The organism is Pseudomonas sp. SM4 (assembly GCF_051913165.1).
In the GTDB taxonomy this organism is placed as follows: domain Bacteria; phylum Pseudomonadota; class Gammaproteobacteria; order Pseudomonadales; family Pseudomonadaceae; genus Aquipseudomonas.
Genome location: NZ_JBODOE010000006.1, coordinates 323593 through 379322 on the forward strand (window position 1 = coordinate 323593; position 55730 = coordinate 379322).

Annotated in this window: 52 protein-coding genes; 19 read left to right on the forward strand and 33 right to left on the reverse strand. The window is 59.7% G+C overall.

Annotated elements, in window-relative coordinates; genetic code table 11:
- Positions 1-513: 513 nt before the first annotated feature.
- A complete protein-coding gene (locus tag ACQ4MY_RS13985) occupies positions 514-2322 on the reverse strand; it encodes a monovalent cation:proton antiporter-2 (CPA2) family protein (protein ID WP_440095528.1) in 1809 nt (602 codons plus the stop codon).
- 261 nt (positions 2323-2583) lie between these two features.
- Between ACQ4MY_RS13985 and ACQ4MY_RS13990 the strand changes: the two genes are divergently transcribed.
- The gene (locus ACQ4MY_RS13990) at positions 2584-3498 is read left to right on the forward strand and encodes a LysR family transcriptional regulator (protein WP_008082373.1); all 915 of its coding nucleotides are present in this window, start codon (positions 2584-2586) and stop codon (positions 3496-3498) included.
- On the opposite strand, the gene ACQ4MY_RS13995 is transcribed toward ACQ4MY_RS13990, so the two are convergent.
- On the reverse strand, positions 3488-4255 hold the full coding sequence (locus tag ACQ4MY_RS13995; RefSeq protein WP_440095530.1) for a substrate-binding domain-containing protein: 768 nt from the start codon (positions 4253-4255) through the stop codon (positions 3488-3490). The genes ACQ4MY_RS13990 and ACQ4MY_RS13995 overlap by 11 nt on opposite strands.
- A gap of 12 nt (positions 4256-4267) precedes the next feature.
- Positions 4268-5560 carry an MFS transporter gene (locus ACQ4MY_RS14000; RefSeq protein WP_440095531.1) on the reverse strand — a complete coding sequence of 431 codons (1293 nt, stop codon included), beginning with the start codon at positions 5558-5560 and terminating at the stop codon, positions 4268-4270.
- 424 nt (positions 5561-5984) lie between these two features.
- Between ACQ4MY_RS14000 and ACQ4MY_RS14005 the strand changes: the two genes are divergently transcribed.
- Both ACQ4MY_RS14005 and ACQ4MY_RS14010 read left to right on the forward strand, forming a co-directional pair.
- Positions 5985-6290: an RcnB family protein gene (locus ACQ4MY_RS14005; RefSeq protein ID WP_008082377.1), complete on the forward strand. Its 306-nt coding sequence runs from the start codon at positions 5985-5987 to the stop codon at positions 6288-6290.
- 100 nt (positions 6291-6390) lie between these two features.
- Complete coding sequence (locus ACQ4MY_RS14010; RefSeq protein ID WP_440095533.1) at positions 6391-6855, forward strand: hypothetical protein; 465 nt, start codon at positions 6391-6393, stop codon at positions 6853-6855.
- Here the strand turns inward: ACQ4MY_RS14010 and ACQ4MY_RS14015 are convergent.
- Positions 6821-7936, reverse strand: coding sequence for a diguanylate cyclase domain-containing protein (locus tag ACQ4MY_RS14015; protein ID WP_440095535.1), 1116 nt, complete (start codon positions 7934-7936; stop codon positions 6821-6823). The two genes, ACQ4MY_RS14010 and ACQ4MY_RS14015, sit on opposite strands and share 35 nt — an antisense overlap.
- 163 nt (positions 7937-8099) lie before the next feature.
- Between ACQ4MY_RS14015 and ACQ4MY_RS14020 the strand changes: the two genes are divergently transcribed.
- Positions 8100-8438 (forward strand): FKBP-type peptidyl-prolyl cis-trans isomerase, encoded by a 339-nt coding sequence (locus tag ACQ4MY_RS14020; RefSeq protein WP_440095536.1) that lies wholly within the window; start codon positions 8100-8102, stop codon positions 8436-8438.
- A gap of 143 nt (positions 8439-8581) precedes the next feature.
- Here ACQ4MY_RS14020 and ACQ4MY_RS14025 read toward each other — a convergent pair whose 3' ends face one another.
- The 4 genes from ACQ4MY_RS14025 to ACQ4MY_RS14040 all read right to left on the reverse strand — a co-directional run bounded on the left by ACQ4MY_RS14025 (position 8582) and on the right by ACQ4MY_RS14040 (position 11338).
- Complete coding sequence (locus tag ACQ4MY_RS14025) at positions 8582-8893, reverse strand: helix-turn-helix domain-containing protein (RefSeq protein ID WP_008082380.1); 312 nt, start codon at positions 8891-8893, stop codon at positions 8582-8584.
- A 3-nt stretch (positions 8894-8896) separates the two neighbouring features.
- A complete protein-coding gene (locus tag ACQ4MY_RS14030) occupies positions 8897-9220 on the reverse strand; it encodes a type II toxin-antitoxin system RelE/ParE family toxin (RefSeq protein ID WP_008082382.1) in 324 nt (107 codons plus the stop codon).
- A gap of 200 nt (positions 9221-9420) precedes the next feature.
- Positions 9421-9798 (reverse strand): DUF6124 family protein, encoded by a 378-nt coding sequence (locus ACQ4MY_RS14035; protein WP_158830827.1) that lies wholly within the window; start codon positions 9796-9798, stop codon positions 9421-9423.
- A 436-nt stretch (positions 9799-10234) separates the two neighbouring features.
- Positions 10235-11338 carry a cytochrome P450 gene (locus ACQ4MY_RS14040; protein WP_440095538.1) on the reverse strand — a complete coding sequence of 368 codons (1104 nt, stop codon included), beginning with the start codon at positions 11336-11338 and terminating at the stop codon, positions 10235-10237.
- Positions 11339-11768: 430 nt separating this feature from the next.
- On the opposite strand from ACQ4MY_RS14040, the gene ACQ4MY_RS14045 reads away from it, so the two are divergent.
- The 5 genes from ACQ4MY_RS14045 to ACQ4MY_RS14065 all read left to right on the forward strand — a co-directional run bounded on the left by ACQ4MY_RS14045 (position 11769) and on the right by ACQ4MY_RS14065 (position 15594).
- Positions 11769-12113 (forward strand): hypothetical protein, encoded by a 345-nt coding sequence (locus ACQ4MY_RS14045; RefSeq protein ID WP_440095539.1) that lies wholly within the window; start codon positions 11769-11771, stop codon positions 12111-12113.
- Positions 12114-12178: 65 nt separating this feature from the next.
- Positions 12179-12586, forward strand: coding sequence for a hypothetical protein (locus ACQ4MY_RS14050; RefSeq protein WP_008082388.1), 408 nt, complete (start codon positions 12179-12181; stop codon positions 12584-12586).
- 62 nt (positions 12587-12648) lie between these two features.
- A complete protein-coding gene (locus ACQ4MY_RS14055) occupies positions 12649-13410 on the forward strand; it encodes an ArsR/SmtB family transcription factor (RefSeq protein ID WP_440095540.1) in 762 nt (253 codons plus the stop codon).
- Positions 13411-13552: 142 nt separating this feature from the next.
- Positions 13553-14773 (forward strand): putative DNA modification/repair radical SAM protein, encoded by a 1221-nt coding sequence (locus tag ACQ4MY_RS14060; protein ID WP_440095542.1) that lies wholly within the window; start codon positions 13553-13555, stop codon positions 14771-14773.
- Positions 14770-15594: a TIGR03915 family putative DNA repair protein gene (locus ACQ4MY_RS14065; RefSeq protein ID WP_440095543.1), complete on the forward strand. Its 825-nt coding sequence runs from the start codon at positions 14770-14772 to the stop codon at positions 15592-15594. Before ACQ4MY_RS14060 ends, ACQ4MY_RS14065 begins: the two co-directional genes overlap by 4 nt.
- 161 nt (positions 15595-15755) lie before the next feature.
- On the opposite strand, the gene ACQ4MY_RS14070 is transcribed toward ACQ4MY_RS14065, so the two are convergent.
- From ACQ4MY_RS14070 to ACQ4MY_RS14090, 5 genes are all read right to left on the reverse strand, one after another.
- Positions 15756-16775 (reverse strand): branched-chain amino acid aminotransferase, encoded by a 1020-nt coding sequence (locus ACQ4MY_RS14070; RefSeq protein ID WP_008086978.1) that lies wholly within the window; start codon positions 16773-16775, stop codon positions 15756-15758.
- Between the two features lie 255 nt (positions 16776-17030).
- Complete coding sequence (lpdA, locus tag ACQ4MY_RS14075) at positions 17031-18404, reverse strand: dihydrolipoyl dehydrogenase (protein ID WP_440095545.1); 1374 nt, start codon at positions 18402-18404, stop codon at positions 17031-17033.
- Between the two features lie 7 nt (positions 18405-18411).
- Positions 18412-19686 (reverse strand): dihydrolipoamide acetyltransferase family protein, encoded by a 1275-nt coding sequence (locus ACQ4MY_RS14080; protein ID WP_440095546.1) that lies wholly within the window; start codon positions 19684-19686, stop codon positions 18412-18414.
- Complete coding sequence (locus tag ACQ4MY_RS14085; protein ID WP_008086973.1) at positions 19687-20745, reverse strand: alpha-ketoacid dehydrogenase subunit beta; 1059 nt, start codon at positions 20743-20745, stop codon at positions 19687-19689.
- A gap of 1 nt (position 20746) precedes the next feature.
- Positions 20747-21982 carry a 3-methyl-2-oxobutanoate dehydrogenase (2-methylpropanoyl-transferring) subunit alpha gene (locus tag ACQ4MY_RS14090; RefSeq protein WP_007915086.1) on the reverse strand — a complete coding sequence of 412 codons (1236 nt, stop codon included), beginning with the start codon at positions 21980-21982 and terminating at the stop codon, positions 20747-20749.
- A 185-nt stretch (positions 21983-22167) separates the two neighbouring features.
- On the opposite strand from ACQ4MY_RS14090, the gene bkdR reads away from it, so the two are divergent.
- Entirely contained in the window at positions 22168-22656 is a 489-nt protein-coding gene (bkdR, locus tag ACQ4MY_RS14095; protein ID WP_158830817.1) for a Bkd operon transcriptional regulator BkdR, read from the forward strand.
- Positions 22657-22743: 87 nt separating this feature from the next.
- Here bkdR and ACQ4MY_RS14100 read toward each other — a convergent pair whose 3' ends face one another.
- Positions 22744-23607, reverse strand: coding sequence for an MBL fold metallo-hydrolase (locus tag ACQ4MY_RS14100; RefSeq protein WP_440095547.1), 864 nt, complete (start codon positions 23605-23607; stop codon positions 22744-22746).
- Between the two features lie 90 nt (positions 23608-23697).
- Between ACQ4MY_RS14100 and ACQ4MY_RS14105 the strand changes: the two genes are divergently transcribed.
- The 3 genes from ACQ4MY_RS14105 (at position 23698) to ACQ4MY_RS14115 (ending at position 26261) form a co-directional block, all read left to right on the forward strand.
- Positions 23698-24039 (forward strand): ArsR/SmtB family transcription factor, encoded by a 342-nt coding sequence (locus tag ACQ4MY_RS14105; protein ID WP_008086967.1) that lies wholly within the window; start codon positions 23698-23700, stop codon positions 24037-24039.
- Positions 24040-24206: 167 nt separating this feature from the next.
- Entirely contained in the window at positions 24207-25451 is a 1245-nt protein-coding gene (locus tag ACQ4MY_RS14110; protein ID WP_440095549.1) for an FAD-dependent oxidoreductase, read from the forward strand.
- A 9-nt stretch (positions 25452-25460) separates the two neighbouring features.
- Positions 25461-26261 (forward strand): sulfite exporter TauE/SafE family protein, encoded by an 801-nt coding sequence (locus ACQ4MY_RS14115; RefSeq protein WP_008086964.1) that lies wholly within the window; start codon positions 25461-25463, stop codon positions 26259-26261.
- 101 nt (positions 26262-26362) lie between these two features.
- Here the strand turns inward: ACQ4MY_RS14115 and ACQ4MY_RS14120 are convergent, their stop codons facing one another.
- The 6 genes from ACQ4MY_RS14120 to ACQ4MY_RS14145 all read right to left on the reverse strand — a co-directional run bounded on the left by ACQ4MY_RS14120 (position 26363) and on the right by ACQ4MY_RS14145 (position 32726).
- Positions 26363-27643: a TRAP transporter large permease gene (locus ACQ4MY_RS14120; protein ID WP_008087212.1), complete on the reverse strand. Its 1281-nt coding sequence runs from the start codon at positions 27641-27643 to the stop codon at positions 26363-26365.
- The gene (locus ACQ4MY_RS14125; protein WP_008087213.1) at positions 27643-28170 is read right to left on the reverse strand and encodes a TRAP transporter small permease; all 528 of its coding nucleotides are present in this window, start codon (positions 28168-28170) and stop codon (positions 27643-27645) included. Before ACQ4MY_RS14125 ends, ACQ4MY_RS14120 begins: the two co-directional genes overlap by 1 nt.
- Positions 28171-28249: 79 nt before the next feature.
- Positions 28250-29221: a TRAP transporter substrate-binding protein gene (locus ACQ4MY_RS14130; protein ID WP_008087215.1), complete on the reverse strand. Its 972-nt coding sequence runs from the start codon at positions 29219-29221 to the stop codon at positions 28250-28252.
- 55 nt (positions 29222-29276) lie between these two features.
- Entirely contained in the window at positions 29277-30170 is an 894-nt protein-coding gene (locus ACQ4MY_RS14135) for an SMP-30/gluconolactonase/LRE family protein (protein WP_440095550.1), read from the reverse strand.
- A 29-nt stretch (positions 30171-30199) separates the two neighbouring features.
- Positions 30200-31024 (reverse strand): NAD-dependent epimerase/dehydratase family protein, encoded by an 825-nt coding sequence (locus tag ACQ4MY_RS14140; RefSeq protein ID WP_008087221.1) that lies wholly within the window; start codon positions 31022-31024, stop codon positions 30200-30202.
- Between the two features lie 406 nt (positions 31025-31430).
- A complete protein-coding gene (locus tag ACQ4MY_RS14145) occupies positions 31431-32726 on the reverse strand; it encodes an OprD family porin (RefSeq protein ID WP_158830811.1) in 1296 nt (431 codons plus the stop codon).
- A 286-nt stretch (positions 32727-33012) separates the two neighbouring features.
- Here ACQ4MY_RS14145 and ACQ4MY_RS14150 point away from each other — a divergent pair, with 286 nt between their 5' ends.
- Positions 33013-34668 carry an MFS transporter gene (locus ACQ4MY_RS14150; RefSeq protein ID WP_440095551.1) on the forward strand — a complete coding sequence of 552 codons (1656 nt, stop codon included), beginning with the start codon at positions 33013-33015 and terminating at the stop codon, positions 34666-34668.
- A complete protein-coding gene (locus ACQ4MY_RS14155) occupies positions 34665-35807 on the forward strand; it encodes an HlyD family secretion protein (protein ID WP_008081934.1) in 1143 nt (380 codons plus the stop codon). The genes ACQ4MY_RS14150 and ACQ4MY_RS14155 overlap by 4 nt, the downstream gene beginning before the upstream one ends.
- A 78-nt stretch (positions 35808-35885) precedes the next feature.
- Here ACQ4MY_RS14155 and copD read toward each other — a convergent pair whose 3' ends face one another.
- The gene (copD, locus tag ACQ4MY_RS14160) at positions 35886-36743 is read right to left on the reverse strand and encodes a copper homeostasis membrane protein CopD (RefSeq protein WP_440095553.1); all 858 of its coding nucleotides are present in this window, start codon (positions 36741-36743) and stop codon (positions 35886-35888) included.
- A 3-nt stretch (positions 36744-36746) separates the two neighbouring features.
- On the reverse strand, positions 36747-37109 hold the full coding sequence (gene copC, locus ACQ4MY_RS14165) for a copper homeostasis periplasmic binding protein CopC (RefSeq protein WP_236431818.1): 363 nt from the start codon (positions 37107-37109) through the stop codon (positions 36747-36749).
- Positions 37110-37247: 138 nt separating this feature from the next.
- Here copC and ACQ4MY_RS14170 point away from each other — a divergent pair, with 138 nt between their 5' ends.
- Positions 37248-37868, forward strand: a complete 621-nt coding sequence (locus ACQ4MY_RS14170; RefSeq protein ID WP_008081940.1) for a TetR/AcrR family transcriptional regulator — start codon at positions 37248-37250, stop codon at positions 37866-37868.
- A gap of 141 nt (positions 37869-38009) precedes the next feature.
- Here the strand turns inward: ACQ4MY_RS14170 and preA are convergent, their stop codons facing one another.
- From preA to hydA, 3 genes are all read right to left on the reverse strand, one after another.
- The gene (gene preA / locus ACQ4MY_RS14175) at positions 38010-39284 is read right to left on the reverse strand and encodes an NAD-dependent dihydropyrimidine dehydrogenase subunit PreA (protein WP_008081943.1); all 1275 of its coding nucleotides are present in this window, start codon (positions 39282-39284) and stop codon (positions 38010-38012) included.
- Positions 39285-40652, reverse strand: coding sequence for an NAD(P)-dependent oxidoreductase (locus ACQ4MY_RS14180; protein ID WP_440095554.1), 1368 nt, complete (start codon positions 40650-40652; stop codon positions 39285-39287).
- Between the two features lie 194 nt (positions 40653-40846).
- A complete protein-coding gene (hydA, locus tag ACQ4MY_RS14185; RefSeq protein WP_440095555.1) occupies positions 40847-42286 on the reverse strand; it encodes a dihydropyrimidinase in 1440 nt (479 codons plus the stop codon).
- A 635-nt stretch (positions 42287-42921) separates the two neighbouring features.
- Between hydA and ACQ4MY_RS14190 the strand changes: the two genes are divergently transcribed.
- The 3 genes from ACQ4MY_RS14190 to ACQ4MY_RS14200 all read left to right on the forward strand — a co-directional run bounded on the left by ACQ4MY_RS14190 (position 42922) and on the right by ACQ4MY_RS14200 (position 46869).
- Positions 42922-44406, forward strand: coding sequence for an NCS1 family nucleobase:cation symporter-1 (locus ACQ4MY_RS14190; protein WP_440095556.1), 1485 nt, complete (start codon positions 42922-42924; stop codon positions 44404-44406).
- A gap of 159 nt (positions 44407-44565) precedes the next feature.
- Positions 44566-45849: a Zn-dependent hydrolase gene (locus ACQ4MY_RS14195; RefSeq protein ID WP_440095557.1), complete on the forward strand. Its 1284-nt coding sequence runs from the start codon at positions 44566-44568 to the stop codon at positions 45847-45849.
- Positions 45850-45954: 105 nt separating this feature from the next.
- Complete coding sequence (locus tag ACQ4MY_RS14200; RefSeq protein ID WP_440095558.1) at positions 45955-46869, forward strand: DHH family phosphoesterase; 915 nt, start codon at positions 45955-45957, stop codon at positions 46867-46869.
- Positions 46870-46967: 98 nt separating this feature from the next.
- Here the strand turns inward: ACQ4MY_RS14200 and ACQ4MY_RS14205 are convergent, their stop codons facing one another.
- The 8 genes from ACQ4MY_RS14205 to ACQ4MY_RS14240 form a co-directional block, all read right to left on the reverse strand.
- Positions 46968-47165, reverse strand: coding sequence for a hypothetical protein (locus ACQ4MY_RS14205; RefSeq protein WP_158830801.1), 198 nt, complete (start codon positions 47163-47165; stop codon positions 46968-46970).
- A gap of 211 nt (positions 47166-47376) precedes the next feature.
- Positions 47377-48765 carry an amidohydrolase family protein gene (locus ACQ4MY_RS14210; protein ID WP_440095559.1) on the reverse strand — a complete coding sequence of 463 codons (1389 nt, stop codon included), beginning with the start codon at positions 48763-48765 and terminating at the stop codon, positions 47377-47379.
- A gap of 13 nt (positions 48766-48778) precedes the next feature.
- Positions 48779-50146 carry a nucleobase:cation symporter-2 family protein gene (locus ACQ4MY_RS14215; protein WP_440095560.1) on the reverse strand — a complete coding sequence of 456 codons (1368 nt, stop codon included), beginning with the start codon at positions 50144-50146 and terminating at the stop codon, positions 48779-48781.
- Between the two features lie 256 nt (positions 50147-50402).
- Positions 50403-51458, reverse strand: a complete 1056-nt coding sequence (locus tag ACQ4MY_RS14220; RefSeq protein WP_440095561.1) for a CobW family GTP-binding protein — start codon at positions 51456-51458, stop codon at positions 50403-50405.
- Positions 51459-51559: 101 nt separating this feature from the next.
- Positions 51560-52162, reverse strand: coding sequence for a UbiX family flavin prenyltransferase (locus ACQ4MY_RS14225; RefSeq protein WP_440095597.1), 603 nt, complete (start codon positions 52160-52162; stop codon positions 51560-51562).
- Between the two features lie 11 nt (positions 52163-52173).
- Positions 52174-53559: a UbiD family decarboxylase gene (locus ACQ4MY_RS14230; protein ID WP_440095563.1), complete on the reverse strand. Its 1386-nt coding sequence runs from the start codon at positions 53557-53559 to the stop codon at positions 52174-52176.
- A 318-nt stretch (positions 53560-53877) separates the two neighbouring features.
- Positions 53878-54783 (reverse strand): amidohydrolase family protein, encoded by a 906-nt coding sequence (locus ACQ4MY_RS14235; protein ID WP_008081961.1) that lies wholly within the window; start codon positions 54781-54783, stop codon positions 53878-53880.
- Positions 54784-54787: 4 nt separating this feature from the next.
- On the reverse strand, positions 54788-55717 hold the full coding sequence (locus tag ACQ4MY_RS14240) for an amidohydrolase family protein (protein WP_008081962.1): 930 nt from the start codon (positions 55715-55717) through the stop codon (positions 54788-54790).
- Between the last annotated feature and the right edge of the window lie 13 nt (positions 55718-55730).

Genomic DNA, 55730 nt, shown 5'->3' on the forward strand with positions numbered 1-55730 from the left:
TTTTTTAAGATCAAGATCAAAAGATCGCAGCCTGCGGCAGCTCCTACCGGAGGCCCGGTCAAACCAGCATTGGAATTATGGCTTCATACCCTGTAGGAGTGAGCCTGCTCGCGATAGCAATCCGTCAGTCACGAATAAGTCGCCTGACCCACCGCCATCGCGAGCAGGCTCACTCCTACAAGGACCAATGTGGGAGCTGCCGAAGGCTGCGATCTTTTGATCTGGTTTTTTAAGATCAAGATCAAAAGATCGCAGCCTGCGGCAGCTCCTACCGGAGGCCCGGTCAAACCAGCATTGGAATTGGAACTGGCCTGACACCCCCTTGTAGGAGTGAGCCTGCTCGCGATCGCAATCCGTCAGTACCGAATAAGTCGCCTGACCACCGCCATCGCGAGCAGGCTCACTCCTACAAGGACCAATGTAGGAGCTGCCGAAGGCTGCGATCTTTTGATCTGGTTTTTAAGATCAGGATCAAAAGATCGCAGCCTGCGGCAGCTCCTACAGAGGCTTCAGTTAGATTTTGCGTGATTGTTCTTCGAGTTGGTCGGATTCGAACAACCGCGCCAGTTCCGCCCGGGCTTCCTGGGCGGTTTGCAGGACTTTTGCCGCGTCGTCGTAAATCGCGTGTTGCGCTTCCAGCACCTGTTCGTCGTGGTGTTTGAAGCGCTTGATGCGCGCATCAGCCTGAGCTTGGGTCAGCCCTAAGCCAACCAGCGTTCGCCGGCTCATTTCCAGACTTGAATAATACGTCTCGCGAATCGCTTCAGCGCCAACGTCGACCAAACGGTGCACGTGTTGACGGTTACGTGCCCGGGCGATGATTTTCATGTGCGGATACAGCTTGCGCACCACCTCGGCCGTCTTGATGTTGGTCTCCGGGTCATCCGTGGCAATCACAAAATATTCCGCCTCGCCGACCTTCGCCGCGTTGAGGATTTCCGGGCGCATCGGGTCGCCGTAAAACACCGGTACACCGCCAAAGCTGCGCGACAGTTCGATGGTTTCCACCGAGGTGTCGAGCGCGACGAATTTGATGTTCTGCGCGCGCAGAATACGCGCGACGATCTGGCCCATCCGGCCCATACCGGCAATCACCACGCGCGGGGTGTCAGTGTCGATCTCACGGTATTGTTGCGGCACTTCCACCGGCTGCACTTTCGGGCTGACCAGGCGCGCGCAGATCAACAGCAACAACGGCGTCAACGCCATCGACAGGGTGATGGTCAGCACCAGCAAGTCATACAGGCGCGGCTCGAACAGCCCCTGATCGCGGCCGATCTTGAACACCACAAAAGCAAATTCACCGCCGGCGGCGAGGACGATGCCGAGGCGGATGGCACTGATCTTGTTCAGCCCACCGGCCAGACGTCCAACCACAAACAGCAGCGGCAGTTTCAGGCCAATCAACAGCAGCGTCAGCCCCAACACGGTGATCGGTGCACTCAGTAACAGGCTCAGGTTCGCGCCCATGCCGACGCTGATGAAAAACAGCCCCAGCAGCAGGCCCTTGAACGGCTCGATCTGCGCTTCCAGCTCATGCCGATATTCCGAATCCGCCAGCAACAGACCGGCGAGAAACGCCCCCAACGCCATCGACACGCCGACCAGATCCATCAGCCACGCCGTGCCGATCACCACCAGCAACGCGGTGGCGGTGGACACTTCCGGCAGACCGGTTTTCGCCACCACGCGAAACACCGGACGCAGCAAATATCGCCCACCCACCACGACCACTGCGATACCGCCGAGCACCTGCAAACCATGATTGATATCTTCAGCGGTGCTGGTGGTGTGATTGCCACCCGCGAGCATCGGCACCAAGGCGATCAACGGGATCGCGGCGATGTCCTGGAACAACAGAATGGCGAACGCCAGGCGACCATGCGGGCTGGTCAGTTCCTTGCGCTCGGCAAGACTCTGCAGACCAAACGCCGTGGAAGACAGCGCCAGGCCAAGCCCCAGCACAATCGCGCTGTTCAGCGGTTGGCCAAACACTGACAACGCCAACACACCAATCACCGAAGCCGTCAGCAGCACCTGCGCCAGACCGACGCCGAACACCGATTTGCGCATCACCCACAAACGTCGCGGCGACAGCTCAAGGCCGATGATGAACAGCAGCAAGACCACGCCCAACTCCGAAATATGCGCCACGCTCTGCGGATTGCCGATCAGGCCCAGCACCGAAGGGCCGATGATCACCCCGGCAAACAGATAGCCGAGCACGGCGCCCAATTGCAGACGTTTGGCCAAAGGCACAGTGAGCACCGCCGCGAACAGAAACACGACAGCGGCTTGCAACAGATTGCCTTCATGGGGCATGGGTTTACTCCTGACAGCGGTACGGCGGGGGCGACAAGGATAAGGGCTGAATCGTTTCCAGATCCACCAAAGATCCCCTGTAGGAGCTGACGAGTGCAACGAGGCTGCGATCCTTTGATCTTGCTTTGGGGTTCAAACAAACAAGATCAAAAGATCGCAGCCTGCGGCAGCTCCTACAGGGGATTTTCGTTGTTTCTGTGATAATTGGCATCAATTGGTTACATTTATAACCCCTGTGTATCAATCTGTCCGAGACTTGCCATGGCCATCAACTTCGACCTCAACGATCTGCAAGCCTTTCGCGCGGTGGTCGAGCAGGGCAGTTTCCGCAAGGCCGCCGACACCGTGCGCCTGTCGCAGCCGGCGTTGAGCCGACGTATCGAAAAGCTCGAAGACGCCCTCGGCGTAAAACTCTTCGAACGCACCACGCGCAAGGTCAGCCTGACCCAGGCCGGACGCGGTTTCATGCCGAGTGTCGAGCGTCTGCTGGATGATCTCGATGTGGCGTTGCTGGGCATCAGCGAAGTGGCTTCAACCCGATTGGGCCACGTCACCGTCGCTTGCGTGCCGTCGGCGGCGTACTACTTCATGCCGCGGGTGGTCGCCCGCTATCACCAGCAATTCCCGCGCATCAAAGTCAAAGTCCTCGATTCCAGCGCCCACGATGTGCTCAGCGCGGTGGTCAATGGCGAGGCGGATTTCGGCTTGAGTTTTTTGGGCACGCAGGATGCCAAAGTCGACTTCGAAGCGCTTGTGCAGGAGTGCTACGTCGTCGCTTGTCGCCGCGATCACCCGTTGGCCGGGCGCAGCAGCGTGACGTGGGACGAGTTCTATCAGCAGGATTACATCTCGCTGGACAAGACTTCCGGCAACCGTTTTTTGCTCGATCAGGCCCTGAGCACCGTGGTGCCGCAGCGTCAGAGCATCTGTGAAACCAAGCACGTGACGACCATGATCGGTCTGGTCGAGGCGGGGTTGGGGGTGGCGGCGGTGCCGCTGATGGCGCTGCCGGGGCCGGATCATCCGATCCTGACGCGGGTGCCGCTGACCAATCCGCAGGTGATGCGCAGTGTCGGCATCATCAAGCGCCGGGGCCGTACATTGACCCCGGCGGCATTGGAACTGGAGCGGCTGGTGGTGGAAATGAAAGTCCAGCCGCCAACGATCAACGTTTGACCGAATCCAGCCCGGTGGCCTGCACGTCAGATTGTGCAGCCGGTGCGGCGAGGTAGGCGAGCAGGGCTTTCGCCTCTTGCGGGTGCTGCGCGCCAACTGGAATCCCTGCAGCAAAGCGCGTCACCGACTGCACCGATTCCGGAATCTTCGCGACGAAACTCACGCCCGGCACCGGCAGCAATTCGCTGACCTGTTGGAAGCCCAGTTGATAGTCGCCGGTGGCGACCACCGAGCCGACCGGGACTTTCGGAATCATCTTGGCCTTCGGTTTCAGCTGATCTTCGATGCCAAGCTTCTTGAACAATTGCTCTTGGATGTACACGCCGCTGGCGCTGTCGGAGTAGGCCACCGACTGCGCGTCGAGCAAGGTTTTCTTCAGCGCGTCGACGCTGCTGATGTCCGGTTTCGCCGCGCCTTCGCGCACCACTAGGCCGATCCGCGAGTCCGCCAGTTCCACGCGAGAAGCCGGGTCAACCTTGCCTTGCTTGATCAGATCATCAAGGGCGTAGCCGACCATGATCACCACGTCGGCGTGTTCGCCGCGCGCGAGGCGATTGGGGATCGCTTCCGGGGCCTTGCCCATCGACGGGCCGAGTTGGGTGTCGAGGGTGTTGCCGCTGGCGGCGGCGAATTTCGGCCCGAGGACTTTATAGGCGGCGGTGAAGCCCCCCGACGTCATCACGTTCAGCTGTTCAGCGTGTGCCAGGGTGCTGAAAGCGCAGAGGGCGATGGCGGCGAAGTTGAAGAGTTTTTTCATGGTCATGGTTCCTTATGCTGCGACCGGTTGCAGACGGCCGCCCGCGCGGCGATAGAGGTACAGCGTGGCGCACAACGCGCACAGCGCGCCGATGCTCATCCAGTAACCCGGCGCGGCTTTGTCGCCGGTGTACTGAATCAGGAATGTCGACATCGCTGGGGTAAAGCCGCCGAAAATTGCCGTGGCCAGGCTGTAGGCGAGGGAGAAACCGGCGACGCGCACTTCCACCGGCATGATTTCGGTCAGCGCCGGAATCATCGCGCCGTTGTACATGCCGTAGATGAACGACAACCACAGCAGCGACAGCAACATGTGGCTGAAGCTCGGCGCCTGCACCAGGTAGGACAGCGCCGGGTAGGTGGTGGCCAGCGCCAGCAGCGACATCGCGATCAGCACCGGACGACGACCGATGCGGTCCGACAACATGCCGCCAATCGGCAGCCAGAAGAAGTTCGACACGCCCACCAGCAAAGTCACCAGCAGCGCGTCCGAGGTGCTCAGGTGCAGCACGGTTTTGCCGAAGGTCGGCGCGTACACGGTGATCAGGTAAAACGCGGTGGTGGTCAGGGCGACCATCAACATGCCGCCGAGGACCACGCCCCAATTCTGGCCAAGGGTACGGAACACTTCGCGCATGCTTGGGCGGTGTTTGCGCGCAGCGAACTCTTCGGTTTCTGCCAGGTTACGGCGCAGCACAAAGATGAACGGCACGATCATGCAGCCGACGAAAAACGGAATCCGCCAGCCCCAGTCGGCAATCACGTCCGGCGCCATCCACGCGTTCAGCGCGAAGCCCAATGCGGCGGCAACGATGATCGCCACTTGCTGGCTGGCCGACTGCCAGGCGGTGAAAAAGCCCTTGCGGCCCGGCGTAGCGATCTCGGACAAATACACCGAAACCCCGCCCAGTTCGGCACCGGCCGAGAAGCCTTGCAGCAGACGCCCGATCAGCACTAGCGCGGGGGCGAACAAGCCGATGCTTTCGTATCCGGGCACCAACACAATCAATATCGTGCCGCTGGCCATGATCGACAATGTGACGATCAAACCCTTACGGCGACCGACGTCATCGATGTACGCGCCGAGCACGATGGCCCCCAGCGGACGCATCAAAAAGCCCGCGCCGAATACTGCAAAGGTCATCATCAGGGAGGCGAATTCACTGCTCGCCGGGAAGAACACCGACGCGATTTGCGTGGCGTAGAAGCCGAACAGAAAGAAGTCGAACTGTTCGAGGAAGTTGCCCGAGGTCACTCGGAAGATGGCGCCGGCCCGCGAGCCGCCGTGTGGGATTGAGGCTGTCATAGTAAAGGACTCCACCGCTTTTATGACGTGCGCCACGGAGAGTCAGCGCACGGTTCTTATTGAGGCGGATGGTCGCTCAGGTGTAACAGGATGTTAATTGCATTATTGGCATGCATTGATGTGCAAAGCGGATCAATGTGCTCGACGCATGTTTTTTGTAGGAGCCGAGCTTGCTCGCGAAAGCGGCGGATCAGGCAATGACGAGGTTGAATGTATCGGCCCTATCGCTGGCAAGCCAGCTCCCACAGGTTTTCGGGGGCCGCAACTTTCGCTAACACCCTGGCCCCATGTGGGAGCTGGCTTGCCAGCGATGGCGGCCCGGCGGACGACTACAATCCCCCAGCCAGCCCAGGCAAAAAACAAGGAATGATTCCCGAGCCGCGCAGTCCGAGTTCAGGTATCACACATCAATGGAGGTTCACCGATGAACAGCAAAACCCTAATCGCCAGCCTGGCCCTCGTTGCCGGCATTGCCGGGATCAGCCCACTCGTTCAAGCGGCGCAAACCTCAAGCGATCCCTCCGTCCAATCCCCGGTCAGCGACCGCGAATTGAAGGTCAACGACCGCGCCCCGGATATTTATCAACGCAGCGAAAAAGCCCTCGACTGGAAAGCCAAAGGCCTGAAGAAACCTGTCGACCAGGCGCAATGGGTGCAGATCAATGACCAGTACGTCATGGTAATGATCACCAACGGCACCATCGTCGAGATGAAACCGGTGCCGCGTTAAACACCGGCAATAATTAGCCATGGACGGTTGATTGCAATCGAGCGCCATTCGGGTAAAACCCGTGGGGCGTCTCGAGTGACCGGATGTCAGGAGCAATGGGTTGGACAAGAAACCGCTGTATCGCAAAGTCAACACGCGCACCCGGGGTGTGCGACGTCATGAATCGGTCGCGCATTACCGCGATCAACGCAATACCAAGGCCGAGAGCCGCCGCGAAGCATCGCGAGGTTCAATGCATCCAGGCAAACGATACGGGCTGGATTACACGCCGCTGTTCCGGTTTTTATTGTCCCGGGTGGGCGGCCATTGGGACCGGATTTTCAGTGAAGCGGTGGCTCGCCTCGACCGTCCCGATCCACTGTTCTGGATGGTTGCCATCCAGGAAGACGAGCGCGAGGACATCGTCCGATTGGGTGAGTCGAGTTACTTCAATGGCCTGTACGTCGATGAGCAAAACCTTCTGCAAATCGTCGATCCCGATTTGAAGGCCGAGAACATGACGCCGAGTTGCCAGTGCTGCACTCACACCTTCAACGGCGTTCCATTTGGCCAGCCTGCGAATTGAACGGGCCATTCCAGCCGCTGTGACTCAACACTTGCCCACCGCCCAGCCGATACTGATTGTTGCCACTGCGCTTGGCCTCGTACATCGCCAGATCGGCAATGTGCAGCAAGCGATCCATGGTCGGCGCGTGGTCGGGAAACACCGCGACGCCGAGGCTGGTGCCGATGTGTCGCTGGTCGTTGCCGATGCTCACCGTGGGCGATAACTCGACGAACATTTTCTGGCAGATGCGGCGGGCTTCGTCCTGCAAGTCGAGGCCGGGTGCCAGACCTTGCAGAATGACCACGAACTCATCGCCGCCGATGCGCGCAACGGTGTCGGTGCTGCGCAGGAGACGCTTCAGCCGGTTCGCGGTGGTGATCAGCACGCGGTCGCCGGCCGCATGGCCGTATTGATCATTGATGTTTTTGAAGCCGTTGAGATCGATAAACACCAGGGCGACTCGGGTGTTGGTCTGCCGGGCCTGATCCAGTGCTTCGGCTAACCGTTGCTCCAGCACCCGCCGATTGGGCAATCCGGTCAAGGGATCGAAGTGGGCGAGGTGTTGCAGGTAACTGGCCGAGGCCTTTTCTTCGGTGATGTCGCGTACCACGCCCATCATTTTGATCACCGCGTCGTGGTCGTTGCGCACCACGTTGCCGGTCTCGCGCAGCCAGCGAATCGTACCGTCGGGCCAGACCACGCGATATTCCTCGTCGTGGTTTTCACCGGTTTGCAGACAACGCAGTTCACCGTCGCGCACCCGAATGCGGTCATCCGGGTGTACGCAGGAGCAGAACAGAGCGTAGGACGGCGTGATCTCACCGATCTTGAAGCCGAACATGCCGTAGATCGCGTCCGACCAGTACAGCCGATCGCTGTCGACTTCCCAATCCCAAGTGCCGATGCGCGCAAAATATTGGCTGCGTTTGAAGCGCTCGGCGTCGCCGTCCTGATGAATGTTGCGGCCTTCAGCGGCGCGGCTGAGCAGCTCACGGTATTCGGCGAGCTGGCGACGCAAATCGCGCTCGCGCCAGATCAGCATGGCAATCACCGCCAACATGACAATGCCGATGGCAAGGCCGATCCAGAGCTGAATCATTCGGGCGCTGCCAGCATGCTGAATCGATCCGAGAGGTAGTGGCGGTTGGCTATGTTAATGCTTCATCACTCGGTTCGGATACCACGTTGATCTTCGCATTCGGGTTGCCAATCTCCGCCATTTCTGGGAAAACGGCGGCCAGCTGAACAATAGAGTGATTGTTATGAATGATGAACTGCAGGTAATCGATCTCGAGGTGGGCGAGGGCAAAGCCGCGGTCAAAGGCGCGCTGATCACCACGCAATACACCGGGTGGCTGGAAGACGGCAGCGAGTTCGATTCTTCCTACAGCCGTGGCAAACCTTTTCAGTGTGTGATCGGCACGGGCCGCGTGATCAAGGGCTGGGATCAGGGGCTGATGGGCATGCAGGTGGGCGGCAAACGTAAGTTGCTGGTGCCGGCGCACTTGGGCTATGGCGAGCGGACGATGGGCAAGATTCCTCCGCACTCGAATCTGGTCTTCGAGATTGAGTTGCTGGAGGTTTTGACGCGGGAGGATTGAGTGCAGGCGCTGTCGAGTCCTCCAGCGAGCCTTTGGTGGCGCTGGAGGATGTCGAAGGTTAACCCAGAGCCGGTAAACCTTTTATCCTTTCGGAGTTTCGTCAGCGCACGGGTTGAAGTAATCCTTGGCGGGCTGAGTGGTCCTCAGGCCCACTGCAACGGTGGCCCGGACGGAAAGCAGATGTCTACTTCCAACTCTGCTGCTGCCGAAATATTGACCAAGGCATCAAGGGAGAACTTGTCGATTTTCCCGTTGAGTACATCATTGAGGCGTGGCTGAGTAATGCCCAGACGCTTGGCTGCCTCCTTTTGTGGAAGCTCCCAAGCGCGAATGGTCTCGCAAAGCGTACGCATCAGTTTGGCCCGCAGACGCAAATTGGCTGCGTCCTGCGGCGTGTCTTCCAGTGCATCCCAGACGCTTGTAAAACGCAGGGATGGGTCTTGATGATCCTTCATGGCCTAACCTATTTCCTGGTATCTGGCGCGAGCCAGTTCGATATCTCGCGTTTCAGTTTTTCGTGTGGTCTTGTGCATGGCGTGCAGCACATAAATGGCTTCAGGCCGATTGACCACATAAAACACCCGAAACGCTCCTGAATCCTCAGTGATCCTGATTTCGTTGACGCCACGGCCTATGGTTTTCATGGGACGCCAATCAAAAGGTTCTTCACCCTGTTGCAAAAGATCCAACTGAAAACCCGCAGCCCTTCGGGCATCAAGCGGGAATGCACGCAGATCTTTGAGCGCACTCCCGACAAACATCACATCCTTGTGTCTGGGCATCGACTTCTCCTGTTAGAAAGGAAAAGCGTAATAGCTCAGAACCGATCGTGATGCGTCGGAGTGTTGCAAGGGATGGCAAGAGTCTCCATGCCAAAGGTTATATCAGAACAGATATAAAACAAGCTGGGTTTGATCCATCAGACATCTGGTAACAAAAAGCAGAGGTGCGGAAGTACGCTCCCTCACCTCATCAACCCACTTCAATTTCTGGTCGGCGGTTCCAGGTTGTCGAGCGCGCGGTTGACGGCGAGTTCGCCGAGCATCACCACTTGCTGAATGCCGAGCAGGGTGTTGCGGTAAGGCGTTTCCAGCAGGCCGGCGAAGTCGCTGAGCATGATGCTGGCCGAGGCCATGGATTCGCAGGCGTGAGCGAGGAGGGTTTCGGTGTCCATGTTCGGCGCGACCAGGAACATGGTGCTGGGTGTTCGCTGCGGTGGGGCGTGGGGTTTGAGGTAGTGATCGAGGGCGCGTTCGGCGGCGTCGTTCAGTTTTGTCGGGTCTAGGGTGGAGTAAGGGGATGTTGGATCGGATTCGGGTATGGCATCCGCTTCTGGCGGATTTGGCGTTACTTTGAACATGACTTGGATAACCTCAATGAGGCTGACACGGTCTTGCGACTAAACAATAGGTGGCAGCTGTACGCAGGTTAGTCGACCAGTATCCAAGCATTACCGGCGCACCCGAAGGCGCCCTGCGCACAGCTACCATTTAGCGCAGGCGTATAAATACCTGACTGAATGACAGCTTGCGAACCTGGAAAAACACCGAGCGACTAAACCCGATCACTGAACATTCAGTGATGCGAACCAAGTTACCGGCGACCCCCGAGTCGCACAAGCCGGCGGATTCTGGCGTAGTTGTAGGCAAAGGCGCAAGGCGCTGTAGCCTCGTGGATGATGTCGAAATGATGCGTTGTTTTTCCGGGCCTTTTCGCGAGCAAGCTTTGCTCCTGCAGTGTCTCGGGGTGTGCAAGAAACCTCTGTAGGAGCCGGGCTTGCCCGCGAAGGCGGACGATCAGTCACCGACGATATTGAACAGTGGAATCCGCCCATTCAGCGAAGGCCGGTAATGCCAGGCCAGTCGCTCCAGATTCACACCGTGATCGAGGATTTCCCTGACAGTCGCACAGGCAATTTCCGTCGCCAACATTTGCCCCGGACACTGATGCCGCCCGCTGCCAAAGCTGAAACTGCGCCGATTCGGCCGATCCAGCAAAAACCTGTCTGGCTGTTCATTAAGCGCCGGATCGCGATTGGCCGAAGCCAGCAGCACCAGAATCACATCCCCGGCCTCGACCCGCACACCGTCGATCTCGCAAGCGGCAGCCACAAACCGCCGAGTGTTCTGCACTGACGGATCAAAGCGCTGCACCTCAGCCAACACCGCATCCATGGACGCCCCGCGCAATCCGGGCTGACGCTTCAGTGCCGCCAACCCATTGCCAATCAACCCGGCGGTGGCTTCATAAGTCTGCGAACAAAGGCCGATCAGATTGGCGATCAACGCCTCTATATCCCCTTCGAATCGTTGCCGAATAGCCGTCAGCAGTTGGCTGTCGGACTCGGCCAGCAACTCGACGAAGTAACCCCGCAATTGCTCAGCCGCCCCGTGTGCCGCCACGAGTTGCAAGTCATTGCTCAACGGCGACAGACATGCGACAAAATCGGCGGTCAGTGCACTGATCGTCCGACCCTGCGCCGGGTTGAAACCGAGCAGCGCAGCGACCACGCACACCGGGCCGCGAAACATGGCTTTATATAAGCCGTCGGCGTCTACGGTGATCAATCGAGCGGCCACCAAGGCTCGAATGTGCGCCTCATCAATTAACTCAAGTGCAGGCTCGATCGCCGCACGCGGACAGCGTTGGCGTTCGCCGTCATTCATCCGCATCAACTGACCAAACACCTTGCCAGCCATGCCCTCGGCGATCGCTTTGGGTACCGGCTCCTGCGCAGGGCGCACCCGACAATCGGCATGTGCCAACACCGCGCACACCGCCCGCGCGCTACTGGCGACCCACACTTTTAGTCCGGCATGAAAGGCGAGTCCGCCCGCGGTGCGAAGTTGCGCGTAGTAGGGATAAGGATCGGCATGCGTCGCAGCAATGATCGGGTCCATGGTTTACCGCCTTGGGGTGGGAGAGAGGGCTTCTACTGTCTGCCGTTTTTGAGGGCGATGATTCGTTGTGCATCGAAATGTGTTTGTGGAAGTGTGAATGGATTTTTTAGCCGTTTAACCTCTACGCTCAATGGGTGATGAGTCACTGTTAACGTTCTCTCAAATAACTTGAATGAAGCACAACTTGTCTAGTTCGATAGTTGAGGGGTTTCGCAGATTGTTAGAGTGTTTTGTATTGTCAACTGTCAGGTATGACAGTTGACGGTGATCTGTGCGCGGTTCCCAATGTTTACGCCGTAGGCAGATTGTATGAGAGGGGCAGCAAATCTGAATCTCTTTTATTATTGTCAGGGAGAGCGCAGTGGACGATATCCCTTCAGTAACGGGTGAGAACAACCTTCGAAGGACCTGTTTGGTCGAAGGCGCAATCATGAATCGCTACGGTGGGTATGAACTGGTAAAAATTACTGAGCTTGTTGATTACTCGTATGGTCCGGGCTTCTTGTGGTTTTTGATAAGCGGCGGCAAAACCGGCAGGAAGCAAGTTTTGGCTGTCAGGTTCAGAATAACACCAAGTTTGAAAGTCTATCCCGTCACTCAGGGGCCATTTCGTTTAGTGGATGTTTATTTTAAACCGGGTAAGTCAACTTTGCCGGTAGACGCACTGAGCGGATCGTTGACCATAACGAAGTTTGAGATGGGCAAGGGAATAGAGGGGGTTCTGAGCGTTACTGCAGAGCGTTACGTGATGGCTGCTAGATTTGAAGTGGTTTGACTTGATGCTGGAGGGGAACATTCAAGAGTGAGTGACGATTCTGATGTCTTTTCGGAGAAATTAAAATGGATGAAGAGAGTGTAAGTCAGGTGTGGGGCAGCGGTTGGTTTGAGGGAGCCTTACGATACCCCGCTGGTTCTTATGAGATTATGAATATGAACGTGGTTAGCGTCACACCCAGTTCGAACAGTGTTAATGTGCAGATCCAGAATAAGACGCATGAGCCGACGATCAGGCTGGCTTTTTATTTTCTGGGCAGGAAGCCAGCGTTGGGAACTTACAACCTGGATGGCGAGAAGGATGGACTTCGGGTTTTTTTTAGGGGGGCTAAAATGTATTCTAATGAATACATCGCAGGCGGTTCAGTCACCTTGAATAATATCGGGGCCGATGGGAAGTGGTTTGCCGGTGTTTTTAAGGGTGTAAGAGATAGCTATGAAATCCAAGGTAAATTTGAGGTTCTTTTACCTTGATAAGCTAAGTTGTGTATTGGGGCGCCGTGAATGTCACGGTCATCTATGAGTGCGGGATAAGAATGCACGCAGAACAGCAAGACATCGGCGTTTCACAGGTGGCCGCCGCCATCGCGGAACCGGCGCGAACGAGAATCCTCTGTTCACTGATGGACGGTCACGCCCGCACCAGTACGGAGTTGGCGACTATCGCCGAGGTCAGCACTTCAACGGCGAGCGCGCATCTGGCCAAACTCAAGGACCTGGCGTTGATACGCCTGCACGTACAGGGCCGCCACCGTTATTACAGCCTCGCCGACCAGCGCGTGGCGCAGGCGCTGGAAGCGTTGATGGTGATTGGCCAGAACGCTACGCCGACGTTCAAACCGCATACTCCGGATCGACTGCAATTTGCTCGCACCTGTTACGACCATATGGCCGGGACACTGGCGGTGTTGCTGCATGACCGTTTGATCGAGGCGGGATGGCTGGTCGAGACCGACGAGCAGGCGTATCGCTTGAGCGACAGTGGCGCGGCGTTGTTCGAAGGGCTGGGCATTGAAGTGCAGGATTTGAGCACGCTGCGGCGCAAGTTTGCCTGCCCGTGCCTGGACTGGAGCATGCGCCGGCCGCATCTCGGTGGATCGCTCGGGGCGGCGTTGTTGCAAGCGGCGTTGAAGCGCCAATGGGTGACGCAGGATCTGGACAGTCGGGCGCTGGCGTTGACGGTGGTGGGGCGCAGGGAAATCGCCGCGCGGTTTGGCGTTGAGTTGGCGATTGATAAAAGCCAGATCAAAAGATCGCAGCGTTCCGCAACTCCTACAGGGCGTGTGTACACCCGATGAACCCCGATCCCGAATCTACGTAGGAGCTGCCGAAGGCTGCGATCTTTTGATCTTCGCTCCAAGCCGACGAGGGGTCGTGCCCAACCTTGTGCCCAAGCTCGCGACGCTATACTGTATATCCAGACAGTAAAGAGCCCGCGCCATGCAAATCATCGACAAGCTCAGCATCCTCGCCGACGCCGCCAAGTACGACGCCTCCTGCGCAAGCAGCGGTGCGCCCAAGCGCAGCTCCGAGGGCAAGACTGGCCTGGGCTCGACCGATGGCATGGGCATCTGCCACAGCTACACGCCTGACGGGCGTTGCGTTTCGTTGTTGAAAATCCTCCTGACCAACTTCTGCCTCTACGATTGCCAATACTGCGTCAATCGTCGTTCCAGCGATGTTCCCCGCGCGCGCTTCACCCCTGAAGAGGTGGTGGCGCTGACCCTGGATTTCTATCGACGCAACTGCGTCAGCGGTCTGTTCCTCAGCTCCGGCATCATCCGCTCGGCGGATTACACCATGGAACAACTGGTGCGCGTGGCCAAGCTGTTGCGTGAAGAGCATGAGTTTCGCGGCTACATCCATCTCAAGACGATTCCCGACGCCGACCCGGCGTTGATCGAGGAAGCGGGGCGCTACGCCGATCGCCTCAGCGTCAATATCGAGTTGCCCACCGATGCCAGCCTGCAAACCCTGGCACCGGAGAAAGACATTGGCTCGATCAAGCGGGCCATGAATACCATCTACACCGGCGTGCAAACGGTCCTCAATGAGCCCCGTTCAGCGAAGTTCGCGCCCGCCGGGCAAAGCACGCAAATGATCGTCGGCGCCGATGACACCGACGACAGCACGATTTTGCACAGTGCCCAGTCGCTGTACGGCAACTACCGCTTGCGCCGTGTTTATTATTCGGCGTTCAGCCCGATCCCCGACAGCCCGAAAAGTGTGCCACTGGCCGCGCCACCACTGATGCGCGAGCACCGTTTGTACCAAGCCGATTTCCTCCTGCGCAGCTACGGTTACAGCGCCGACGAACTGCTAAAGGGACCGGGCAACCTGGCGTTGGACATCGACCCGAAACTGGCGTGGGCGTTGCAGAATCGCGAGGTGTTCCCACTGGATCTGAACCGTGCCGAAGCGTCGTTGATCGCACGCATCCCCGGCATCGGGTTGCGCACCACCGAACGTCTGGTCGAACTGCGCCGGCAACGCAAGATCCGCTACGAAGATGTCGCGCGCATGCGTTGCGTATTGGCCAAGGCCAAACCCTTCATCATCACTAGCGACTACCACCCGCAGCAGGCCGAGGTCACCAGTCATATGCTTTATCAGCAACTGCGCGACCGGCCGATGCCGCAACAGATGAGGTTATGGGGATGATCAATCTCGACTGCGACGACCTGTTCGACACCTGGCGCCAACAGGCGCGCTGGCTGCTCAGCCATGAAATTGATCCGAGCCAGGTGAGCTGGGCCTCGGAAGGCGTGGGTGATCTGTTTGCCAATAATGATGATCCGGTACCTGAAGGGCAGGGGCCGTTTATGGCGAAGATCCCGCGCGTGCTGCTCGAGACCTTGGAGCAAGCGGCGCAATACCGGGGCGACCAGCGCTGGAGTCTGTTGTACGAAGTGTTGTGGCGCGTCAGCCATGGTGATCGCACGGCAATGATGGCCGGTGACAAACTGGGCAGCGAGTTGCAGCGGCGAATCAAACAAGTGCGCCGCGAAGCCCATCACCTGCATGCGTTTGTGCGCTTCATCGAACGCCCGTCAGCCAGCGCTGGCCCGCAATATGTCGCGTGGCACGAACCGGCGCACGACATCCTGCACAGCGCCAGCGAACATTTCATCGGGCGCATGGGCCAGCATCGCTGGCTGATCGCCACGCCGCGTGACGGGGTTTATTACGATGGCGAGCAACTGCTTCATCAGCGCCAATGCCCGCTGGAATGGCAGCAGCTGGCGCAGAACGTCGACGATCCGCATGGTGAACTGTGGCTGACCTATTACAGCCACATCTTCAACCCGGCGCGGTTGAACGAGAAGGTCATGCAAGGGCATTTGCCGGTGCGATTCTGGAAGAATTTGCCGGAGGGGGAGCTGATTCCTGGACTGATTACGCAGGCGCGGATGGGCAAACAGCAGAATGGGCAGGCGAGTGGGATCGCCAGTCGTGCCGGAAAAAGGATTGCCTTGAAATAAAAGATCAAAAGATCGTCCGATCGCGGCCCGAGCCTGCGGCAGCTCCTACATCGATCTATGTAGGAGCTGCCGAAGGCTGCGATCTTTTGATTTTGCTGTAACCCATAAAAAACCCCCATCGATCACTCGATGGGGGTTTTTGTGCATCAACCGCCGTCAAATCAAACCTTGACGATCCAGCCCGCTGGCGCTTCGATGTCGCCGGTCTGCACACCCGTCAGCTCTTTATAAAGCTTCTGAGTCACTGGACCTACTTCAGTCTCACTGTGGAACACATGCAGATGATCGTTGTAGCTGATGCCACCGATCGGCGTGATCACCGCAGCAGTACCGCAAGCGCCGGCTTCCTTGAAGTCCGACAGTTTGTCGATCAGCACGTCGCCTTCAACCACTTCCAGGCCCAGACGCGATTTCGCCAGTTCGATCAGCGACAGGCGGGTGATGCCTGGCAGAACGGACGGCGAGTTCGGGGTGATGAACTTGTTGTCGTGGGTGATCCCGAAGAAGTTGGCCGAACCGACTTCTTCGATCTTGGTGTGGGTCATCGGGTCCAGGTAGATCGCGTCGGCGAAGTTGGCTTTCTTGGCTTTCGAGCCCGGCATCAGGCTGGCCGCGTAGTTGCCGCCGACTTTGGCTGCGCCGGTGCCTTGTGGGGCCGCGCGGTCGTAGCTGGAGATCTGGAAGTTGTGTGGGGTCAGGCCGCCCTTGAAGTAGGCGCCGACTGGAATGCAGAAGATCGAGAAGATGAACTCGGGTGCAGTGCGCACGCCGATGTTGTCACCGACGCCGATCACGAACGGACGCAGGTACAGCGCGCCACCGGTGCCGTATGGCGGGATGAAGCGCTCGTTGGCACGCACCACGGCTTTACAGGCTTCGATGAACTGCTCGGTGTCGACTGTCGGCATCAGCAGGCGCGCGCAGCTGCGTTGCATACGCAGGGCGTTCTGGTCCGGGCGGAACAGGTTGATCGAGCCGTCCTTGCAACGATAGGCCTTCATGCCTTCGAAGCACTGCTGGCCATAGTGAAGGGCAGTCGAGCCTTCGCTGATGTGCAGCACGTTGTCTTCGGTCAGGGTGCCTTTGTCCCACTCGCCATCGCGAAAGTACGACAGATAGCGCTTGTCGGTCTTGATGTAGTCAAAACCCAGCTTGTCCCAATTGATGCTTTCGTTACCCATGACACCCTCTATCACTGAACAACCGTCGAAACGGTTCAAGGCTTCTGACGTTTTTTGGATGGGCACAACAATACTTCATTCTTGAGCGGTTTCGCAGCCCGGACGATGGAGGGATGAGCAGATTTATTAGCCTGCTTATGAAAAATCCTCGTTCATCGCTGAAAAGATCGCAGCCTGCGGCAGCTCCTACAGAATCGGCGAACCCCTGTAGGAGCTGCCGAAGGCTCGGGCCGCGATCGGACGATCTTTTGATCTTTACAGGTGCAACGCATGCCCGAGAGCACGCAACGCCGCTTCCTGCACCGCTTCACCCAGCGTCGGATGCGCATGAATAGTGCCGCCGATGTCTTCCAGTCGCGCGCCCATTTCCAGGCTTTGCGCAAACGCGGTCGACAACTCGGAAACCCCCACGCCCACCGCCTGCCAACCGACAATCAGATGATTGTCCCGACGAGCGACCACGCGCACAAAGCCGCTTTTCGACTCTAGCGTCATCGCCCGGCCATTCGCCGCGAACGGGAAACTGGAAACGATGCAGTCCAGACCGGCAGCCTTGGCCTCGTCCGGGGTCTTGCCGACCACCACCAGTTCCGGATCGGTAAAGCACACCGCAGCAATCGCCGTCGGGCTGAATTCGCGGGTTTTGCCGCTGATCAACTCGGCAACCATCTCGCCCTGCGCCATGGCGCGGTGAGCGAGCATCGGCTCGCCACTCAAATCACCGATGGCGTAAACGTTGCGCATGCTGGTCTGGCAGCGGCTGTCGATCTTGATCGCCGAACCGTTCATGTCCAGATTCAGTGCTTCGAGGTTCCAGCCCTGGGTATTCGGCTTGCGACCCACGGCGACCAGCACCTGATCAGTTACCAAGTTCAGGGTTTCGCCCTCGGGATCGCGCACCTGCAACGTGCCGTCGAAACCCAGCACGCTGTGTTTCAGGTACAGCTTCACACCCAGTTGCTTCAACGCCTCGTGCACCGGCTGCGTCAGTTCAGCGTCGTAGGCCGGCAGGATGCGATCCTGCGCCTCGACCACGCTCACGTCAGCTCCGAGCTTGCGGTAAGCGATGCCCAATTCCAGCCCGATGTAACCACCGCCGACCACTACCAGACGTTTCGGCACGGATGTCGGCGCCAGCGCCTCGGTGGAGGAGATGACCGGCCCGCCAATCGGCAGGATCGGCAGATTGACGCTGGTCGAACCGGTCGCCAGCACCAGGTGCTCACACTGAATACGCGTGTCGCCGACTTCGACAGTTTTGCCGTCGATGACTTTGGCCCAGCCATTGATGACCTGAACCTTGTTCTTCTTCAGCAGGGCAGCCACGCCAGTGGTCAGGCGATCAACGATGCCATCCTTCCACTCGACACTTTTAGTGATGTCGAGCGTCGGCGCGGAAACGCTGATGCCGAGCGCCGAATGCTGACTGTGATGCCGGGTCTGGTGAAACTGCTCAGCGACATGGATCAGCGCTTTCGACGGGATGCAGCCGATGTTCAGGCACGTACCGCCCAGCGATTGGCCTTCGACCAGAATCGTCGCAATGCCCAGTTGCCCGGCGCGAATCGCCGTTACATAGCCGCCAGGGCCGCCGCCGATGATCAGCAGCGTAGTGTTCAGAGATTGCATGCGAGCCTTACTCCACAAACAAAGTGGCAGGTTGTTCGATCAAGCCGCGAATGGCCTGGATGAAGAGCGCCGCGTCCATCCCGTCGACCACGCGGTGATCGAAGGAGCTGGAGAGGTTCATCATCTTGCGGATCACCACCTGGCCTTTGACGACCATCGGCCGTTCGACGATTTTGTTGACGCCGACGATGGCCACTTCCGGCAGGTTCAACACCGGGGTGCTGACGATACCGCCCAGCGCACCGAGGCTGGTGAGGGTGATGGTTGAACCGGATAGCTCATCGCGACTGGACTTGCCATTGCGCGCGGCATTGGCCAAACGCGAGATTTCCGTGGCGCTGTCCCACAGGCTGCGCGCCTCGGCGTGACGCACCACCGGCACCATCAGGCCGACATCGCTTTGCGTGGCGACGCCGACATGCACCGCGCCGAGGCGAGTGATGACCTGGGCTTCGTCGTCGTAACGGGCGTTCATCTGCGGGAAGTCGCGCAGGGCGACGACCAGGGCGCGGACGAGGAACGGCAGCAAGGTCAACTTGCCACGGCTGGCACCGTGTTTTTCATTCAGGTGCGCACGCAGTTCTTCGATTGCGGTGACGTCGATTTCTTCGACATAACTGAAGTGTGCGGCACGCTGGGTAGCGTCCTGCATGCGCTGGGCGATCTTGCGGCGCATGCCGATGACTTGAATCTGTTCTTCGTCGTCGCGTTGGGCGTAAGCGGCAGCCACGGGCGCCGAAGCGTTCGACTGACCTTGCGCCAAGTAGGCTTCAAGGTCTTCGTGCAACACCCGACCGGCCGGGCCGGAACCGCGCACCAGACGCAATTGAATTCCCAGATCCAGCGCATGTTTGCGCACGGCTGGCGAGGCGAGCGGGCGTTCGTCTGCTTCGCGAGCGACCATCGGGCCCTGACAAACAGCTGCCGGACGTGGCGCGGCGGCAGGAGCAGGTTTGCTCTCAACAACCGCTTCAGCTTTCGGTGCTACCGGCGCCTCTTTAACGGGCGCGGGTGCGGCGGACTCTTTCAAGTTACCGGCACCCTCAACCTCGATGCTGATCAGCACACTGCCAACCGCCATCACTTCACCCGGCTGACCACCAAGTGCAATCACCTTGCCGTGTACCGGCGATGGAATATCAACCATCGCCTTGTCGGTCATCACATCCGCCAGCACCTGATCTTCAACGACCAGATCGCCGACCTTGACGTGCCACTGCGACAGCTCTACTTCTGCGATGCCTTCGCCGATGTCCGGCATCTTGATAACGTGCGTGCCCATTCAGACCTCCATGACCCGTTTCAACGCCGCGCCCACTCGGGACGGCCCTGGGAAATACGCCCACTCTTGCGCGTGCGGGTAGGGGGTGTCCCAACCGGTGACGCGTTCGATCGGCGCTTCCAGGTGATGGAAGCAATGCTCTTGCACCAGCGACACCAGTTCGGCGCCGAAACCGCAGGTGCGCGTGGCTTCGTGAACCACCACGCAACGGCCGGTTTTCTTCACCGACTTGACGATGGTTTCCAGGTCCAGCGGCCACAGGCTGCGCAGGTCGATGACTTCAGCGTCGACACCGGATTCTTCGGCAGCGACTTGCGAGACGTACACGGTGGTGCCGTAAGTCAGCACGGTCACGTCCTTGCCCGGACGGGTGATCGCGGCAACGTCCAGCGGCACGGTGTAGTAACCGTCCGGAACCTGCGCTTGCGGGTGTTTCGACCACGGCGTTACCGGGCGGTCGTGGTGGCCGTCGAACGGGCCGTTGTACAGGCGTTTCGGCTCGAGGAAGATCACCGGGTCATCGTTTTCGATGGAGGCGATCAGCAGGCCTTTGGCGTCGTAAGGGTTGGATGGCATCACGGTGCGCAAACCGCAGACCTGAGTGAACATCGCCTCGATGCTCTGGCTGTGCGTCTGGCCGCCGTAGATGCCGCCGCCGCAGGGCATGCGCAGGGTCATCGGTGCGGTGAACTCGCCAGCCGAGCGATAACGCAGGCGCGCCGCTTCGGAAATAATCTGGTCGGACGCCGGGTAAACGTAATCAGCGAATTGAATCTCGGCGACCGGACGCAAACCGTAAGCGCCCATGCCCACGGCCACGCCGACGATGCCGCTTTCCGAGATCGGCGCGTCGAATACCCGCGAAGCGCCGTATTTGGTTTGCAGGCCTTCGGTGCAACGGAACACGCCGCCGAAGTAGCCGACGTCCTGACCGAACACCACCACGTTATCGTCACGCTCAAGCATCACATCCATGGCCGAGCGCAGGGCCTGGATCATGGTCATGGTGGTCGTGGTCATGGCGGTTTCCAACTGAATATTGTTGTTGTGATCGTTCATGTCAGATCCCCAACTGCTGACGCTGGCGCTTCAAGTGCTCCGGCATCTCTTTGTAGACGTCTTCGAACATGGTCGCGGCGCTTGGAATCTGGCCGCCGGCGAGGGTGCCGTACTGTTCGGCCTGTTTCTGCGCAGCAATCACTTCGGCTTCGAGTTCGGCGCTGACGGCGGCGTGCTCTTCGTCTGACCAGTGGCCGACCTTGATCAGGTGCTGTTTGAGACGAGCGATCGGGTCGCCGAGCGGGAAGTGGCTCCAGTCATCGGCCGGGCGGTATTTCGATGGATCGTCGGAGGTCGAGTGCGGACCCGCGCGGTAGGTGACCCATTCGATCATGGTCGGGCCGAGGTTGCGGCGGGCGCGTTCGGCGGCCCAGGCAGAGGCCGCATACACAGCGTAGAAGTCGTTACCATCAACGCGCAGCGAGGCGATGCCACAACCGACGCCGCGTCCGGCGAAGGTGGTGGCTTCACCGCCGGCGATGGCCTGGAAGGTCGAAATCGCCCATTGGTTATTCACGACGTTGAGGATCACCGGCGCGCGATAAACGTGGGCGAAGGTGAGGGCGGTGTGGAAGTCCGATTCGGCGGTGGCGCCGTCGCCAATCCACGCCGAAGCGATTTTGGTGTCGCCCTTGATCGCCGAGGCCATGCCCCAGCCGACCGCTTGAATGAACTGGGTGGCGAGGTTGCCGGAAATGGTGAAGAAACCAGCCTCTTTAACCGAATACATGATCGGCAACTGGCGGCCCTTGAGCGGATCGCGCTCGTTGGACAGCAGTTGGCAGATCAGGTCGACCAGCGGCACTTCGCGGGCCATCAGAATGCTTTGCTGACGGTAGGTCGGAAAGCACATGTCGTCGATGTTCAGGGCCAACGCCTGAGCACTGCCAATGGCTTCTTCGCCAAGGCTCTGCATGTAGAACGACATTTTTTTCTGACGCTGGGCGACCACCATGCGGTTGTCGTAGATACGCGTCTTGAGCATCGCGCGCATGCCTTTGCGCAGGATCTCGACCGGCACATTTTCAGCCCAAGGGCCGAGGGCATTGCCCTGATCGTCGAGCACACGAATCAGCCCACGCGCCAGGTCGGCGGTGTCGGCAGGTTCGACGTCGATGGAAGGTTTGCGCACCGTACCGGCATCGGTCAGATGCAGGTAGGAAAAATCGGTTTTGCAGCCTGGACGGCCCGAGGGTTCAGGGACGTGCAGACGCAGCGGTTCATACGCTTGGGTCATGGCTTCTACGCTCGATCTTGTGAATTTCTTGTAGTGAGCTGGCAGTCATTCTTCGGTAGAAGAAATCTTGTCCTACAACAATCATAGGCCGGGCCAAGAAGAATATTTATCTCTGTTTCGTTGCGCTGGAGACGATTTGCAGATAGAAATTCTGCATAAACATAAAAAACAGGTGGTTTTGTCTCATGCGCAAACTGGATCGTACCGACATCGGCATTCTCAACAGCCTTCAGGAGAACGCGCGCATCACCAACGCCGACCTCGCACGCTCGGTCAACCTGTCGCCGACGCCGTGCTTCAACCGGGTCAAAGCGATGGAAGAATTAGGCCTGATTCGCGAGCAGGTGACGCTACTGGATGCCGACCTGCTGGGGCTGCACGTGAACGTGTTTATTCACGTCAGCCTAGAGAAACAGGTGGAGTTGGCGTTGCAGCATTTCGAGGAGGCGATTTCCGATCGCCCCGAGGTGATGGAGTGCTATCTGATGGCGGGCGATCCGGATTATCTGATCCGGGTGCTGGTGCCGACGATTCAGTCGTTGGAGCGCTTCATGATGGACTTTCTGACCAAAGTGCCGGGGGTGGCGAATATCCGCTCGAGTTTTGCGTTGAAGCAGGTGCGGTATAAAACGGCGTTGCCGCTGCCGGCGAATGGGTTGACGTTGGGGACGTGAAGATCAAAAGATCGCAGCCTTCGGCAGCTCCTACATGGGATGCGCATTTCTCCTGTAGGAGCTGCCGCAGGCTGCGATCTTTTGACGTTAAAGCTTATTGATCGGGATCTTCAGATACACCACGCCATTGTCTTCAGCCGCCGGCAAATTTCCCGCCCGCACATTCACCTGAATCGCCGGCAGCAACAGCGTCGGCATGCCCAGCCCGGCGTCACGCTGCGTGCGCATCTCGACAAACGCCGCCTCATCAACCCCGTCATGCACATGAATGTTGCTTTTGCGCTGCTCGCCAACCGTGGTCTGGCACTGCGACTCGCGGCCTTCTGGCGGGTAATCGTGGCAAACGTAAAGCTTCACGCTCGCCGGGAAGGCCAACAATTTATGGATCGAATTGAACAACTGATGGGCGTTGCCACCCGGGAAGTCGCAGCGCGCCGTGCCGACATCCGGCATGAACAGCGTGTCGCCGACCAGAATCTGCTCACCGTCGATCAAATAAGCCATGTCCGCCGGCGTGTGTCCGGGTACATGCAGCGCCGTAGCTTTGAGATTGCCGATGCTGAATGACTCGTTCGGCGCGAACAGGTGGTCGAACTGCGAACCGTCGACACAGAACTCCGGCTCCAGATTGAACAGTGCCTTGAACACGTTCTGCACTTTACTGATCGATTCACCGATGGCGATCTTGCCGCCCAGTTCGCGGCGCAGATACGGCGCGGCAGACAGGTGATCGGCGTGGGCGTGGGTTTCCAGCAGCCATTGCACTTGCAGATTGTGTTGGCGCACGAAGGCAATGATTTTGTCGGCCTGCGCGCTGCAGGTGCGCCCGGCGGCACCGTCATAATCGAGCACTGGGTCGACGATTGCACATTGCCCGCCGTCGGCTTCATAGACCACATAGCTGTAGGTCGAGGAGGCGGGGTCGAGGAACGATTCAATCTGCGCGGGCATGGACACCACCTGAACAAGGGAAATGGGTTGCAACACTTTATCTAAAAACATAATGTTCGCAGCTTAAGTGACGTTGAAGGCCTCGTGCAAATGCAATCCAGTCTGACCGAATGTGAAGTCGCCCAACTGCGTGCCTCGGCCTCCAAGGCGTGTGCGCTGCTCAAGGCGTTGGCCAATGAAGATCGCCTGTTGATTTTGTGTCAGCTGACTCAGGGCGAACGCAACGTTGGCGAACTGGAAACCATGACCGGCGTGCGTCAGCCAACGCTGTCCCAGCAACTGGGCATCCTGAGGGATGAGGGGCTGGTCGCGACCCGCCGTGAAGGCAAGTACATTTTCTACGGCCTCGCCAGTCACGAAGTGATTCAAGTGATGAAGACCCTGTCGGGGCTTTATTGCGGTGCCGTCCTCAAAAGCTGGGAACAGCCATAAATGCCAGCCAGAACACCACGTACCCTGTGGGAGCTGGCTTGCCAGCGATGAGGCCGGCACATCCGACATCTATGGTGAAGGACAGGCTGCCATCGCTGGCAAGCCAGCTCCCACAGGTTTAGTGGTTGACTCGGAAAAATCCTTGCGTGCAGCAAAAGGAACAAGCAATGAACGATCAACACTGGGGCCCATCCATCAGTGCAGACATCGTGGTCATCGGCGGCGGTACGGCCGGCATCGGTTTCGTCGCCAGCCTGCTCAAGCGTGATCCGCACCTGAACATCACGGTCATCGAACCAAGCGCCCACCATTACTACCAACCGGCGTGGACGCTGGTCGGCGGCGGCGCCTACGACGTGAAAGATACCGCAAGACCGATGGCCAAAGTGATGCCGCGTCAGGTCAACTGGCTGCAAGCCGCCGTCACCGGCATTGATCCCGACAAACGCCAACTCACCCTCAACGATCAACGCTCGGTCAGCTACCAGAACCTGATCGTCTGCCCCGGCCTGCGCCTGGCCTGGGAGAAAATCGAGGGCTTGCAGGAAAGCCTCGGTCAGCACGGCGTCACCTCCAACTACAGCTACCAGCACGCGCAATACACCTGGGATCAGGTGCAGAAACTGCGCGGCGGCAAAGCGCTGTTCACTCAGCCGGCCATGCCGATCAAATGCGCCGGGGCGCCGCAAAAAGCCCTGTACCTGTCCTGCGATCACTGGCTCAAAAGCGGCGTACTGAACAACCTCAACGTCGAATTCAATCTCGCCGGCGCCGCGCTGTTCGGCGTGGCGACGTTCGTCCCGCCACTGATGAAGTACATCGAAAAGTACCACGCACAACTGGCCTTCAACTCGAACCTGGTCAAGGTCGATGGCCCGGCAAAAACCGCTTGGTTCGAGATCAAGGACGCCGAGGGCAACGTCACCCGCGAGGCGAAAACCTTCGATTTGCTCCACGTTGTGCCGCCGCAGGTTTCGCCGGATTTCATCGCACAAAGTCCGTTGGCCGACGCCGCCGGCTGGTGCGAAGTCAATCAGCACAGCTTGCAGCATCCGCGTTATCCCGAAGTGTTCGCCCTCGGCGATGTCTGCGGCACCAGCAACGCGAAAACCGCGGCGGCGGTGCGCAAGCAAGTCGTGGTGGTGGCGGAAAACCTCTTGGCCCTGCGCAAGCAACAACCGTTGCCGCTGAAGTACGACGGTTACGGTTCCTGCCCGCTGACGGTGGAGAAGGGCAAAGTGATCCTCGCCGAGTTCGGTTATGCCGGTAAGTTGCTGCCGACCTTTCCACTGGACCCGACCGTGGCGCGGCGTTCGGCGTGGTTGCTCAAGGCAACCTTGCTGCCGTGGTTCTACTGGAACGGCATGCTCAAGGGCCGTGAGTGGCTGACACGTGTGTCCAAGGTCGACTGAGAAAACCCTATGTTGCTGGCAAGTCTGTTTGGCGTGGTGATGGGGTTGGTCCTCGGCTTGACCGGGGCCGGTGGCGGCATTCTCGCGGTGCCGGCGTTGGTGCTGGGGCTTGGCTGGACGATGACGCAAGCGGCGCCGGTGGCCTTGTTTGCCGTCGGCAGTGCGGCGGCGGTTGGCGCTATCGACGGCTTGCGTCATGGCCTGGTGCGCTATCGCGCGGCACTGTTGATTGCGGCGTTGGGTGCGGTGTTTTCGCCGTTGGGGATCTACTTCGCGCATCAGTTGCCGGAGAAGATCCTGATGATTCTGTTCAGCCTGCTGATGGTCATGGTGGCCTGGCGCATGCTGCGCCGCGAGCGCCAGCAGCAAGGGCCGAGCGATCACGGTCACGCCAGTTGGGGCCAGAAGAACTGCATGCTCAATGAAGAAACCGGGCGCTTTGACTGGACGGCCAAATGCACCGCGACCCTCGCCGCATTGGGCGCGATCACCGGAGTGGTTTCCGGATTGCTCGGGGTCGGCGGCGGGTTTTTGATTGTGCCGGCGTTCAAGCAACTGACCGATGTACAGATGCGCGGGATTGTCGCGACATCGTTGATGGTGATCAGCCTGATTTCGGCGATCGGGGTGATCGGCTCGTTTCACGCCGGTGTGCGGATTGACGGGCAGGGCGCGGCGTTTATCGTCGCCAGCGTTGTTGGCATGATCATCGGGCGCAAGCTGTGTGCACGAGTGCCGGCGCGGGCGTTACAGGTGGGGTTTGCCAGTGTGTGTCTGGTGGTGGCGGGGTATATGTTGTTGCGGGCTTGAGTATTTGAAGATTAAAAGATCGCAGCCTCGTTTCACTCGACAGCTCCTACATGGAATGCGATTTCTGTAGGAGCTGCCGAAGGCTGCGATCTTTCAGGTTGTTACAACACCAAGTGCGGCAGCCACAGGGAAATGGCGGGAATGTAGGTGACCAGCATCAACACCAGAAACAGCACCGCGTAAAACGGCAGCAGCGCCTTTACCGTGCTCTCGATACTGACCTTGCCCACCGCCGAACCGACAAACAGCACCGCGCCCACCGGCGGCGTTATCAGCCCGATCCCCAGGTTCACCAGCATGATCATGCCGAACTGCACCGGATCGACACCGATGCCGAGAATCACCGGCATCAGGATTGGCGTGAGGATCAGGATCAGCGGCGCCATGTCCATCACCGTGCCGAGCAACAGCAGCATGACGTTGATGCACATCAGGATCACGTAGCGGTTGTCCGACAGGGTCAGGAACAGCGTGGTGATTTTCGCCGGGATCTGCATCAGGGTCATGATGTAGCCGAAGCTCGCGGCGAAACCGATCAGGATCATCACGATCGAAATCGTCCGTACCGTGCGGTGCATCAGCTTCGGCAGTTCGCTCCACTTGTAGTCGCGGTAGATGAACATGGTCACGAAGAACGCCCAGAGCACGGCAATCGCTGCCGACTCGGTCGCGGTAAAGATCCCCGAGAGAATCCCGCCGAGGATGATCACCATCGCCATCAGCCCCCACAGCGCTTCGCCGCAGATTTTCAGGGCTTCACGCAGCGGAATCACTTCGCCTTTCGGGTAGTCGCGTTTGCGCGCGAAGATCAGGCACAGCACCATCAGGCACGCGCTCATCAACAGGCCCGGAACCACGCCGGCCATGAACAGCGAGGCGATGGACACGGTGCCGCCGGCCGCCAGCGAATAGAGCACCGAGTTGTGGCTCGGCGGTGTCAGCAAGGCTTGCACCGAACCGCTGACGGTCACGGCGGTGGAGAAGTCGCGCGGATAGCCTTTGCGTTCCATCTCCGGGATCAGCACCGAACCCACCGACGCGGTGTCGGCCACCGACGAGCCGGAGATCGCACCGAAAAACGTCGAGGCCATGATGTTGACCAGCGACAGGCCGCCACGCACGAAACCCACCAGCACGCCGGCAAACGCCACCAGCCGCCGCGACATGCCGCCCTCGGCCATGATCGCCCCGGCCAGCACGAAGAACGGAATCGCCAGCAGCGAGAATTTGTTCACCCCGCCCGCGACCTGAATCATCAAGGCCTGAAACGGAATGTCGATCCACCACGCGCCAATCAGCGCCGACAGCCCGAGGGCGTAGGCGACGGGCATGCCCATCAGGATCAAAGCGATAAAACTGCCCAGCAGAATCAATGCGTCCATCAGGCAGCCCCTTCGCTTTCTTCAACCAGATCGAACCGCACAACCCGACGGTTGCTCTGGTCGCCAAACAACAGTTTTTCCAGAACGAACACCAGCGTCAGCGCGCCACCCACCGGGATCGGCATGTAGGTGATGCCCACGCGCAAGGTTGGCAGGGCGCTCATGAACTGGTTCCAGGTCGAGGCGCACAGCTTGGCGCCCCAAATGGTCATGAACAGGCAGATCGTCGCCATCAATAGCTGCGAAACGATGCTCATGGTTCGGCGCAGGTTCGGTGGCAAACGGTCGGTGACCATCGCCACGGCCATGTGTGCACCGGCGCGATAACTGGCGGCGGCGCCGAGGAAGGTGAAGACCATCATCAGCAGGATCGCGGTCGGCTCCGGCCAGCTCGAACCGGTGCCGAGGGCGTAACGGGCGAACACGCCCCAGGGAATGATCAGGGCGATGGCGAGTACGGACAGGCCGGCGATCCAGATACAGGTCATGTAGAGAACATCGTTGAGGCGCAGCAGCGAATTCTTCATCGGGTTCCACCGTAACCGGGCAGCCGCTAACGTCGGTTGACGCCAGCGCTGCCGGGCCTTTCATTGAGGGCTGGGAGGGTTACTGCACCGCTTCGATACGCTTGATCAGATCGGCGTAAGGCGCGCCGTATTTCTCGCGAACCGAGGCGGTGGCCTCGTAGAAGGGTTTCTTGTCGACGGTGATGAATTCGACGCCGGCAGCCTTGAGTTTTTCTTCGCTGCTGGCGGATTTCGCATCCCACAGCGCGCGCTCTTCAAGTTGCGCAGCCTTGGCGGCCTTCTTCACCAGGGTCTGCTGGTCGGGGGTGAGTTTTTCCCAGGTGATTTTTGACATCACGATCGGCTCGGGCAGGATCAAGTGCCCGGTCAGGCTGTAGAACTTGGCGTTCTGGAAGTGGTTGTGTTCAAGCAGGGTCGGCGGGTTGTTTTCCGCGCCGTCGATGACGCCGGTTTGCAAGGCGCTGAAGATTTCACCGGTGTCCATGGCAATGCCGTTACCGCCCATGGCGTTGATGGTTTCGATGAACATCGGGTTGCCTTGTACGCGGATTTTCATGCCCTTGAGGTCTTCGAGTTTGCGCACCGGTTTCTTGGTGTAGATGTTGCGCGTGCCGCCGTCCATCCAGGCCAGGGCCACCAGACCGAATTCGGAATTGGTGATGCGGTCGAGAATCGCATCGCCGACTTCGCCATCGATGACCGCGCGCATGTGTGCCTGGTCGCGGAAGATGAATGGCATGTTGAACACGTTCACATCTGGCACCACCGGGCCGACGATGCCGAGGCTGACGCGGGTCATCTGGATCGCGCCGACCTGCGCCTGTTCGATGACTTCTTTTTCCGAGCCGAGCACACCGCCCGGGAAGTACTTGAAGGTGAGGTCGCCGTTGGTTTCCTTGGTCAGGGCTTTGCCCATGCTTTCTTCAGCAACCACGGTCGGATAACCGGCGGGGTGAATGTCGGCGAACTTGATTTCCAGCGCCTGGGCGGCGTTGGCGAGGGAGAAGGCGAGCGGTAAAGCGACGGCGAGCAAGGTGCGTTTGAAGTACATGGGGGTCAGTCTCCAGTCTTGTTATTTTTCTGTTCAAGGCGCAGCGGTGCAGGTGTTACAGGGAATCGTCAAACACGGGTTCGTGAAGGCCTTTGACCCCGGGGTTGAAGGCGAATACGCCGCCGGCCAGGGATTGCGGATCGTGGTCATCGCCGGGGCGAATCGAGGTGACGAAAAGGGTGTCCATCCGGCTGCCGCCGAAGGCACACATGGTCGGTTTTTTCACCGGCACGGCCAGCGAGAAGTCGAGCCGGCCATCCGGCGCGAAACGGTGGATGAGGCCGGCGTCGTTGGCGCAGATCCAGTAGAAACCTTCAGCGTCCACGGCGGCGCCATCGGGGCGGCCGGGGAAGTGGTTCATGTCGACGAAGACGCGGCGGTTAGACGGTGTGCCGGTATCGGTGTCGTAATCGAACGCCCAGATCAATTGCACGTCGGGATGCGAATCGGACAGGTACAGGGTTTTGCCGTCCGGGCTGAAACCGAGGCCGTTGGGCACAATGAAGCCGTCGAGTTGCGCCTCGATCACGCCAGACGCTCCGGCGCCGTAGCGATAGAGCCGGCCGTCGGCAGCGTTCAAACCCATGTTCAACACCATGCTGCCGGCCCAGAAACGGCCCTGACGATCGCAGCGACCATCGTTGAGGCGCATGTCTTTGCGGCCGTGCTCGACGCTGGCGAGTCGCTCACTGTCGAGGCTGCCGTCGCTGTGCGGCTGTAGATGAAAGAAGCCACTTTCCATGCCGGCGACCCAGCCGCCACGGCTGTGGCGAGCGATGCAGGCGAGCATCTCCGGGGTTTTCCAGGCGTGGACATGGCCGCTGTCGGCGCTCCAGCGTTGCAACCCGCCGTTGGCAATATCGACCCAGTACAGCGCGTTTTCCTGCGGCACCCACACCGGGCTTTCGCCCACGGCATTGCGGGCATCGACGATCAGTTCGGCTTGCATACTCATTCCTTTGTGTCGTTTCGCAGCGATCAGTCGCCGAACGGGCCCGCAGCGACAAACGCGCCGCCCTGATAGATCCGCGCCGGATCATCGGCGGCGGGCAGCGGCTGCGCCTCGACCTTTTCGCGGAACACTTCGGAGCTGTCCTTCGCTTCAAAACCGAGGTGGCTGGCGAAGCGGTTGTCCCACCACACGTCCTTGTTGTCGGACATGCCGTAGACCACGGTGTGGCCGACGTTGGGCGTGTACAGCGAGTGTTCGAGCAATTGCGTGAGGTCGTCGAAGCTCAGCCAGGTGTGCATCATTCGACGGTTTTGCGGCTCGGGGAACGAAGAGCCGATGCGAATGCTGACGGTCTCGATGCCGTAGCGATCGAAGTAGAAACTGGCCATGTCCTCGCCGTAGGACTTCGACAAGCCGTAGTAGCCGTCAGGGCGCCGGGCGGAGCTGGCGTCGAGCGGCTCGTCCTGTTTGTAGAAACCGATGACGTGATTGGAGCTGGCGAAGATCACCCGCTTCACGCCATGCCGACGCGCCGCTTCATAGATGTGGAAGACGCCGCAGATGTTGGCGCCGAGGATTTCTTCGAACGGCCGCTCAACAGAGACGCCGCCGAAATGCAGAATCGCGTCGACGCCTTCGACCAGTTGATGCACGGCGTGTTTGTCGGCCAGATCGCAGAGGACGATTTCTTCACGGTCATCGATGGCCGGGGTGAGGGCGGCAATGTCGGAAAGACGCAGGACATTGGCATAAGGGCGCAGGCGTTCGCGCAGAACTTTGCCCAGGCCACCGGCCGCGCCGGTCAGCAGCAGACGGTTGAACGGGGCGCGGGGAACAGAGGTAGACGTCATGGCAATCCCTTACACGTTTGTTATTAGGTTTGTTGTAGGTTGTCGTATGACTGCGCTGAAGTATCGGTAGGATTTCCGGAACTTGTCAACGCGACTTTCGGTGTAAATGACGGAAGGCCAATTGATCTTCCTTCAGCACAATTCCCTCCTTGCAATGCGGTTCCCCTGTGGGAGCGAGCCTGTTTTCGAAACCGGTGTTTCGATCAACATCAATGTTGAATCTGCCGCCGCCATCGCTGGCAAGCCAGCTCCCACAGAGTTTTGTGGTGGCCACGGACATCGAAAATAACTTCGATACCTGTGGGAGCTGGCTTGCCAGCGATGGGGCCGGTGCGGCAACTTTTGCATCGACTGACAGGACGCCTTCGCGAGTAGGCTCGCGCCCACAGAGTAAGAAGAGATCTGCCTACAACAACGAAATCGGATAACTGATAAAGACCCGGTTTTCATCAAACTCGTTGGTGCTGAAATCCCGACGGATCGTCGCGTTGCGCCATTTCACGTTGAGGTTTTTCAGCGGCCCGCTCTGCACGGTGTACGCCAATTCAGACTCACGCCCCCATTCCTTGCCGTCGGTAATGGTCCCGGTGTGCACGTTATCGCCGCTGATGTAACGGTTCATCATGGTCAACCCGGGGACGCCGAGGGCGACGAAGTTGTAGTCGTGGCGCAACTGCCAGGAGCGTTCCTTGGCGTTGTCATAACTGGCGTTGTAACTGTCGTTGGCCAGGGTGCCGCCGCTGGTGCCGTTGACCCGCATCCAGGCGTCGTCGCCGCTGAGTTTCTGCAGGCCGACGTAGAAGGTGTTGCCGCCGTATTTGGCCGAGAGCATGGCGAACGCGGTCTTGTTGTCGAGGTCGCCGGCCTGGGCGCTGCCGTCTTCTTTACCGGTGAAGAATCCGAGGTTGGCGCCCAGCGTCCAGTCGCCCAGCGGCTGGCTATGGCTGAGGTTGAAATACTGCTGCTGATAGATGTCGCTGAGTTCGGCGTACCACACGCCGACCAGGGTGCGCTTGTCGTTGAAGGTGTATTCGCCGCCGCCGAAGTTGAAGCGATCCGAGGTGAATGCACCGCGGCCGTTCATCGACATGTCTTCCATGCTCGCGTCGTTGCGTGGGCTGTTGCCGCGGAACTGGCCGCCGTAAACGGACAGGCCGTTGATTTCGGTGGAGGTGATCTGGCCGCCGCGAAAGGTCTGCGGCAGGGAGCGGCCATCGTCGGATCGCAGGATCGGCAGCACCGGCATCCACTCGCCGACTTTCAATTCTGTCTTCGATACCTTGGCTTTCAGCGCCACGCCCATGCGCCCGAAATTGTCGGCCGGGCGCCCGTCATCGTGAATCGGCAGCAGTTGAGTGCCGCCCGTACCCTTGCCGCCGTCGAGTTTCTGCGAGTACATGCCGAGGATGTCCAGACCGAAACCGACGGTGCCTTGGGTGAAGCCGGATTTCGCGTCGAGGATGAAGTTCTGCGTCCACTCTTCAGCCTTGCCTTGCGGGTTGGCCGGGTTGACGAAGTTGCGATTGAAATAGGCGTTGCGCAGGTTCAGCGTGGCTTTGCTGTCTTCAAGAAAACCTTCAGCCTCGGCGCTCATTGGCAGGGCGAGGGCGAGGCTGCTGCAGCCGATCAGGCCAAGGGTGGAACGCGGGCGAAGTGTGGAAAAGCGCGAAGGGCGGACGGAATTGCAGACGAGTGTGCTCACTGTGACGCTCCCTGTTACGTTTGTTGTTTTTATTATTCGTCATACGTCGTCGTACAACGCTGGTGCGGATATTTCCTACGTTTCCCGGGAATGTCAACCCTCGGTTGTACGATAACCCTGTAGGAGCTGCGGCACGCTGCGATCTTTTGATCTGGCTTTTTTAAAATCAAAAGATCGCAGCCACGTTTCACTCGACAGCTCCTACAGGGATTTGTGTTGTCCATGGGATGTGTGTTGCCAGTGAAATTGCGGCAAACTTCACTCACCTTCCGCACAAGGCCTTTCAATGGATCAATACGCCCCGCGCCACTGGCAGCCGCACGAGAAGCCCAGTCTGCCCGGTTCTCCCTCGACGCCGTTGCACTCCAACCCCAAGCGCCTGGCCTATGCGCTGGTCGGTGTGCTGGTGGCGGTGACCGGTGGTTTGGGCAACTCGCTGGTGGTCGCCAACCTGCCGTATCTGCAGGGCGCCCTCGGCGCGACCACCGCCGAAATGGCCTGGCTGCCGGCCGCGTACGTGATGACCAACGTGTCGATGAACCTGCTGCTGGTGAAGTTTCGTCAGCAGTTCGGTTTGCGCGCGTTCACCGAAGTGTTCCTGGTGCTGTATGCGCTGGTGACCTTCGGCCACTTGTTCGTCAACGACCTCAATTCGGCGGTGGCGGTACGTGCGGCGCACGGCATGGTCGGTGCTGCCCTCAGCTCTCTGGGCCTGTATTACATGGTCCAGGCGTTCCCGGCGAAGTGGCGGATGAAGGCGCTGGTGCTCGGTCTCGGCACCTCGCAATTGGCCTTGCCGCTGGCGCGACTGTTCTCCGAAGACTTGCTGCAAATCGCCGAATGGCGCGGCTTGTATTTGTTCGAATTGGGCATGGCGCTGCTGTCATTGGGCTGCGTATTGATGCTCAAGCTGCCGCCGGGCGACCGCTTTAAAACCTTCGAAAAACTCGACTTTCTCACCTTCGCCATCCTCGCTAGCGGCGTGGCGTTGTTGTGCGCGGTGTTGTCGCTGGGGCGCATCGATTGGTGGCTGGAGGCCGACTGGATCGGCGTCGCGCTGGCGTCGTCCATCGTGCTGATTCTCGCCGGCCTGGCCATCGAACATAATCGCAGCAACCCGATGCTGATGACCCGTTGGCTTGGCAGCGGGACGATGATCCGTCTGGCGCTGGCGGTGACCCTGATTCGTATGGTCACCTCGGAGCAGTCCACCGGGGCGGTCGGATTCATGCAGAACCTCAACATGGGCTATGAGCAGTTGCACAGCCTGTACGTGGTGATGCTGATCGGCAGCGTCGCGGGGTTGTTGACCAGCGCGCTGACGATCGACCCCAAGCATCTGCTGATGCCGTTGATCATCTCGCTGGGTCTGATGGCCACCGGGGCGGTGATGGACAGTTTTTCCAACAACCTGACCCGCCCGGAAAACCTCTATTTCAGCCAATTTCTGTTGGCCTTCGGCAGCACGTTTTTCCTCGGCCCGACCATGGTGCTCGGCACACGCAACGTGCTGACCAATCCGCGCAACCTGGTGAGTTTTTCCGTGCTGTTCGGGATCTGCAATAACCTCGGCGGTCTACTTGGCGCGGCGCTTCTGGGCACCTTCCAGATCGTCCGCGAGAAGTTTCATTCCAGTCACATCGTTGAGCACCTGACGCTGTCTGACCCTTTGGTGGCGGCGCGCGTGCAAAGCGGCGGCTCGGCGTATGGCCCGTTGCTGGCCGACCCGAGCCTGCGCAACCTTGCGGGTATTCGCAGTCTGTCCAACGCCGCGACCCGCGAGGCCAACGTCTTGGCCTATAACGATGTGTTCATGCTGATCGCCGTAATTGCGGTGCTGACCATGATCTGGCTGTCCATTCGCGCGCTGTGGCTGATGAGTACCACCAAAGCCGTCGCCCCTGCGCCATCCACCCCTTCGAGCGGTGCCATTTCTTCATGACCGAACCGACCACCACAACCACCAATGCCATTGCCGCCACGCCTGAAGGTGTGGCGCCGCCGTCATCGCCGAACACCGAGCCGCGCTCGCTGCGGGTTCGGGTCATCTCTTCAATGGGCTTTGCCGCGATTGCCATCGTGGGCGTGTTGATCGTGCTCTATGCCTGGCAATTGCCGCCGTTCAGCAGCGCGGTCGAGACCACCGAAAATGCGTTGATTCGCGGGCAGGTGACGATCATCGGCCCGCAGCTCGCCGGTTATGTTTTCGAAGTGCCGGTGCAGGATTTCCAGTACGTGAAGGCCGGCGATTTGCTGGTGCGCCTCGACGACCGTATCTATCAGCAACGCCTCGACCAGTCGCTGGCGCAACTGGCGGTGCAGAAAGCCGCATTGGCCAACGTCGTGCAGCAACGCAACAGCGCCGAAGCAACCATCAAGTTGCGTCAAGCGGTGCAGGCTGACAGCGAAGCACAGTTGCGCAAAAGCGAGGCGGATCTGCGCCGCAACAAAGAGTTGGTGCGCGACGGTTCGGTGTCCAAGCGTGAGATGGACGTGGCGTTGGCGGCCAATGCGCAAAGCGTTGCAGCCGTCGCGCAGGCCAAGGCCAATCTGGAAATCGCTCGCCAGGATCTGCAAACGGTGATCGTCAATCGCGGCTCGCTGGAAGCGGCGGTGGCCAGCGCCGAAGCGGCGGTGCAACTGGCGCGAATCGACCTGTCGAACACGCGCATCGTCGCGCCACGTGACGGCCAGCTCGGGCAGATCGGCGTGCGCCTCGGCGCTTACGTCAACTCCGGGGCGCAGTTGATGGCGTTGGTGCCGAACCAGAAATGGGTGATCGCCAACATGAAGGAAACCCAGATGGACAACGTGCGGGTCGGGCAACCGGTGCGCTTCACCGTGGATGCGTTGAACCACCGTAAATTCACCGGGCACGTGCAGCATATTTCGCCGGGGACGGGGTCGGAATTTGCTCTGTTGCAGGCGGATAACGCCACGGGCAACTTTGTGAAGATTGCCCAGCGGGTGCCGGTGCGGATTACGATTGATGCGGATCAACAGGAAGAGGAACGCTTGCGGCCGGGGATGTCGGTGGTGGTCAGCATCGACACTGCAGCGGGTGACACGCAGCACCATTAAGATCAAAAGATCGCAGCCTTCGGCAGCTCCTACATGGATAATCTGTAGGAGCTGCCGAAGGCTGCGATCTTTTGATTTTCAGGTTGTGATCATCGGGGGCAGGGTGCCGAGCAGTGAGACGGCGGCGACGGCGCCAATCCCGAGCAACCATTCAAGCATCACGCTGCGTCGCAGGGTGCCCATTCGCTGTTCACAATCTTCCATGCGCAAACGGTTGAACAGCGCCAGACCGAGCATGGCCACAACCAGCAGCGCCTTGATCAACAGAATCAACGCAAATCCATTGAACAACGGTGTCGGCCACCACTGACCGGTCAGCACGCGCACGTTGATCAGCCCGGTGATCAGCAGTCCCGCGACCAACGTATAACCCACGCCACTGAAGCGCCGCAGAACCACCGGCACAGGTTCCGTTGGCTGACGCAAAATCATCACCAGCAACAACAACCCGCCCAACCACGCGGCCACACAGGTCAGATGAACGATCTGGTTGAGAATCAGCAGTTGCCCGCTCAAACCATCGAGCATCGCCCCATGCCCGACCGGGGCCAGCGTCACCAACAGCAAGCCACTCAAACCCAACCGCAGCGGCATGCTTGAGCGCCACGGCGTAAACAGCAATGCCAACAGCGCGGCGTTGATCAGCAGGTGCCAGCGCCACACCTGACCAAAAAACGTATTGCCCAGCACCAACGCAACCGTGTCTGGATCGAACGCGGCAGCAGCAGAGCCAGCCATACTCGCGGTAATCAACAGCGCCCAGGCAATCCCGCTGACCAGTGCAATCGCGGTCAGCCAGCGCGCCAATCGCGCCAGGTGCCGGTCCACTTGCAGCGCTTCATCCTTGAGCAGCAACGGCCTGAACAGCCAGGCCCCAAACAGCATCAACACCACGATGAAATGCACAAAGCGGCACAGCACCAGCGCTTCACCCATGAATTACTGGCCCACCTTGAACTGGTAGGCGCCTTCGCTTTTGTGCGTGTCGACCGAGACCGCGTGCCATTCGACTTTGTATTCGCCGGCGGTCAGCGGCGCGGCCGGGGTGACGATCAGGGTTTTCTTGTCGCCTTCGGTGGTCAGCGCTTTGACAGCGACCGGCGCGCCATCCTTCGTCACGGTGACTTTGGTGAAACTGGCTTCGACGCCTTCGGAGAAGGTCAGGCGCAAATCGGCTGGAGCAGCGACGGTGCTGTCGGCGGCCGGGGTCTGGCTTTTCAGGTGGGCGTGGGCAAATACCGAAGATGCGGCGAACAGCGAGGCGAGCAGGGCAGTGGTGGTCATGACGTTCTTGAACAGCATCGCAGATACCTCTGGGGCAGGATCGAAAAATGTCAGTTTAGCCATCCGCTCGCGGCGATACGAAGTTTTGTTTGCAGCGGTCGCCCGCGCACCAGAGCGGATGCTAGTCTTGGGCAACGTTGTTGTCAGGGAGCCCACATGGGCAATCACAAGATCGAGATTCGTCGCAGTAACGTCGAAAAAATCCTCTTGGCGGCGGAAAAAGTCTTCGCCGAAAAAGGTTTCGGCAGCACCGCCATGGCTGACATCGCCGCCGAAGTGCAACTGCCGCGTTCCAACCTGCATTACTACTTCTCAACCAAAAGCGAGCTGTACAGCGCGGTGCTGTTCGACCTGCTGGAAGTGTGGAAACAGGACGCGCTGTGCTTCGAGATGTTCGATGACCCGCGCGTGGTGCTCAGCAGTTACATCCGCGCCAAGATGAACCACTCGCGCAGCCGGCCGTATGGCTCGAAGGTCTGGGCCAACGAAATCATCCACGGCGCGCCGACGCTGGGCGAGGCGCTGGATGTCAGCCTGTATGACTGGGCGAAGATGAAGGAGGCGAAGATTCGGCAGTGGGTTGAGGACAAGCGGATTCTGCCGGTGGAGCCTTCGAGCCTGCTGTACATGATCTGGGCGTCGACGCAGCATTACGCCGATTTTGATCATCAGGTGAATATCCTCAACGAGCATCAGCCGCTGTCGGACATGCAGTTCGAGCGGGCGGTACAGACGGTCACCAGTGTGATATTGCGCGGGATCGGCCTGGAACCCTAAGTCAAAAGATCGCAGCCTGCGGCAGCTCCTACATGATCGTTCCCACGCTCTGCGTGGGAATGCCTCTAGGGACGCTCCGCGTTCCAATGGGACGCAGAGCGTCCCGGGCTGCATTCCCACGCAGAGCGTGGGAACGATCAGTCAAACCGCAACATGGTAGGGATTGCGCGGATCATGATTCCAGTCCAGAAACGGCTTGCCCGTTTCCATCGGCACCATCTCGATACAGTCCGCCACCGGGCAGGTGATCTGGCACAGGTTGCAGCCCACACACTCGTCATCGATCACTTCATATTTATGCGTGCCGTCCGCCTGCTTCAAACTGCCGATCGCCTGATGTGAAGTGTCCTCGCAAGCAATGTGGCAGCGCCCGCAACCGATGCACGCCGCCTGGTCAATCTTCGCGATCACCTGATAGTTGATGTCGAGGTACTTCCAGTCCGTGGTATTGCCCACCGCACGCCCGGAAAACTCACTGATGCTGGCGTAACCCTGACTGTCCATCCACCGCGACAGGCCATCCTTCATCTCCTCGACAATCCTGAAACCATGCAGCATCGCCGCCGTGCACACCTGCACGGCGCCGCTGCCCAACGCCATGAATTCCGCCGCGTCGCGCCAACTGCCGATGCCGCCAATGCCGCAGATCGGCAAGCCCTGGGTCTGCGGATCGCGGGCAATCTCGGCGACCATGTTCAGCGCAATCGGCTTCACCGCCGAGCCGCAATAACCGCCATGCGTGCTTTTGCTGCCGACGGTGGGCAGGGCGACCATGTGTTCCAGATCGACACTGGTGATCGAGTTGATCGTATTGATCAGCGACACCGCATCGGCGCCACCGCGATGGGCGGCGCGGGCGGCAACGCGGATGTCGGTGATGTTCGGCGTCAGTTTGACGATCACCGGCAGCGAGCAATAAGTCTTGCACCAGCGCGTCACCTGCTCGACGTACTCCGGCACCTGACCGACCGCCGCGCCCATGCCGCGTTCGGGCATGCCGTGCGGGCAACCGAAATTCAGCTCGATGCCGTCAGCGCCGGTCGCTTCGACCAGCGGCAGAATGTGTTTCCACGACTCTTCCACGCACGGCACCATCAGCGAGACGATGATTGCGCGATCCGGCCAGTCCTTCTTCACCTGAGTGATTTCGCGCAGGTTGATTTCCAGCGAGCGGTCGGTGATCAGCTCGATGTTGTTGATACCGAGCACTTCACGGTTGTTGCCGTAGTGCGCCGAGTAACGCGACGAAACGTTGACCGCCGCCGGGTCTTCACCGAGGGTTTTCCAGACCACGCCGCCCCAGCCCGCTTCGAAAGCGCGGACGACGTTGTAGGCTTTGTCGGTGGGCGGCGCGGAGGCCAGCCAGAACGGATTCGGCGCTTTGATGCCGGCGAAGACAATCGAGAGATCGGCCATTTACGCAGCCTCCACGTTGAGCATCAGTTGCGCGTTGATCGCCTCGGCGGCGAGTTTGCCGTGCTGCACAGCTTGCACGGTGAGGTCTTGGTCGAGGCTGGTGCAGTCACCGCCGGCATACACACCGGGGATGCTGGTGCGCAGATTTTCGTCGACTTGAATGCGTTCGCCCTGACGCTTGAGCTCACGGGCCAACGGGTCGGCGAGGGCGCTGCCATCGAAGGATTGGCCGATGGCTTTGAAGATAGCGTCGGCGGCCAGCTCAAAGGTTTCGCCGGTGGTTTGCAGGCGTCCTTCGACCAGATCGGTGCGAGCGAAGCGCATGCCGCGCATGTGGCCCTGATCGTCGAGCAGCACTTCTTGCGGTTGCGCCCACGTCAGCAGGCGTACCTGATTGGCTTTGGCGATGTCTTGTTCGTGGCCAGTGGCGCCCATGTCCGCCGCGCCTCGGCGATACACCAGATTGACATCGCGAGCGCCGAGGCGGGCCATTTGCACGGCCATGTCGATCGCCGTGTTGCCGGCGCCGAGGACGATGCAGCGTTCTGCCAGTGGCAATTGCGTGAGGTCATCGGCCTGGCGCAGTTCGCGGATATAATCGGTGGCGGCGAGCAGGCCCGGCGCCTCTTCGTGGGCCAGACCGAGTTGCTTGCTGGCGTTCAGGCCGAGGCCAAGAAACACCGCGTCGAACTGTTGATGCAGTTCGCTGAGGGTCAGGTTCTCGCCAAGCTTCTGCCCATGGCGAATTTCGATGCCGCCGATTTGCAGGAGGAAATCCAGTTCCTTCTGCGCGTAATCGTCGACCAGTTTGTACTTGGCGATCCCGTATTCATTGAGACCACCGGCCTTCTCCCGCGCCTCGAAAATCACCACGTCATGACCGTGCATGGCGCTACGGTGCGCACAGGACAAACCGGCTGGACCGGCACCGACCACGGCAATGCGTTTACCGCTGGCGGCGGCACGCTGGAACGGGTGCTCGGTGAAGTTTGCGTTGTCGACGGCGTAGCGTTGCAGCAGACCGATCAGCACTGGCGCACATTCGTGGGCATTGTTGCGCACGCAGGCTTGCTGGCAGAGGATTTCGGTGGGGCAGACCCGCGCGCAACTGCCGCCGAGGATGTTTGCCGAAAGGATCTTCTGCGCGGCACCGGGCACGTTGTCCTGATGGATATTGCGGATGAACGAAGGGATGTCGATCTCGCTCGGGCACGCATTCACGCACGGCGCGTCGTAGCAATACAGGCAGCGCGAGGCTTCCAGATGCGCCTGACGGTCATTGAGCGGTGGCGCCAGATCAGTGAAATGACCGGCGAGGGCGGCCGCACTTTCGTGCGGGTGGGGGAGATGGTTCAGGGTCTCGATCACGGTTTTTTGCCTCACAGTAACTGCCTCTATCGGGCATTGGCCAAATCCCCTGTGTAGGAGCTGCCGAAGGCTGCGATCTGTTGATCTTGATCTAAAAAACAAGATCAAAAGATCGCAGCCTTCGGCAGCTCCTACAGGGGGAATGCATTGCAAATGTGGGAGCTGGCTTGCCAGCGATAGGCCGAAGGCCGCTATCAGCGTTTCACAGCAACAGGCTTATGTTGCTCGGCCCGCTTGCTCAGCAAATCAAACACCGCCGGGTACGCCGGCCGTTCGATATACCGTCCGGCGCCACGCTCGGCGCGCAGGTCGCCATCGGCCCAGACCAAACGGCCCTGGCTGACGGTATGGCTCGGCACGCCGCGCACGGTCTTGCCTTCGAAGATGTTGAAGTCCACCTGCTGATGGTGGGTCTTGGCGGAAATGGTGCGCGTGCCTTGCGGATCCCACAGCACCAGGTCGGCATCGGCGCCGACGCGAATCGCACCTTTGCGCGGATAAAGATTGAAGATCTTCGCCGTGTTGGTGGAGGTGAGGGCGACGAAATCCTGCATCGATAAACGACCGGAATTAACCCCCTCATCCCACAGCACCGCCATGCGATCTTCAATGCCAGCGGTGCCGTTGGGGATCTTGCTGAAGTCATCGCGCCCGGCAGCTTTCTGCTCGGCGCAGAAACAGCAGTGGTCAGTAGCGGTGGTGTGCAGATTGCCATTCTGCAGGCCGTGCCACAGCGCCTCTTGATGCCCGCGCGGGCGGAACGGCGGGCTCATCACGTAACCGGCAGCGGTCTGCCAGTCCGGGTGTTGATAGACGCTGTCGTCGAGCAACAGATGCCCGGCGAGTACTTCGCCGTAAACCGGCTGGCCCTTGCTGCGCGCATAGGTGATTTCGTCGAGGGCTTCCTTGGTCGAGACGTGTACCAGATACAACGGCGTGCCGATGGTCTCGGCAATACGAATCGCGCGGCTCGCCGCTTCACCTTCAACCTGCGAAGGCCGCGACAGCGGATGCGCTTCCGGCCCGGTGATACCTTGCGCCATCAACTTGCGTTGCAGGTGATAAACCAGCTCGCCGTTTTCCGCATGCACGGTCGGCACTGCGCCCAGCTCCAGACACCGCTCGAAACTCGCTACCAACGTGTCGTCGGCGGCCATGATCGCGTTCTTGTAGGCCATGAAATGCTTGAAGCTGTTGATGCCGTGTTGGCTGACCAGCTCGGCCATTTCCTCACGCACCTGCTCGCTCCACCAGGTGATAGCGACGTGGAAGCCATAATCCGACGCCGATTTCTCGGCCCAGCCGCGCCACTGATGAAACGCTTCCATCAACGACTGTTGCGGATTGGGGATGACGAAATCGATGATCGACGTGGTGCCGCCGGCCAGACCGGCCGCCGTGCCGCTGTAGAAATCCTCGCTGGCCACGGTGCCCATGAACGGCAGTTGCATGTGCGTGTGCGGATCGATGCCGCCGGGCATCAGGTATTGGCCGCTGCCGTCGAGCACTTCGGCACCGGCGGGAATATCCAGGTTTTCACCGATGGCTTTGATCACGCCGTCTGCGCAATAGACGTCGGCGCGATAACTTTCATCATGGGTAACAACGGTGGCGCCACGGATCAACAGAGACATTGCAGCTTCCTCGCAGGCATGACCGGCTTATACCGGTTCTATATGTTTTATAAGACGTCGATGCTGGAAGATATATTCCTGCCAACGCTGTCAGGAATAAAAACTAGCTGGTGTTAATCGAATGAGCAAGATTATTTTTTATAAGCTTATAATGTACGTAACGTATTGAAATATATAGATTAAATATTTAAATCACCAAAATGGTGAGGGCTTTCACCATTTTGACGCACTTGACAGGAACCAGATTTGAGCGAGATTTGTCATGGTAAATCAGTTGCTTGAACGCTAAAGAGTCGCGACCCAGACGCCTGGCTGGAAATAACCGTGCACCACTTTGAACCTGGTTGTTCGAGTAACTTGTCCTGGTCTTTTGCCTGAGGGATGTAACAAGTAAGCAACATGATCCAATAATTTGAATAAAAGCGTTTAAACATCAAACAGTTGAAAGCGCTATACGGACAGGTCGGGAAAATCGGCGCAACAGTCGGCACGTTTTTTGAGTGCTGGCGCTGACAAGCCAGGCCGGTTCGTGAAGTGCGTGTTCACATGCAAGTACTCCGGCCATCGCCCGGTGTGCGGCGCGTCCGCCCACCAGCCCGATGAGCAAAAATAATCAAAAAAACCGTGGAGCAGCCATGCAACAGAACAGATCGCAAGTGACCGAGCGCGACGGCTTGTTCGAACTCGAAGCCGGTAGCGACGTCCTCGACAGCCCCCGTTACAACCACGACATGGCACCGACCAAGGTGCGCGAACGAACCTGGAACAAATGGCACATCACCGCGCTGTGGGTCGGCATGTCGATCTGCGTGCCGACCTACACCCTCGGCGGTGTCCTCACCGCCTATTTCGGCCTGACCGTCGGCGAGGCGTTGCTGGCGATTCTGTTTGCCAACCTCATCGTGCTGATTCCGCTCACGCTGAACGCCTTTCCCGGCACCAAGTACGGCATTCCTTTTCCGGTGCTGCTGCGTTCATCGTTCGGCATTCTCGGCTCCAACGTGCCGTGCCTGATTCGCGCACTGGTCGCGTGTGGCTGGTTTGGCATTCAGACGATGTTTGGTGGGTTGGCGATCCACCTGTTTCTCGGCTCGATTTTCGATGGCTGGAAATCCCTCGGCGGCACCGGCGAGGTGATCGGTTTCATGATCTTCTGGGCACTGAACCTGTGGGTGGTGATTCGCGGCGCCGAGTCGATCAAGTGGCTGGAAACCTTGTCCGCGCCGTTGCTGGTAGCGGTCGGCATCGGCTTGCTGGTGTGGGCGATGCCCAATGTGTCGATGACCGAACTGCTGGCGATCCCGCCAAAACGTCCGGAAGGCGCCAGTGTGGTGAGTTACTTCGCCGCCGGGCTGACGGCGATGGTGGGTTTCTGGGCGACGTTGTCGCTGAACATTCCGGACTTCAGTCGTTACGCCAAGAGCCAGAAAGATCAAATCCTCGGGCAGATTTTCGGCCTGCCACTGACCATGTTTTTGTTCGCCTCGCTGGGCGTAATCATGACTGCGGCGTCGGTGAAACTGGTCGGCGTGACGGTGTCTGATCCGGTCAGCCTGATCGGTCATATCCAGAGCCCGGTGTGGGTCGCGGTGGCGATGGCGTTGATTATCATCGCCACGTTGTCGACCAACACCGCCGCGAACATTGTCTCGCCGACCAACGACTTCCAGAACATCGCGCCGAAGGTGATCAACCGCACCAAAGCGGTGTTGCTGACCGGGTTGGTCGGGTTGTTGTTGATGGGCCATGAGTTGCTGAAAAAACTCGGTTTGATTGTCTCCGATGTCAGCCTGGAGACCGTGTATTCCAACTGGCTGCTGGGTTATTCGAGCCTGCTCGGGCCGATTGCCGGGATCATGGTGGTGGACTACTTCCTGATCAAGAAACAGCAACTGGACCTGGCCGGGTTGTACCGCGATGACGTCTATCCGGCGTGGAACTGGGCCGGGTTTCTCGCATTTGGTGTGCCGGTGGTGCTGACCTTGTTGTCGCTGGGCAGCGATGCGTTCAGCTGGTTTTACAGTTACGGCTGGTTCACCGGTTCGGCGCTGGGCGGGATTATTTATTACGGGTTGTGCGTGATGCGCGCGCAGCCCTCTGCCGTGAAAACAGCGGTGTAGCGAATGGCCTCATCGCTGGCAAGCCAGCTCCCACAAGGATCGAGTCGTACACAAATACTGTGTTCAACCAAAAAACCTGTGGGAGCTGGCTTGCCAGCGATGGCGGCCTCAAAAACACCCGAGCAATATCCATAAGAAAAGCAGCCTGAGGAGATCCCCATGAACGCAGCCGTAGACGTTCTGCAATCCAGCCATCAGCACATCAACCGCGATCGCCTCTGGGCTTCGCTCATGGAACTGGCCAAACTCGGCGCCACGGTCAAGGGCGGGGTCTGTCGCCTGGCCCTGACCGACCTCGACCGCCAGGCCCGCGATCTGTTCGTGCAATGGTGCAAGGACGCCGGATGCAGCGTCACGGTCGATGCCGTCGGCAACATCTTCGCCCGTCGCCCCGGGCGCAATCCCGACCTGCCGCCAGTGATGACCGGCAGCCACATTGACACGCAACCCACCGGCGGCAAGTTTGATGGCTGCTTCGGTGTACTCGCCGGTGTCGAAGTGCTGCGTACCCTCAACGACCTCAAGGTGGAAACCGAAGCGCCACTGGAAGTGGTGGTCTGGACCAACGAAGAAGGCTCACGCTTCGCCCCGTGCATGATGGGCTCGGGCGTGTTTGCCGAGAAATTCACCCTCGAAGAAACCCTGGCCAAGGTCGATGCCGAGGGTGTCACGGTTGGCGAAGCGTTGAATGCCATCGGCTACGCCGGCCCGCGCAAAGTCAGTGGCCATAAGGTCGGCGCCTATTTCGAGGCGCACATCGAGCAAGGTCCGATCCTCGAAGATGAACAGAAAACCATTGGCGTAGTGCTTGGCGCGCTGGGGCAGAAGTGGTTCGACCTCAAGCTGCGCGGCGTCGAGGCGCACGCCGGCCCAACACCGATGCACCTGCGTAAAGATGCACTGGTCGGCGCCTCGGTAATCGTTGGCGCCGTCAATCGCGCAGCCCTCGGCCATCAACCGCACGCCTGCGGCACCGTCGGTTGCCTGCAAGCCTATCCCGGCTCGCGCAACGTCATCCCCGGTGAAGTGCGCATGACCCTGGATTTCCGGCATCTGGAACCGGCGCGGCTGAATTCGATGATTGCTGAGGTGAAGCAAGTCATCGAAGCGACCTGTGAGGAACATGGACTGACTTATGAACTGACCCCGACTGCTGACTTCCCGCCGCTGTATTTCGAAAAAGGCTGCGTGGAAGCGGTGCGCGGTGCGGCGAAAGGGTTGGGGTTGTCGCACATGGACATTGTCAGTGGCGCTGGCCACGATGCGATCTTCCTGGCCGAGCTGGGGCCTGCGGGAATGATTTTCGTGCCGTGCGAAGGCGGGATCAGCCACAACGAAATCGAAAACGCCGCGCCGGATGATCTGGCGGCGGGGTGTGCGGTGTTGTTGCGGGCGATGTTGGCGGCGTCGGCGGCGGTGGCTGGGGGGCAGCGCGCGGCCTGAAGATCAAAAGATCGCAGCCTTCGGCAGCTCCTACATGGGTTTTTCGGCGGCTGCGATCTTTTCCTGTCACCCCAATGTCATGGAAATGTGCGACGTTGCTGGCCCATGAAAATCATCACCTCCGGCGCGTCCTATCTGGACATCGACGCCTACGCCTGCTGCATCGCCTACGCAGAGCTGCTCAACCTGCAAGGCATCTCCGCCCGCGCTGTCAGCAGCGCAACAGCCAACGCCAGTGTCTCGAAAACCGTGCTCGATTGGGGCTGCGCTTTTCACACGCATGAACCATCGCCGACCGATGAATTCATCTTGGTCGACGTCTCCGACCACCACCATTGCGACCCAATGGTGGTGCTCGACAGGGTGGTGGAAGTCATCGACCATCATCCAGGTTACGAAGATTACTGGGCAAAGAAACTCGGTTCAGCCGCCGACATCCGCCCGATCGGCGCTGCGGCAACTCAGGTCTTTCAGCGTTGGCAGACCTCAGACTTGCTAGCAAAAATCAGCGAACAAAGCGCCGCACTGTTGGCCACCGCGATTCTCGACAACACCCTGAATTTCACCAGCCAGATGACCACGCCAGCGGACATCGACGCATACACCGACCTCGCGTTTCGGGCGAAACTCGCAACGAACTGGCCCGAGTACTACTTCCTCGAATGCCAGGCCGACATCGAATCAGACCTCGCCAATGCCTTGGCAGCCGACTTGAAACGGATGAAACCCGAAAGCAACCTGCCGCAGATTTTCGCGCAGATGACCGTGTGGGATGCGGATGCGTTGCTGCAGAAATACCGGCCGACGATCAGCCAATGGATGGCGGAGCAGGGCGAAGACTGGCTGCTGAATGTGATCAGCATCCGCGACGGAAAAAGCAGCTTTCTTGCAGAACCCCTTTCGAGCCAACGCAAACTCAATCATCTGCTGAAACTGGACTGGCACGCAGGAATGGCAGTCACCGTACCCTCGATCCTGCGCAAGGAATTGCTGAGGTCAGGCCTGAACAGAAACCTGTAGGAGCTGAGCTTGCTCGCGAAGGCGTCGTGTCAGGCAAATCACATCTAGCTAACACGACGCCTTCGCGAGCAAGCTCAGCTCCTGCAAGGGTTGTGTGATTAATCCGGGGGAGTGGTTTTTGCACGGCGCTCATTGCCCTTCGGATTGCCGATATCCAGCAACCGTCTTTCCACCAGGACATTCTCCAGCGCCTGACGTTCGAACGGCGCCATTTGGTGTTCGCGCTTTTTCAGCTCCAGCAAAATGGGGCTGGACCAGGTGCGGTAGGTCTGTTCGATGTTGCGACGCGACGTCATCAGTCTCTCCTTGATCAAGAGCCCGGTCTCGCTGGCAGGGGCTCAATCCGATGAGGGAATAACCTTAGCCGACAAACCTGGAAGTCGCGAATGCACCCATCCCTGTAGGAGCTGCCGGAGGCTGCGATCTTTTGATCTTGATTTTAAAAAACAACATCAAAAGATCGTCCGATCGCGGCCCGAGCCTTCGGCAGCTCCTACAGGGGGCGGGTTAGTCGTCAACGTCCATCAATTGCTGCACGCCTTGCCAGGCTTCGGCGCGCATGCGTTCGATGTCCAGGCGCGGGATTACGCCGTTGTCGACGACGATTCGGCCGCCGACCAGGCTGTATTTCACCGTGATCGGTTCGCCCGCGACCACCGGCGCGACGGCGCTGTCGTGGAAGCCATAGAACCGAGGATAATCGAGGCTGTAGACGACCAGATCCGCCGCTTGCCCGATTTCCAGTGTGCCGACCGCGCCAAGCCCCAACACCTGCGCGCCACCCGCCGTGCCCCAGTGAATGACGTCTTCAGCGGTGGTCGCCGAGGCGCCTTGTTCGGCGCGGTGGATCAGCCACGCGGTGTTGGCTTCGCCGACCATGCTTCCGGATTCATTCGACGCTACGCCATCCACGCCCAGGGAAATCGGCACACCTGCCTCGTACATCTGCGGCACTCGCGCGACGCCGCTGCCCAGCCGCGCATTGCTCACCGGGCAGTGGGAGATGCCGGTGCCGGTCTGCGCGAGCATGCGGATTTCACCCGGTTGCAGGTGCACGGCGTGGGCGAACCAGACGTCGGGGCCGAGCCATTCGTGTTCGGCGACGAATTCCACCGGCAGGCAGTTGTATTTTTCGCGGCAGAAGTTCACGTAGTTCTGCGTTTCCGACAGGTGCGTATGCAGACGCAAACCGAGGCCGCGTGCGGTGTGGGCGAGTTCACGTAACAGGGTTGGCGGCAGCGAGAACGTTGGCGTTGTTGGCGCGACAACCACGCGGCGCATCGCGTCTGGAGTGTCCTGGTGATACAGCGATTTCAGCCGCTCGATGTCGCCGACCATTTGCTCAAGGCTCTCCGGTTGCAGCGCGGTTTTCGAAAAGCCCGGATGTGCGCTCGCCGACTCCAGCGCGCCGCCACGGCACAGCACAAAGCGCAGGCCAAATTCATCGGCCATGTCGAACAGCAAGTCGCCGGTCTCGGTGCTGCCGTGGGCGTGGTAGAGGTAGTGGTGATCGGCGCAGGTGGTGACGCCGGACAGCAGCAATTCGACCATGCCTAGCCGTGCAGCAATCCGCGCCAGTTGCGGGGTAAAGCGGTTGAGGCGCGGGTAGGGCACGCTCGCCAGCCAGCCTTGCAGATCCTGATTCAGGCCTTCGGGCACGGCTTTGAGCAGGTTCTGGAACAGGTGATGGTGGGTGTTGATCCAGCCGGGATAGACCACGCAGTTGCGTGCGTCGATCAGCCGTTCGCCGGGTTGTGGTTCAAGGTTCGCGGCCATTTCGGCGATGCGACCGTTGACCACGCGGATGTCCACGGCGCCGGCCCGCGCGCGAGGGCCGCGCAGGCCGGTCATCACCGCGACCGGGTTTTTGATCAGGATGTTCTGAAGTTGAGTCATGGGCAGCTCCAAACTAAAGGATGTGCGAGGCGGATTTGCTGGCGGTGGTTTCCGCCACGCTGACGCCATTCAACGCGGCGTTGAGCAGCACCGACACCAGGCAAGCGATGACCACGCTGCTGTGCAGGAACGGCTGCGACCACTCGGGGAGTTGTTTGAACAAGGTTGGCGCGAGCACCGGCACCAGCGCGGCGGCGATGGTGAAACCGACGATCAAGACGTTGTAGCGATTGCGCTCGTAATCGACTTTGGCGAGGGTCTGAATGCCCGCCGCCGCAACCACGCCGAACATCGCAATGCCGGCGCCACCGAGGGCGGCGGTCGGCATCGAAGCGATGATCGCGCCGGCCTTTGGCACCAAGGCAATCGAGCACATCAGCAAACCGCTGACCGCGACCACCCAACGGCTGCGCACGCCGGTGAGGATCACCAGGCCGACGTTTTCCATGAAGGCGATAAACGGGAACGCGGCGAACATCCCGGCGATGGTGCTGGCCAGGCCATTGGCGCGCAGACCGTTGATGACTTGTTTATCTTCCACCGGTTTTTCGACAATGTCGCCGATGGCCACGAACAGCCCCATCGACTCGACCATCTGCACGATCATCACCACCACCATGGTCGCGATGGGGATCAGGCTGAAGGTCGGCAAGCCGAAATAAAACGGGTAGGGCACGGTCAGCCACGGCGCTTCTTCGACGCTGTGAAAACTGCCCATGCCCAGGCCGTACGCGAGGCCAGCGCCGATCAGCATGCCGATCAACACTGCCATGTTGCGCAGCAGCGGGCTGCCATAACGGTTGACCAGCAGAATCGTCAGCAACACCACCACCGCCACGCCAAGGAATGCCGGCGCGCCGAAGTTGCTCGCGTTGCGTCCGCCGCCAACCCATTCATAAGCAATCGGGAACAGCTGCAAACCGATCACGGTGACGATGCAACCGGTGACCACGGGCGGAAAAAACCGCCGTAATCGACCGACGAAGGGCGCCATCAGCATGGTGAAAATCCCCGCGCCGATCACCGCCCCGCAGACCCCGGCGAACCCCACCTCCGGGTTGCTGCCGATGGCGATCACCGGGCCAACGCTGCTGAACGCCACGCCTTGCAGAATCGGCAGGCGCACGCCGAATTTCCAGAAGCCGACGGTTTGCAGGAGGGTGGCGATGCCGGAACAGAACAGCGTGGTGCTGATCAGCACCACCGTATCGGCGTGAGACATTTTCAAGGCGCTGGCGACAATCAACGGCACGGCGATGGCGCCGATGTACGAGACGGCCATGTGTTGCAGGCCGAGGGTGAGCATCTGTCGTACCGGCAGAATGCGGTCGACGGGGTGCACGGTGGATGCGCTTTTTGATGGGGATGTGGCTGACGACATGGGGAAACACCTCTGGCTGTTTTTATGCGGTAGAGAGGGGTATTCGTCTGATGCCGATCAGCTCAAGAACACAGTGGAACCCTGTGGGAGCTGGCTTGCCAGCGATGGCGATTTAGCAGTCACCATTTTTATAAACTGACAGTCCGCTATCGCTGGCAAGCCAGCTCCCACAAGTTTTGTGTTGTGCAAAAAACTGGCATCAGTCATTCGTACACATGTGCCCGAAGCCGCCATCCACCGGCTCCGATGCCTTGTTTCAGCCTGCCAGGCAGGCGGCGAAGCCCTGGTTCAGGGCCGCGCGGTCCAGGTCGCGGCCGATGAACACGATTTTGCTCGAGCGCGGCTCCGTGCCCCACGCGGTCGAGGCGCGGAATTCCACCAGGCTGTGTACGCCTTGCAGCACGTAGCGCTGGTCTTCGTTGGCCACGGCGAGCACGCCTTTCATGCGGTACAGGTTGTCGGCCTGGGAGGAGCGCAGCTCGCTGATCCAGCGATGGAACGCGATCAGGTTGACCGCGCCGTCCACGGCGATGCCTACCGATGACACGCTTGGGTCGTGTTGGTGGTCCTGCTCTTCAATAGAGTGCTCAGCGTGATGCTCATGGTCGTGGTGATCGTGCTGTTCCGCGCCGATTTCCATCAGCTTCTGCGTGCATTCGAACGCGCCGATGCCGAGGATTTTCGTCAGGTCTATTTGTGCATGAGTCGAGGTCACCAGATCTGCCGTGGCGTTCAAACCGCGGATTTTGCCGCGCAGGGTTTCAACCTCTTCAGCGCTAACCAGATCAACCTTATTGATGACGATCCGGTCGGCGCAAACGATCTGATCCACTGCCTGATTGTCGACGCCATCGAGTTGCAGATCCTCCAGATGCTGGGCGATGTGTTTGGCATCGACCATGGTCACGATGGCGTCGAGTTCGACTTCATCGGCGATCGGGTCATTGATGAAAAAGCTCTGCGCCACCGGGTACGGATCGGCCAGGCCGCTGGTCTCGATAAGGATGTGATCAAGCCGCACCGGCCGCGCGACCAGTTCGCGGACGATGCGCACCAAGTCCTCGCGAACCTCGGCGGTGCAGCACACGCAGCCGTTGACCATCTCGTAGATTTCTTCGGTTTCCGAGCTGAGCACCAGATCGCCGTCGATGCCGACTTCACCGAACTCGTTTTCGATCACGGCAATTTTGCGACCGTGGTTTTCCTTGAGGATGTAGTTGAGCAGGGTGGTTTTACCGGCACCGAGGAAACCGGTGAGGATGGTCACGGGGATTTTGGTGTTGCGGGTTGGGGCGTTGAATGGGGTGTTCATGGTGAGGCTCCTTTGATTGACCGGTGCACACTGAATTCGGGTGATGCTGCTTTTTTTTGTAGGCCTTCGCCTGCTCGCGATAGCGGTGTGTCAGCTGAGATTTACTTCACTGATACTCCGCTATCGCGAGCAGGCGAAGGCCTACAAGGGGATAGAGGTTCTCGCCATCGGGTAGCGACGCCCGCATCGAGGCCGAACAGGTCAAGCACGCGGCCGAGGTTGTGGTCGACCATTTGCCCGAGATTCTCCGGGCGGGCGTAGAACGCCGGTACTGGCGGGGCGATGATCCCGCCCATCTCGGTGACGGCAGTCATGTTGCGCAGGTGGGCGAGGGTCAGCGGGGTTTCGCGGGCCATCAACACCAGCGTGCGGCGCTCCTTGAGCGTGACGTCGGCAGCACGGCCGATCAGCCCCGATGAGGTGCCAGTGGCAATCTCCGCCAGCGTCCTCATCGAACACGGCGCAACCACCATGCCCAGGCAGCGAAACGAACCACTGGCAATCCCGGCGGCGACGTCATCGGCGCGGTGGTAATGACTGGCCAGCGCAGTGACGTCGGCGAGTTTGTAGTCGGTCTCGTGGGCCATGGTCAGCAGCGCCGCGCGGCTGATGATCAGGTGGCTTTCGATGTCCAGTTCAGCGAGCAATTGCAGCAAGCGCACGCCGTAGATAAACCCGGACGCGCCGCTGATGCCGACGACCATCCGTTGCCGGTTCACGATTGCAGACCTTTGAGCAAAACCCTCGCCCGCTGAAGAACATCCTGATCAAGCTGCGCCTTGATCCCGTCAAACCCGGAACCGCGAGTCGCATCCAGGCCCATCCGCGACGTCGTGCCATTGACCGACGACGATGGATCGAGCGGACTACCGGGCAAACCATCAATGGTGAAAATATCCAGGTGCGGCTGAAAGTGCGTGGCCAGCGCCCACAACACCTGGCTGTCATCGCTGATGTCGATATCGCTGTCCACCGCGATCACGGTTTTCAGGTACGGATCCCAGCCGAGCAGGGCCAGCATGATCTGCCGCGCCTCGCCATCGCGGCTCTGATCCAGCGCCACGTAGCAGTGAAAATGCGTGCCGGAATTCGGGTAATGCACGGCGGTGACGGCAGGGAAACGCGCCTTGAGTTTCTCGCTCATCTCGGCTTCGCGGGGCAGACGGGCGAGGGTCAAATGCTCGGCGTAGCGGCCGCCCATCACGTCGACCAGCCAGGCATCTTTGCGCTTTAACAGGGTGTCGACACGCAGCACATTGTTGGTCGAGCGATCCGAGGAATAACCGCTGAATTCGCCGAACGGGCCTTCCTCGGCGTAGGCCGCCGGGTCGATCGCGCCTTCCAGAACAAACTCGGCATACGCTGGCACACCGATGCTGTAGCGTGGAGTTTTCACCAGTTCCAGCGGCGCACCGAACAGTCCGCCAGCGACGGCGCGTTCATCGGCGCCATACGGCAAACGCGCAGCGGCGGCGAGCATGAACAGTGGGTGCGCTCCGACCACCATTGCCACACGCAATTCTTCGCCGCGTTCGCGCGCGGTTTGCAGCATCCGCCACAAATGACCGCGTGAATGCAGGCTGGTGGCGAGGGCCTGGCGGGCGTGGCGCATCGAGCGGTGATAGCTCATGTTGGCGATGCCGGTCAGCGGGTCTTCGGCGATGATGATCGCGTTGGTGATGTACGGGCCGCGATCGCTGTCGAAATGCTTGAGCATCGGCAGCAGCGCCAGATCCAGCGCTTCGCCTTCGAAGACTTCATCGAGAATCGGGCCGCTTTCTACATAATGCGGAGCGATGGGTTGGTTGGCGCGGGTTTGAAAGGTTTCGTGCAGTTGCGCAGGCGTGACGCCGAACAGCCGGGCGATGCGGGTGCGGGAAGCGAACAGATTGGTCGCCACCGGCACGCCGAGGTTGCCGACGTTTTCGCAGATCAGCAGTGGATCGCGTCCCTGGGCGGCGAGGGCATCGACCAGGGCGGTGACGTCCTGATCGACAGAAATCGGTTGAGTGACGGTCAGCACATCGTCCGGGTACTCACGGCGATAGGCGTCGATGAACACGTGAAAGTCCTGAGAATCGCCGAGCGTCGAACGGGTCATGGTGTCACCTCGTAAAAAGCAGGCACGCAGGGGGGAGAGGGCGTTCGCGCGGCCAGCCGTTGGCCTGCCGGTCGAACGAACGCCGGGTCATCTTCGTGCCTGTAAAGTCGCTGTGTGCTCTGTGTACAGATCCCTTGTGGCGAGGGCCTTTGTGGCGAGGGGATTTATCCCCGATCGGCTGCGAAGCAGTCGTAAAACCAGTAAACGCGATATGCCTGATACAACGCGGTCGCAGGTTTTGGGGCCGCTGCGCAGCCCATCGGGGATAAATCCCCTCACCACAGGAAACTCCATTTCCACACCAGGGTTTGCGTAAAGTTAGAGGTACGTGGTGGTCAGACGTATGTCAGCCTCGGCCAGATCCTTCGGCGGTGGCGTCGGTTCGATCCCGCACAACCTTGCGATGTTGTTGCCCAGGTAATCCTCGAGATGATCCTCATCAATCCCCAACCCCTGCGGTGCCGGCGAGCACAACACCTCCAGTTCCCGCAGCCACATCCCCGGCTCGTTCGGCGGCGAATCGGTGCCGAACACGATCTTGTTGCGCGGCAGTTCCTTGGCGAATTCGACGATCCGCGACTGGAAGCACCAGCCCGATTCGCAGTACACGTTCGGCGTGTCCATCGCCATCCAGAACGCTTCGAACGAGTAGTTGCCGCCGGTCTGGATACCGAAGTGGCCGATGATGAAATTGACCATCGGGAACTCGCGGATGATCGGGTAGAACATCGTCGGAATCGTGTACGGGCCGTCGCCGGTGTGGATCAGCACGACGATGTTGTACTTGGCGCAGACTTTCATCGCCGGACGCAGCCAGTCGAGCGCGCGATCTGGGCGATAGCCGTGCATGTTGGCGTGCAGTTTGAGCATCTTGAAGCCGTATTCCTTGATGTGGAATTCCAGCTCCGCCGCACCGTTTTCCGGTCCCCAGCGCGGGTTGAAGTTAAAGTTGCCGATGAAGCGATCCGGGTACTTCATGCACAGTTCGGCGATGTACGACATGTAGTCGCGCACGCCTTCACGGCCCCGGCGGTTGCCGTCGCGATAACCGGTGTTGCCCGGTGGCGGCTGGATGAAACCCATGTCGATGCGGCGTGGTTTGCCGTTGATCATGTACGGGCCGTCCATCAGCTTGAGCATGCGCTCGCCGGTGAACGGTTCGCCGGTGTGGCGCCAGGCCTCGTCGACCAGGTTGGTGGGGTGCAGATGGGTGTCGATAATCATCGGTTCAGCTCCTGGCCAGTTGAGTGGTGACGGGACGCTTGAGTTGCGCCTCTGCTTCGGAAACGGAACGGGGTGGCGGGGTTGGTTCGAGGCCGATCATCCGCGCGGTGTTGTTGCCCAAATAGTCTTCGAGGGTGTCCTCGTCGAGGTTCAGGCCTTGCGGCGGTTCGTGGCAGAGCACTTCGAGCAGGCGCAGCCACATGCCCGGTTCGTTCGGCGGTGTGTCGGTGCCGAAGAGGATCTTGTGCGTCGGCAAGACCTTGGCGAACTCGACGATCCGCGATTGCAGGCACCAGCCGGATTCGCAGTAGACGTTGGGCAATTCCATCGCCCATTGCATCGGTTCGAACACGTAGACGCCGCCGGTCTGCACGCCGAAGTGGGCCATGATGAAATTGACGTTGGGGAATTCCTTGATCATCGGCACCCATTCCGACGGGATGCTGTAAGGCCCGTCGCCGGTGTGCAGCTTGACCGGGATGCCCAGCTCGGCGCATTTCTCGAAGCACGGGCGCACCCAGTCGAGTGCACGGTCAGGACGGTAGGCGTGCATGTTGGCCTGCATCTGCACCATGCCGAAACCGTGTTCCTTGACGTAGCGCTCGATCGCTTCGACGCCGTTTTCCACGCCGCAGCGCGGGTTGTAGACGAAGCAGCCGATGAAACGGTCCGGGTAGGTCTGGACCATTTTCAGGGTGTAGGCCATGTAGGCGTCGATGGATTCGCGGCCGGTCAGGTCGCCGTCGGTCCAGGTGTAAATCGTGTTGCCTTGCGGCGGCTGGATGAAGGCTTTGTCAATGCGGCGAGGCTTGCCGTTGACCATGTACGGGCCATCCATCATCTCCAGCAGACGCTCGCCGGTGAACGGGTCACCGTCATGCCTCCAGGCGAGGTCCACGAGATCCGTGGGATAGCAGCTGATATCGATGATCATTGCAGTCGATCTC

Bases quoted from the DNA above. Each gene is read 5' to 3' on its own strand.
- copC (WP_236431818.1), bottom strand. From the start codon at position 37,109: ATGCTGTTCAAGAACGTCATGACCACCACTGCCCTGCTCGCCTCGCTG.
- ACQ4MY_RS14130 (WP_008087215.1), bottom strand. From the start codon at position 29,221: ATGTACTTCAAACGCACCTTGCTCGCCGTCGCTTTACCGCTCGCCTTC.
- preA (WP_008081943.1), bottom strand. From the start codon at position 39,284: ATGGCCGATCTCTCGATTGTCTTCGCCGGCATCAAAGCGCCGAATCCG.
- ACQ4MY_RS14220 (WP_440095561.1), bottom strand. From the start codon at position 51,458: ATGAACACCCCATTCAACGCCCCAACCCGCAACACCAAAATCCCCGTG.
- ACQ4MY_RS14195 (WP_440095557.1), top strand. From the start codon at position 44,566: ATGAACGCAGCCGTAGACGTTCTGCAATCCAGCCATCAGCACATCAAC.
- ACQ4MY_RS14240 (WP_008081962.1), bottom strand. From the start codon at position 55,717: ATGATCATCGATATCAGCTGCTATCCCACGGATCTCGTGGACCTCGCC.
- ACQ4MY_RS14000 (WP_440095531.1), bottom strand. From the start codon at position 5,560: ATGACAGCCTCAATCCCACACGGCGGCTCGCGGGCCGGCGCCATCTTC.
- ACQ4MY_RS14150 (WP_440095551.1), top strand. From the start codon at position 33,013: ATGGATCAATACGCCCCGCGCCACTGGCAGCCGCACGAGAAGCCCAGT.
- ACQ4MY_RS14050 (WP_008082388.1), top strand. From the start codon at position 12,179: ATGGATGAAGAGAGTGTAAGTCAGGTGTGGGGCAGCGGTTGGTTTGAG.
- ACQ4MY_RS14065 (WP_440095543.1), top strand. From the start codon at position 14,770: ATGATCAATCTCGACTGCGACGACCTGTTCGACACCTGGCGCCAACAG.
- ACQ4MY_RS14125 (WP_008087213.1), bottom strand. From the start codon at position 28,170: ATGAAGAATTCGCTGCTGCGCCTCAACGATGTTCTCTACATGACCTGT.
- hydA (WP_440095555.1), bottom strand. From the start codon at position 42,286: ATGTCTCTGTTGATCCGTGGCGCCACCGTTGTTACCCATGATGAAAGT.
- ACQ4MY_RS14100 (WP_440095547.1), bottom strand. From the start codon at position 23,607: ATGCCCGCGCAGATTGAATCGTTCCTCGACCCCGCCTCCTCGACCTAC.
- ACQ4MY_RS13990 (WP_008082373.1), top strand. From the start codon at position 2,584: ATGGCCATCAACTTCGACCTCAACGATCTGCAAGCCTTTCGCGCGGTG.
- ACQ4MY_RS13995 (WP_440095530.1), bottom strand. From the start codon at position 4,255: ATGAAAAAACTCTTCAACTTCGCCGCCATCGCCCTCTGCGCTTTCAGC.
- ACQ4MY_RS14135 (WP_440095550.1), bottom strand. From the start codon at position 30,170: ATGCAAGCCGAACTGATCGTCGATGCCCGCAATGCCGTGGGCGAAAGC.
- ACQ4MY_RS14040 (WP_440095538.1), bottom strand. From the start codon at position 11,338: ATGGACCCGATCATTGCTGCGACGCATGCCGATCCTTATCCCTACTAC.
- ACQ4MY_RS14025 (WP_008082380.1), bottom strand. From the start codon at position 8,893: ATGAAGGATCATCAAGACCCATCCCTGCGTTTTACAAGCGTCTGGGAT.
- ACQ4MY_RS13985 (WP_440095528.1), bottom strand. From the start codon at position 2,322: ATGCCCCATGAAGGCAATCTGTTGCAAGCCGCTGTCGTGTTTCTGTTC.
- ACQ4MY_RS14085 (WP_008086973.1), bottom strand. From the start codon at position 20,745: ATGAACGATCACAACAACAATATTCAGTTGGAAACCGCCATGACCACG.
- copD (WP_440095553.1), bottom strand. From the start codon at position 36,743: ATGGGTGAAGCGCTGGTGCTGTGCCGCTTTGTGCATTTCATCGTGGTG.
- ACQ4MY_RS14200 (WP_440095558.1), top strand. From the start codon at position 45,955: ATGAAAATCATCACCTCCGGCGCGTCCTATCTGGACATCGACGCCTAC.
- ACQ4MY_RS14015 (WP_440095535.1), bottom strand. From the start codon at position 7,936: ATGATTCAGCTCTGGATCGGCCTTGCCATCGGCATTGTCATGTTGGCG.
- ACQ4MY_RS14030 (WP_008082382.1), bottom strand. From the start codon at position 9,220: ATGCCCAGACACAAGGATGTGATGTTTGTCGGGAGTGCGCTCAAAGAT.
- ACQ4MY_RS14035 (WP_158830827.1), bottom strand. From the start codon at position 9,798: ATGTTCAAAGTAACGCCAAATCCGCCAGAAGCGGATGCCATACCCGAA.
- ACQ4MY_RS14230 (WP_440095563.1), bottom strand. From the start codon at position 53,559: ATGACCCGTTCGACGCTCGGCGATTCTCAGGACTTTCACGTGTTCATC.
- ACQ4MY_RS14110 (WP_440095549.1), top strand. From the start codon at position 24,207: ATGAACGATCAACACTGGGGCCCATCCATCAGTGCAGACATCGTGGTC.
- ACQ4MY_RS14155 (WP_008081934.1), top strand. From the start codon at position 34,665: ATGACCGAACCGACCACCACAACCACCAATGCCATTGCCGCCACGCCT.
- ACQ4MY_RS14115 (WP_008086964.1), top strand. From the start codon at position 25,461: ATGTTGCTGGCAAGTCTGTTTGGCGTGGTGATGGGGTTGGTCCTCGGC.
- ACQ4MY_RS14215 (WP_440095560.1), bottom strand. From the start codon at position 50,146: ATGTCGTCAGCCACATCCCCATCAAAAAGCGCATCCACCGTGCACCCC.
- ACQ4MY_RS14205 (WP_158830801.1), bottom strand. From the start codon at position 47,165: ATGACGTCGCGTCGCAACATCGAACAGACCTACCGCACCTGGTCCAGC.
- lpdA (WP_440095545.1), bottom strand. From the start codon at position 18,404: ATGCAATCTCTGAACACTACGCTGCTGATCATCGGCGGCGGCCCTGGC.
- ACQ4MY_RS14055 (WP_440095540.1), top strand. From the start codon at position 12,649: ATGCACGCAGAACAGCAAGACATCGGCGTTTCACAGGTGGCCGCCGCC.
- ACQ4MY_RS14080 (WP_440095546.1), bottom strand. From the start codon at position 19,686: ATGGGCACGCACGTTATCAAGATGCCGGACATCGGCGAAGGCATCGCA.
- ACQ4MY_RS14105 (WP_008086967.1), top strand. From the start codon at position 23,698: ATGCAATCCAGTCTGACCGAATGTGAAGTCGCCCAACTGCGTGCCTCG.
- bkdR (WP_158830817.1), top strand. From the start codon at position 22,168: ATGCGCAAACTGGATCGTACCGACATCGGCATTCTCAACAGCCTTCAG.
- ACQ4MY_RS14170 (WP_008081940.1), top strand. From the start codon at position 37,248: ATGGGCAATCACAAGATCGAGATTCGTCGCAGTAACGTCGAAAAAATC.
- ACQ4MY_RS14020 (WP_440095536.1), top strand. From the start codon at position 8,100: ATGAATGATGAACTGCAGGTAATCGATCTCGAGGTGGGCGAGGGCAAA.
- ACQ4MY_RS14190 (WP_440095556.1), top strand. From the start codon at position 42,922: ATGCAACAGAACAGATCGCAAGTGACCGAGCGCGACGGCTTGTTCGAA.
- ACQ4MY_RS14210 (WP_440095559.1), bottom strand. From the start codon at position 48,765: ATGACTCAACTTCAGAACATCCTGATCAAAAACCCGGTCGCGGTGATG.
- ACQ4MY_RS14225 (WP_440095597.1), bottom strand. From the start codon at position 52,162: ATGGTCGTCGGCATCAGCGGCGCGTCCGGGTTTATCTACGGCGTGCGC.
- ACQ4MY_RS14140 (WP_008087221.1), bottom strand. From the start codon at position 31,024: ATGACGTCTACCTCTGTTCCCCGCGCCCCGTTCAACCGTCTGCTGCTG.
- ACQ4MY_RS14235 (WP_008081961.1), bottom strand. From the start codon at position 54,783: ATGATTATCGACACCCATCTGCACCCCACCAACCTGGTCGACGAGGCC.
- ACQ4MY_RS14120 (WP_008087212.1), bottom strand. From the start codon at position 27,643: ATGGACGCATTGATTCTGCTGGGCAGTTTTATCGCTTTGATCCTGATG.
- ACQ4MY_RS14045 (WP_440095539.1), top strand. From the start codon at position 11,769: ATGAATCGCTACGGTGGGTATGAACTGGTAAAAATTACTGAGCTTGTT.
- ACQ4MY_RS14070 (WP_008086978.1), bottom strand. From the start codon at position 16,775: ATGGGTAACGAAAGCATCAATTGGGACAAGCTGGGTTTTGACTACATC.
- ACQ4MY_RS14005 (WP_008082377.1), top strand. From the start codon at position 5,985: ATGAACAGCAAAACCCTAATCGCCAGCCTGGCCCTCGTTGCCGGCATT.
- ACQ4MY_RS14060 (WP_440095542.1), top strand. From the start codon at position 13,553: ATGCAAATCATCGACAAGCTCAGCATCCTCGCCGACGCCGCCAAGTAC.
- ACQ4MY_RS14090 (WP_007915086.1), bottom strand. From the start codon at position 21,982: ATGACCCAAGCGTATGAACCGCTGCGTCTGCACGTCCCTGAACCCTCG.